54 protein-coding genes (2 of these 54 running past the window's edge) are annotated in these 55,784 nt (G+C 67.7%); 26 read left to right on the top strand and 28 right to left on the bottom strand.

Features of this window, described 5'->3' with window-relative positions; all coding sequences use genetic code 11:
- From AC1DB8_RS01870 to AC1DB8_RS01855, 4 genes are all read left to right on the top strand, one after another.
- Positions 1-550, top strand: the 3' portion of a protein-coding gene (locus AC1DB8_RS01870) for an LCP family protein (RefSeq protein WP_476892030.1). It extends 512 nt beyond the left edge of the window; 550 of the gene's 1,062 nt are visible here — the last part of the coding sequence; its start codon lies off the left edge, out of view; it ends in the stop codon at positions 548-550.
- A gap of 29 nt (positions 551-579) precedes the next feature.
- The gene (locus tag AC1DB8_RS01865; RefSeq protein WP_476892029.1) at positions 580-2,796 is read left to right on the top strand and encodes a S9 family peptidase; all 2,217 of its coding nucleotides are present in this window, start codon (positions 580-582) and stop codon (positions 2,794-2,796) included.
- Between the two features lie 220 nt (positions 2,797-3,016).
- On the top strand, positions 3,017-3,781 hold the full coding sequence (locus tag AC1DB8_RS01860) for a peptidoglycan-binding protein (protein WP_441417832.1): 765 nt from the start codon (positions 3,017-3,019) through the stop codon (positions 3,779-3,781).
- Between the two features lie 7 nt (positions 3,782-3,788).
- Positions 3,789-6,170, top strand: coding sequence for a hypothetical protein (locus AC1DB8_RS01855; protein ID WP_476892028.1), 2,382 nt, complete (start codon positions 3,789-3,791; stop codon positions 6,168-6,170).
- A gap of 197 nt (positions 6,171-6,367) precedes the next feature.
- Here the strand turns inward: AC1DB8_RS01855 and AC1DB8_RS01850 are convergent, their stop codons facing one another.
- From AC1DB8_RS01850 to pta, 3 genes are all read right to left on the bottom strand, one after another.
- On the bottom strand, positions 6,368-6,940 hold the full coding sequence (locus AC1DB8_RS01850) for a GNAT family N-acetyltransferase (RefSeq protein ID WP_441416874.1): 573 nt from the start codon (positions 6,938-6,940) through the stop codon (positions 6,368-6,370).
- Positions 6,941-7,064: 124 nt separating this feature from the next.
- The gene (locus AC1DB8_RS01845) at positions 7,065-8,234 is read right to left on the bottom strand and encodes an acetate kinase (protein WP_441416873.1); all 1,170 of its coding nucleotides are present in this window, start codon (positions 8,232-8,234) and stop codon (positions 7,065-7,067) included.
- 8 nt (positions 8,235-8,242) lie between these two features.
- Positions 8,243-10,384, bottom strand: coding sequence for a phosphate acetyltransferase (pta, locus tag AC1DB8_RS01840; RefSeq protein WP_441416872.1), 2,142 nt, complete (start codon positions 10,382-10,384; stop codon positions 8,243-8,245).
- 91 nt (positions 10,385-10,475) lie between these two features.
- Here pta and AC1DB8_RS01835 point away from each other — a divergent pair, with 91 nt between their 5' ends.
- The 3 genes from AC1DB8_RS01835 (at position 10,476) to AC1DB8_RS01825 (ending at position 13,057) form a co-directional block, all read left to right on the top strand.
- Positions 10,476-10,997 carry a hotdog fold thioesterase gene (locus AC1DB8_RS01835; RefSeq protein WP_476892027.1) on the top strand — a complete coding sequence of 174 codons (522 nt, stop codon included), beginning with the start codon at positions 10,476-10,478 and terminating at the stop codon, positions 10,995-10,997.
- A 14-nt stretch (positions 10,998-11,011) separates the two neighbouring features.
- Positions 11,012-12,349 carry a phenylacetate--CoA ligase PaaK gene (gene paaK, locus AC1DB8_RS01830; RefSeq protein ID WP_441416870.1) on the top strand — a complete coding sequence of 446 codons (1,338 nt, stop codon included), beginning with the start codon at positions 11,012-11,014 and terminating at the stop codon, positions 12,347-12,349.
- A 96-nt stretch (positions 12,350-12,445) separates the two neighbouring features.
- The gene (locus AC1DB8_RS01825) at positions 12,446-13,057 is read left to right on the top strand and encodes a TetR/AcrR family transcriptional regulator (protein WP_441416869.1); all 612 of its coding nucleotides are present in this window, start codon (positions 12,446-12,448) and stop codon (positions 13,055-13,057) included.
- A gap of 70 nt (positions 13,058-13,127) precedes the next feature.
- On the opposite strand, the gene AC1DB8_RS01820 is transcribed toward AC1DB8_RS01825, so the two are convergent.
- The 4 genes from AC1DB8_RS01820 to paaZ all read right to left on the bottom strand — a co-directional run bounded on the left by AC1DB8_RS01820 (position 13,128) and on the right by paaZ (position 16,702).
- Entirely contained in the window at positions 13,128-13,499 is a 372-nt protein-coding gene (locus AC1DB8_RS01820) for a hypothetical protein (protein WP_476892026.1), read from the bottom strand.
- Positions 13,496-13,837: a hypothetical protein gene (locus AC1DB8_RS01815; protein ID WP_476892025.1), complete on the bottom strand. Its 342-nt coding sequence runs from the start codon at positions 13,835-13,837 to the stop codon at positions 13,496-13,498. The genes AC1DB8_RS01820 and AC1DB8_RS01815 overlap by 4 nt, the downstream gene beginning before the upstream one ends.
- Positions 13,838-14,042: 205 nt before the next feature.
- Complete coding sequence (locus AC1DB8_RS01810) at positions 14,043-14,450, bottom strand: VOC family protein (protein WP_476892024.1); 408 nt, start codon at positions 14,448-14,450, stop codon at positions 14,043-14,045.
- 140 nt (positions 14,451-14,590) lie between these two features.
- On the bottom strand, positions 14,591-16,702 hold the full coding sequence (gene paaZ, locus AC1DB8_RS01805; protein WP_476892023.1) for a phenylacetic acid degradation bifunctional protein PaaZ: 2,112 nt from the start codon (positions 16,700-16,702) through the stop codon (positions 14,591-14,593).
- A 161-nt stretch (positions 16,703-16,863) separates the two neighbouring features.
- On the opposite strand from paaZ, the gene AC1DB8_RS01800 reads away from it, so the two are divergent.
- Positions 16,864-17,292: a PaaI family thioesterase gene (locus tag AC1DB8_RS01800; protein ID WP_441416864.1), complete on the top strand. Its 429-nt coding sequence runs from the start codon at positions 16,864-16,866 to the stop codon at positions 17,290-17,292.
- 112 nt (positions 17,293-17,404) lie between these two features.
- A complete protein-coding gene (locus AC1DB8_RS01795) occupies positions 17,405-18,130 on the top strand; it encodes a DUF4397 domain-containing protein (protein ID WP_441416863.1) in 726 nt (241 codons plus the stop codon).
- A gap of 36 nt (positions 18,131-18,166) precedes the next feature.
- On the opposite strand, the gene AC1DB8_RS01790 is transcribed toward AC1DB8_RS01795, so the two are convergent.
- From AC1DB8_RS01790 to AC1DB8_RS01770, 5 genes are read right to left on the bottom strand one after another with little or no spacing between them, the layout of a single operon-like run.
- The gene (locus tag AC1DB8_RS01790) at positions 18,167-19,219 is read right to left on the bottom strand and encodes a LacI family DNA-binding transcriptional regulator (RefSeq protein WP_441416862.1); all 1,053 of its coding nucleotides are present in this window, start codon (positions 19,217-19,219) and stop codon (positions 18,167-18,169) included.
- A 43-nt stretch (positions 19,220-19,262) separates the two neighbouring features.
- Positions 19,263-20,714, bottom strand: coding sequence for a glycoside hydrolase family 1 protein (locus AC1DB8_RS01785; RefSeq protein WP_441416861.1), 1,452 nt, complete (start codon positions 20,712-20,714; stop codon positions 19,263-19,265).
- On the bottom strand, positions 20,711-21,637 hold the full coding sequence (locus tag AC1DB8_RS01780) for a carbohydrate ABC transporter permease (protein WP_441416860.1): 927 nt from the start codon (positions 21,635-21,637) through the stop codon (positions 20,711-20,713). Before AC1DB8_RS01780 ends, AC1DB8_RS01785 begins: the two co-directional genes overlap by 4 nt.
- The gene (locus AC1DB8_RS01775) at positions 21,634-22,623 is read right to left on the bottom strand and encodes a carbohydrate ABC transporter permease (RefSeq protein WP_441416859.1); all 990 of its coding nucleotides are present in this window, start codon (positions 22,621-22,623) and stop codon (positions 21,634-21,636) included. Before AC1DB8_RS01775 ends, AC1DB8_RS01780 begins: the two co-directional genes overlap by 4 nt.
- Before the next feature lie 3 nt (positions 22,624-22,626).
- Positions 22,627-23,919 carry an ABC transporter substrate-binding protein gene (locus AC1DB8_RS01770; protein WP_476892022.1) on the bottom strand — a complete coding sequence of 431 codons (1,293 nt, stop codon included), beginning with the start codon at positions 23,917-23,919 and terminating at the stop codon, positions 22,627-22,629.
- Between the two features lie 402 nt (positions 23,920-24,321).
- Here AC1DB8_RS01770 and AC1DB8_RS01765 point away from each other — a divergent pair, with 402 nt between their 5' ends.
- Positions 24,322-26,145 carry an adenylyl cyclase gene (locus AC1DB8_RS01765; protein WP_441417831.1) on the top strand — a complete coding sequence of 608 codons (1,824 nt, stop codon included), beginning with the start codon at positions 24,322-24,324 and terminating at the stop codon, positions 26,143-26,145.
- A gap of 50 nt (positions 26,146-26,195) precedes the next feature.
- Here the strand turns inward: AC1DB8_RS01765 and AC1DB8_RS01760 are convergent, their stop codons facing one another.
- From AC1DB8_RS01760 to AC1DB8_RS01730, 7 genes are all read right to left on the bottom strand, one after another.
- Positions 26,196-28,799: a S1 family peptidase gene (locus AC1DB8_RS01760; RefSeq protein WP_441416857.1), complete on the bottom strand. Its 2,604-nt coding sequence runs from the start codon at positions 28,797-28,799 to the stop codon at positions 26,196-26,198.
- 9 nt (positions 28,800-28,808) lie between these two features.
- Positions 28,809-29,525: a tyrosine-protein phosphatase gene (locus AC1DB8_RS01755; RefSeq protein WP_441417830.1), complete on the bottom strand. Its 717-nt coding sequence runs from the start codon at positions 29,523-29,525 to the stop codon at positions 28,809-28,811.
- Between the two features lie 28 nt (positions 29,526-29,553).
- Positions 29,554-30,189, bottom strand: a complete 636-nt coding sequence (locus tag AC1DB8_RS01750) for a GNAT family N-acetyltransferase (RefSeq protein WP_441416856.1) — start codon at positions 30,187-30,189, stop codon at positions 29,554-29,556.
- Positions 30,190-30,264: 75 nt separating this feature from the next.
- Positions 30,265-31,152: a 3-hydroxyacyl-CoA dehydrogenase family protein gene (locus tag AC1DB8_RS01745; RefSeq protein WP_441416855.1), complete on the bottom strand. Its 888-nt coding sequence runs from the start codon at positions 31,150-31,152 to the stop codon at positions 30,265-30,267.
- 52 nt (positions 31,153-31,204) lie between these two features.
- Positions 31,205-32,017: an enoyl-CoA hydratase/isomerase family protein gene (locus AC1DB8_RS01740; protein ID WP_441416854.1), complete on the bottom strand. Its 813-nt coding sequence runs from the start codon at positions 32,015-32,017 to the stop codon at positions 31,205-31,207.
- A complete protein-coding gene (locus AC1DB8_RS01735) occupies positions 32,017-33,228 on the bottom strand; it encodes a thiolase family protein (RefSeq protein ID WP_441416853.1) in 1,212 nt (403 codons plus the stop codon). Before AC1DB8_RS01735 ends, AC1DB8_RS01740 begins: the two co-directional genes overlap by 1 nt.
- A gap of 124 nt (positions 33,229-33,352) precedes the next feature.
- Complete coding sequence (locus tag AC1DB8_RS01730) at positions 33,353-34,021, bottom strand: pentapeptide repeat-containing protein (RefSeq protein WP_441417829.1); 669 nt, start codon at positions 34,019-34,021, stop codon at positions 33,353-33,355.
- Positions 34,022-34,226: 205 nt separating this feature from the next.
- Here AC1DB8_RS01730 and AC1DB8_RS01725 point away from each other — a divergent pair, with 205 nt between their 5' ends.
- Both AC1DB8_RS01725 and AC1DB8_RS01720 read left to right on the top strand, forming a co-directional pair.
- On the top strand, positions 34,227-34,403 hold the full coding sequence (locus AC1DB8_RS01725; protein WP_138768393.1) for a CsbD family protein: 177 nt from the start codon (positions 34,227-34,229) through the stop codon (positions 34,401-34,403).
- Positions 34,404-34,518: 115 nt separating this feature from the next.
- A complete protein-coding gene (locus AC1DB8_RS01720) occupies positions 34,519-35,289 on the top strand; it encodes a dienelactone hydrolase family protein (RefSeq protein ID WP_441416852.1) in 771 nt (256 codons plus the stop codon).
- A gap of 144 nt (positions 35,290-35,433) precedes the next feature.
- Here AC1DB8_RS01720 and AC1DB8_RS01715 read toward each other — a convergent pair whose 3' ends face one another.
- On the bottom strand, positions 35,434-36,894 hold the full coding sequence (locus AC1DB8_RS01715) for an amino acid permease (RefSeq protein WP_441416851.1): 1,461 nt from the start codon (positions 36,892-36,894) through the stop codon (positions 35,434-35,436).
- A gap of 403 nt (positions 36,895-37,297) precedes the next feature.
- On the opposite strand from AC1DB8_RS01715, the gene AC1DB8_RS01710 reads away from it, so the two are divergent.
- The 8 genes from AC1DB8_RS01710 to AC1DB8_RS01675 all read left to right on the top strand — a co-directional run bounded on the left by AC1DB8_RS01710 (position 37,298) and on the right by AC1DB8_RS01675 (position 43,883).
- Positions 37,298-37,444: a hypothetical protein gene (locus AC1DB8_RS01710; RefSeq protein ID WP_476892021.1), complete on the top strand. Its 147-nt coding sequence runs from the start codon at positions 37,298-37,300 to the stop codon at positions 37,442-37,444.
- Between the two features lie 13 nt (positions 37,445-37,457).
- Positions 37,458-37,715 (top strand): hypothetical protein, encoded by a 258-nt coding sequence (locus tag AC1DB8_RS01705; protein WP_441416849.1) that lies wholly within the window; start codon positions 37,458-37,460, stop codon positions 37,713-37,715.
- On the top strand, positions 37,712-39,436 hold the full coding sequence (locus AC1DB8_RS01700) for a hypothetical protein (RefSeq protein WP_441416848.1): 1,725 nt from the start codon (positions 37,712-37,714) through the stop codon (positions 39,434-39,436). The genes AC1DB8_RS01705 and AC1DB8_RS01700 overlap by 4 nt, the downstream gene beginning before the upstream one ends.
- Before the next feature lie 91 nt (positions 39,437-39,527).
- Positions 39,528-40,277, top strand: a complete 750-nt coding sequence (locus tag AC1DB8_RS01695; RefSeq protein ID WP_441416847.1) for a CPBP family intramembrane glutamic endopeptidase — start codon at positions 39,528-39,530, stop codon at positions 40,275-40,277.
- A 76-nt stretch (positions 40,278-40,353) separates the two neighbouring features.
- Positions 40,354-40,794 (top strand): VOC family protein, encoded by a 441-nt coding sequence (locus AC1DB8_RS01690; protein ID WP_175321444.1) that lies wholly within the window; start codon positions 40,354-40,356, stop codon positions 40,792-40,794.
- 21 nt (positions 40,795-40,815) lie between these two features.
- Positions 40,816-41,769, top strand: a complete 954-nt coding sequence (locus AC1DB8_RS01685; protein WP_441416846.1) for a 1,4-dihydroxy-2-naphthoyl-CoA synthase — start codon at positions 40,816-40,818, stop codon at positions 41,767-41,769.
- A 10-nt stretch (positions 41,770-41,779) separates the two neighbouring features.
- The gene (locus AC1DB8_RS01680) at positions 41,780-42,943 is read left to right on the top strand and encodes an AMP-binding protein (protein WP_441416845.1); all 1,164 of its coding nucleotides are present in this window, start codon (positions 41,780-41,782) and stop codon (positions 42,941-42,943) included.
- A 58-nt stretch (positions 42,944-43,001) separates the two neighbouring features.
- Positions 43,002-43,883: a 1,4-dihydroxy-2-naphthoate polyprenyltransferase gene (locus AC1DB8_RS01675; RefSeq protein WP_175321447.1), complete on the top strand. Its 882-nt coding sequence runs from the start codon at positions 43,002-43,004 to the stop codon at positions 43,881-43,883.
- A 75-nt stretch (positions 43,884-43,958) separates the two neighbouring features.
- Here the strand turns inward: AC1DB8_RS01675 and AC1DB8_RS01670 are convergent, their stop codons facing one another.
- The gene (locus AC1DB8_RS01670) at positions 43,959-44,267 is read right to left on the bottom strand and encodes a DUF4229 domain-containing protein (protein ID WP_441416844.1); all 309 of its coding nucleotides are present in this window, start codon (positions 44,265-44,267) and stop codon (positions 43,959-43,961) included.
- Positions 44,268-44,450: 183 nt separating this feature from the next.
- Here AC1DB8_RS01670 and AC1DB8_RS01665 point away from each other — a divergent pair, with 183 nt between their 5' ends.
- Both AC1DB8_RS01665 and AC1DB8_RS01660 read left to right on the top strand, forming a co-directional pair.
- Complete coding sequence (locus tag AC1DB8_RS01665; protein WP_441416843.1) at positions 44,451-44,876, top strand: PLD nuclease N-terminal domain-containing protein; 426 nt, start codon at positions 44,451-44,453, stop codon at positions 44,874-44,876.
- A gap of 225 nt (positions 44,877-45,101) precedes the next feature.
- Entirely contained in the window at positions 45,102-46,070 is a 969-nt protein-coding gene (locus AC1DB8_RS01660) for a hypothetical protein (protein ID WP_441416842.1), read from the top strand.
- Between the two features lie 240 nt (positions 46,071-46,310).
- Here the strand turns inward: AC1DB8_RS01660 and ccsB are convergent, their stop codons facing one another.
- From ccsB to AC1DB8_RS01635, 5 genes are read right to left on the bottom strand one after another with little or no spacing between them, the layout of a single operon-like run.
- On the bottom strand, positions 46,311-47,411 hold the full coding sequence (gene ccsB / locus AC1DB8_RS01655) for a c-type cytochrome biogenesis protein CcsB (protein WP_441416841.1): 1,101 nt from the start codon (positions 47,409-47,411) through the stop codon (positions 46,311-46,313).
- Positions 47,411-49,240 (bottom strand): cytochrome c biogenesis protein ResB, encoded by a 1,830-nt coding sequence (gene resB, locus AC1DB8_RS01650; protein ID WP_441416840.1) that lies wholly within the window; start codon positions 49,238-49,240, stop codon positions 47,411-47,413. Before resB ends, ccsB begins: the two co-directional genes overlap by 1 nt.
- Positions 49,240-49,995, bottom strand: coding sequence for a cytochrome c biogenesis CcdA family protein (locus tag AC1DB8_RS01645; RefSeq protein WP_441416839.1), 756 nt, complete (start codon positions 49,993-49,995; stop codon positions 49,240-49,242). The genes resB and AC1DB8_RS01645 overlap by 1 nt, the downstream gene beginning before the upstream one ends.
- Positions 49,996-50,005: 10 nt before the next feature.
- The gene (locus tag AC1DB8_RS01640; protein ID WP_441416838.1) at positions 50,006-50,617 is read right to left on the bottom strand and encodes a TlpA family protein disulfide reductase; all 612 of its coding nucleotides are present in this window, start codon (positions 50,615-50,617) and stop codon (positions 50,006-50,008) included.
- A 2-nt stretch (positions 50,618-50,619) separates the two neighbouring features.
- Complete coding sequence (locus AC1DB8_RS01635) at positions 50,620-51,285, bottom strand: histidine phosphatase family protein (protein ID WP_476892020.1); 666 nt, start codon at positions 51,283-51,285, stop codon at positions 50,620-50,622.
- 214 nt (positions 51,286-51,499) lie between these two features.
- On the opposite strand from AC1DB8_RS01635, the gene AC1DB8_RS01630 reads away from it, so the two are divergent.
- The 3 genes from AC1DB8_RS01630 to AC1DB8_RS01620 all read left to right on the top strand — a co-directional run bounded on the left by AC1DB8_RS01630 (position 51,500) and on the right by AC1DB8_RS01620 (position 53,914).
- Positions 51,500-52,048 (top strand): YceI family protein, encoded by a 549-nt coding sequence (locus tag AC1DB8_RS01630; RefSeq protein ID WP_175321455.1) that lies wholly within the window; start codon positions 51,500-51,502, stop codon positions 52,046-52,048.
- Between the two features lie 209 nt (positions 52,049-52,257).
- On the top strand, positions 52,258-52,842 hold the full coding sequence (locus AC1DB8_RS01625) for a hypothetical protein (protein WP_441416836.1): 585 nt from the start codon (positions 52,258-52,260) through the stop codon (positions 52,840-52,842).
- A gap of 214 nt (positions 52,843-53,056) precedes the next feature.
- Positions 53,057-53,914: a GtrA domain-containing protein gene (locus AC1DB8_RS01620; RefSeq protein WP_441417889.1), complete on the top strand. Its 858-nt coding sequence runs from the start codon at positions 53,057-53,059 to the stop codon at positions 53,912-53,914.
- Positions 53,915-53,961: 47 nt separating this feature from the next.
- On the opposite strand, the gene AC1DB8_RS01615 is transcribed toward AC1DB8_RS01620, so the two are convergent.
- Together AC1DB8_RS01615 and AC1DB8_RS01610 are read right to left on the bottom strand one after the other, a co-directional pair.
- Positions 53,962-54,657 carry a redox-sensing transcriptional repressor Rex gene (locus tag AC1DB8_RS01615; protein ID WP_441416835.1) on the bottom strand — a complete coding sequence of 232 codons (696 nt, stop codon included), beginning with the start codon at positions 54,655-54,657 and terminating at the stop codon, positions 53,962-53,964.
- A 103-nt stretch (positions 54,658-54,760) separates the two neighbouring features.
- Positions 54,761-55,033: a glutaredoxin family protein gene (locus AC1DB8_RS01610; protein ID WP_441416834.1), complete on the bottom strand. Its 273-nt coding sequence runs from the start codon at positions 55,031-55,033 to the stop codon at positions 54,761-54,763.
- A gap of 121 nt (positions 55,034-55,154) precedes the next feature.
- Here AC1DB8_RS01610 and AC1DB8_RS01605 point away from each other — a divergent pair, with 121 nt between their 5' ends.
- Positions 55,155-55,784, top strand: the 5' portion of a protein-coding gene (locus AC1DB8_RS01605) for an HAD family hydrolase (protein WP_441416833.1). The gene runs 189 nt beyond the window's last position; the window shows 630 of its 819 coding nt (coding positions 1-630); its start codon is at positions 55,155-55,157; its stop codon lies off the right edge, out of view.

The following is a 55,784-nucleotide window of genomic DNA, read 5'->3' as shown; positions in this document are numbered from 1 at the left end:
CCACACCGTCATGGTCGATTTCCAGACTTTCGCCGCCCTGACGGACGCAGTCGGCGGCGTCGACGTTAATGTGAAGCTGCCCTTTGAGTCGACCATCGACCCGGGGGTCAGGTTTCCGGCCGGAGTGAACCGGCTCAACGGCGCCCGGGCCCTGGACTTCGTTCGCGAACGCAAAGCGTTCGTCGACGGCGACTACCAGCGCGTCCGCAATCAACAGACCTTCCTCAAGGCCGTTCTGACCAAGGTCGTCAAGCAGGGCGCAACCGACCGCGCCACCGCCCGCAAACTGGCGACCACTGCACTGCCCCGCATCACGGTGACCCCGGGACTGACCTTGGACGCCCTGGCACGCCTGGCGTTCAGCTTCCACACCATCCCGGCCAACGGCGCCGTGTTCTTCACGCTGCCGACGGCGGGGGTCGGAACCAGTGCGGACGGGCAATCCATTGTGCTCGAGGATCCCGCCGCCACCGCAGAGATCGCTGCGGCCCTCCGCGCCAACAAGCTCAGCAACTACGTGGCCGCCCACAAACTGCAAAACGGCAACTGACCGGCGCGGGGGTTGGGTAGATTGGGTCCATGACGCAGACTCCCGTGCAGCCTTCCCCGCAGCCCCCCGTCGCCAAGAAGGTCCCTGCCCCACGCACCCACCACGGCGACGTGTTCGAGGACGACTACGAGTGGCTCCGCGACAAGGAATCCGCCGAGGTCGTGGAACTCCTGAAGGCCGAAAACGCGTACCAGGAAGCCGTGACCGCCCACCAGGAACCGCTGCGCGAGGCCATCTTCCAGGAAATCAAGGGACGCACCCAGGAGACCGACCTCTCCGTGCCGAACCGCAAGGACGGTTGGTGGTACTACACCCGCTCGGTCGAGGGCAAGGAATATGGCATCCAGTGCCGCGTCCGCGCGCAGGACAGCGGCGACCGCGTGGCGGACTGGACTCCCCCCGCCGTCGAGGTCGGCGTCGAAATCCCGGGCGAGGAAGTTCTCCTGGACGGCAACATTGAGGCCGAAGGCAAGCCGTTCTTCGCCGTCGGCGGCTCCGCGGTCACTATCGACGGGAACCTGTATGCCTACGCCGTGGACAACGCCGGCGACGAGCGGTTCACCCTGCGCATCAAGGACCTCCGCAGCGGCGAACTGCTCCCGGACGTGATCGAGAACGTCTTCTACGGCATCTCCTTCTCCCCCGACGGCAGCCGGATCTTCTACACCGTGGTGGACGCGTCCTGGCGCCCGTACCAGGTGAAGTCCCACGTCCTGGGCACGCCCGTCAGCGAGGACGAGGTGATCTACCAGGAGGACGACGTCGCCATGTGGCTCGGCTTCGAGCTCTCCGCGGACCGCCGGCACCTGGTCCTGGGCATCGGCTGCTCCGAGTTCAGCGAAACCCGCCTGCTGCGCTTCGATGACCCCGATGCCGGGCTGACAACCGTTATTTCCCGCGACGAGCGCATCCTGTACGAGGCCGAACCGTTCCTGCTGACCGGCCCGGACGGCGACAAGTCCGAAACCATCCTGCTGACCCACAACAAGGACGCCATCAACTCGATGGTCTCGCTCGTGGACCCGGCCGAACTCGCCAAGCCCGCCGCCGAGCAGCACTGGCTTACGGTTGTCGCGCATTCCGACCAGGTGCGCGTCAACGGCGCCGGCGTCACCTCCACCCATCTGGTGCTGTCCATCCGCAAGGACACGATCGAACGGGTGCAGGTCCTTCCGTTGGCGGGCCTCGGCACCCCGGACCAGGGCGCACCCGTGGAGCCGGCCTTTGACGAGGAGCTGTACACCGCCGGGGTGGCCGGCTCCGACTATGAGGCCCCCGTCATCCGGATGGGCTACACCTCCTACTTCACGCCCTCGCGGTTCTACGACTTTGTGCTCCCGACGGCGGAAGCGCCCGCCGGCGAGCTGCTGCTGCGCAAGGAGAGCCCGGTGCTGGGCGGCTACTCGTCCGCCGACTACGTCGCAACCCGGGAATGGGCGGTGGCGTCCGACGGGACCCGCATCCCGCTCTCGGTCCTCCGGCACGCCTCGGTGCGGCAGGATTCGACCGCGGCCGGGCTGGTCTACGGCTACGGCTCCTACGAACTGAGCATGGACCCGGGCTTCGGCATTCCCCGGCTCTCGCTGCTGGACCGCGGCATCGTGTTCGTGATCGCGCACGTCCGCGGCGGCGGCGAGCTGGGCCGGCACTGGTACGACGACGGCAAGAAGCTGCACAAGAAGAACACCTTCACCGACTTCATTGCGGCCACCGACTGGCTCGCCGGATCCGGCTGGGTGGACCCGGCCCGGATTGCGGCGATGGGCGGCTCCGCCGGCGGCCTGCTGATGGGCGCCGTGGCCAACCTAGCGCCGGAAAAGTACGCGGCGATTGTCGCAGCCGTCCCGTTCGTGGATGCCCTGACCACCATCCTTGACCCGGAACTGCCACTCTCCGCCCTGGAGTGGGAGGAATGGGGCAACCCGATCACGGACCCGGACGTGTACGCGTACATGAAGTCCTACACGCCGTACGAGAACGTCCGGGCGGCGGCGTACCCCAAGATCGCGGCCGTCACTTCGTTCAATGACACGCGGGTGCTCTACGTGGAACCGGCCAAGTGGGTGCAGCGGCTGCGCGAGGTGAACACCGGCAGCGAGCCGATCGTGATGAAGATCGAGATGGAGGGCGGCCACGGCGGCGCCTCCGGCCGCTACGTGCAGTGGAAAGAGCGCGCCTGGGACTACGCCTTCGTCGCGGACTCCCTCGGCGCCACGGAACTGCTGCCCGGCGCCGGGCTGAAGTAGGCGTCGCCTCTCCCCCGTCGGTCGCTCCGTAACCGCCGTTTTGAGCCTTCAAAAGGGCCGTTACGGAGCAACCGACGGAATATCCAGCCTCCCGTGTACCCAAATTTGATCATCATGCTTACTATTGACCTGCACTAGGCACGTAGTTGGAGACACTGCTCACTGGGGGCAGCAGGAAACCGTGCCGGAACTGGAGTCATTCGTGAGCACTGAACAAGCTATGAGCGGGCTGTCCGACGAGGAACTGATGGCCGAGGGCGCCACCGCCCTGCCGGACAAGGAAGTTGCCTCGGTCCTGGATCTGAACGCCGACCTCAACCTGGGCATCGAGGCCGCCGCGCCGATCGACCTCGCCGTCGCTGCCAACGCCAACGTCGCGGCCCCGATCGACGCCGCCGCGTCGGCGAACATCCTCTCCGCTGGCTCGGAGGCGCAGGCCCTCTCCGACCAGGGCGTCATCATCGACCAGGGCATCACCGCCGACGCCAACGCCACCTCCGTCCAGGACAGCGGCATCGACCAGGCCGCCGACTCCACCGCACCCACCGCCGCCGGCGATGCCGGTACGGCCGCTCCCACGGCCGACGGCGGCACCACCGCGACGGTCGATGCCGGAGGGGTGCTTCCGGACGGAACTGTGGACGGCGCTGTTGGCGACGCCACGGGCGTCCTTCCGGACGGCACGGCACCCGACCTGGGCGGCGCCGTGGACGGCGCCGTGGGCGGAGCAACCGGAGCACTCAACGGCAACCTGCTGAACGTCGACGTCAACCTCGACGCCAACGCTGGCATCACCGCGCCGATCAACGGTGCGGTGGCGGCCAACGCCAACGTTGCGGCACCGATCGATGCCGCCGTCGCCGCCAACATCGGCTCGATCGACAGCAACGCGTTCGCCGTGTCGCAGCAGGATGCGATCATCACCCAGAACATCGAGGGCGAGGCAACGGCCTCGGCTGACCAGCAGTCGAACATCCAGCAGTAGCAGCTAGATGACTACCTTGCATGGCGGGCCGTCCGCGCAGGACGGCCCGCCGGTCTCTGCCGCCCCGGGCACCCTGCCGCCTCCGGCCCTGGCCGACGGCGTCCAGCTGATCGGCGAGACGAAGGGCTCCGGCTACAAGCAGGCCCCGTCGTTGGTCCGGCGTGCCGACGGCCAGACGATCCAGCTGACTCGCCTGCTCTACTTGGTGCTCGAGGCCATCGACGGCCGCCGCAGCCTGGAGGAGATCGCGCAGCACGCCGGCAGCGCCTACGGCAAGCCAGTCAATGCGGGGAACGTCCAGACACTGATCGACTCCCAACTGCTCCCCCTGGGCCTCCTGCGGCTGGCCGACGGCTCGCAACCCGAAGTCAAGAAGTCCAACCCGCTCCTGGGCATGCGCTTCCGGTACTCCGTGACGGACCCGGAACGCACGCGGAAACTTACCGCCCCCTTCGCCACACTCTTCAACCCGCTGATCGTCGTGGCCGTGACCGCCGCCTTCCTGGCGACCTGCTGGTGGGTGCTGATGGTCAAGGGGCTCGCCTCGGCCACCCATGAGGCCTTTGCCAATCCGGGTCTGGTGCTGCTGATCCTGCTGGTCACGGTACTGTCGGCCGGCTTCCACGAATTCGGGCATGCCGCCGCGGCCCGCCGCGGAGGGGCCACGCCGGGCGCCATGGGCACCGGTCTGTACCTGATGTGGCCGGCGTTCTACACCGACGTCACGGATTCGTACCGGCTGGGCCGCGCCGGCCGGATCCGCACCGACCTGGGCGGCCTGTACTTCAACGCCATCGTGGCTGTGGCCATCATGGGTGTCTGGTGGGCCACCGGTTTCGACGCCCTGCTGCTGGTGGTGGTCACCCAGATCCTGCAAATGGTCCGGCAGCTGATGCCGATGGTCCGGTTCGACGGGTACCACATCCTCGCTGACGCCACCGGAGTCCCGGACCTCTTCCAGCGGATCAAGCCGACCCTGCTGGCGTTAATTCCCTGGCGCAAAACCGATCCCGAGGCCCGGCTCCTCAAGCCCTGGGCCCGGGCCGTGGTCACCGTTTGGGTGCTCGTCACCGTGCCCTTGCTGCTTTTCAGCCTGGTCACCATGGTGCTTACCCTGCCGCGGATCCTCGGCACCGCCTGGGACAACGGTTGGAAGCAGCAGGCCATGCTCTCGCACAGCGCCGCCTCGGGCGATTTTGCCGATGCTGCCGTGCGGGGGCTTGCGATCATCTGCATTGCGCTGCCGGTCCTGGGCATCTTCTATATCCTGCTGCGCCTGGGCCGGCAGTTCGTGACCGGCCTCTGGCAGCGGACCCGCGGCAAGGCACTGCAGCGCGGCGTCGCCATGGCCGCCATCGCAGCTGTCACAGCGGGCCTCGCCTGGGCCTGGTGGCCCGGCGCCGAGACCTACCGCCCGGTCCAGCCCTACGAACGCGGCACCCTCAGCGACATCACCACGGCTGTGTTTCCCGCCGCCTCGACCAAGGCGATAAAGGAGGGCCAGGCCGGCCGTACCGTGGCGCTCTGGCCGGCCGGCGCGAAGAAGCCCACCCGCGAGGACCCACAGCTGAGCATGGTGTTGGTACCCCGGGAAGGGTCTGCCCCAGCCGGCGGATCCGGCACCACGACGGCGGCCCCGTCCTGGGTGTTCCCCTTCGACAAACCGGCCGCACCGGAAGAGGGCGGCAACCAGTCGCTGGCCGTCAACACCACAGACGGTTCGGTCGTGTACGACGTCGCCTTCGCATTGGTGTGGGCCGACGACGGCGAAGACGTCCGCAACACCAACGAGGCGTATGCCTTCGCCAGCTGCAAGGACTGCGCCGCCGTGGCAGTCGGTTTCCAGGTGGTGCTGATCGTGGGCCAGGCGGATGTGGTCGTGCCGGAGAACCTCTCCGCCGCCGCCAACTACAACTGCCTCAGGTGCCTCACCTACGCCCTGGCCAGCCAGTTGGTCCTCACGCTGGACGGGCCGCTGAGCCCGGACGGCATGTCCAGGCTCACCGCGCTGTGGCAGCAGATCGCGGAGTACGGGCGGAACCTGCAGAACGTTCCGCTCTCGGAGATCCAGGGCAAGCTGAACGGGTTCAAGGAACAGATCATGGAGATCGTCCGGACGGACCCCAGCGCCACCCCGGGCGGGGCCGGCACGCCGACGGCGCCGGCAACGGCTTCGCCGGGCGCCACCCCCGGGTCCACACCCTCGCCGTCGCCTACCACGACGGACCAGCCCGGCCCGGGTGCAACCGTCCCGCCCGCACCGGACGCCACGCTCGACCCGGAGCCCAGCCAGCCTGTGGACGGCGCCACCGAGCCGGCCCCCGCGCCGGGTCCCGGCGAAGAGACCGCCTCGCCCGCCACCACGACCTCAGCTCCGCCGGCCCCGTAGGCCGCCGTCGGGAGTTGTCGGCCGCCGTCGTTGACGCTCCAGCCCAGTTCATGGCTGCATGAACCTGGCCGGGATCAGACGAGCCGCGGGACCTCGGGGGCCGCCGGAGTCCGGAGGCTGCGGGTACGGGAACAACTGGGCGGGAGCGTCGGGAGCTGTCGGCCGGAGCAATCGCCGGGTTGTACGGGCCCGCGCACCTACCCAGGCTGGCGGGCCTGCCACTCCTCGGCGAGCATCGCGTAGACCACCTCGGTGGCCCACTGGCCCTTGTAGTGCCACTTGTCCACCTGGGTGGATTCCAGCCGCATGCCGAGGCGCTCACACAGGGCCGCGGAGGCGGTGTTCAAGGCATCCAGCTTGGCATCGATCCGGTGGAAGCCAAGGTCCTCAAAACCCAGCTTCAGCATCGCCTGCGCAGCTTCGGCCGCGTAGCCTTTTCCGCGGGCTTCCGGCGCCAGGCTCCAGCCGACCTCGGCCTGGCCGCAGCCGGGGAGCCACTTGAGCACCACCTCGCCCAGCAGTCCCGGCGAGTCGGCAGCCTCGATTGCCAGCGCCACCCAGTCGCCCTCCTTTTCGAAGACGAAGTTGGCGTACTTACCCACGTACTCCATCGACTGCGTGTAGCTCTTGGCCTCCCGCGGGAGGAAGCGGGCGGTTTCCGGCAGCGAGTGGTAGGCGTGGAAGGCGTCCAGGTCCCCGGCCTCGAAGCGGCGCAGCACCAACCGCCGAGTGCGGAGGGGCAGCCGGAAGGAAAGGTTCGGTTCGGTCATGCCCCCAGCCTAGGACCCGTTCCCCGCCGGTTGCTCCCCGCCGGCCCCCTCCCCTCGCAAGCTCGGTCAGGGAACCCTGCCGGCGTGGGCCCAGCAGTGCCGTTTTGAGCCGCCAGAAGGGCGGTTACTGAGCAACCGATGAGCGGGCGACGACGGCGGCGGTCGCCTCCGCGATCGCGCGTTCCTCGTCGGTGGGCACCACCAGCACCGGCAGGGCCGACTCGGGCGTGGAAATCACCCGGGGTTCCTTGGACCGCTCTCGGTTCAGCCCGGCGTCGAGCTCCACGCCGAGAGCCCCCAGCCGTTCCGCGACCAGGCTCCGGAACTGGTGCGAGTTTTCGCCGATCCCGGCGGTGAAGACCAGGGCCTTCGCGCCGCCGACAGCCACGTGGTAGCCGCCGATGTACTTGGCCAGCCGGTAGGAGGCCACCGCGAGGGCCATGGCGGACTTGGCGTCGCCGGCTTCGGCCGCCTCGACGACGGAGCGCATGTCGTTGTTCCCCGCGAGGCCCTTGAGCCCGGACTGGCGGTTCAGCATGGAATCGAGGTCCTCGGCGGACCAGCCGGCCCGGCCCAGGAACACCAGGATCGACGGGTCCAGGTCGCCGGAGCGGGTGCCCATCACGAGGCCCTCCAGCGGGGTGAAGCCCATCGAGGTGTCGATGGACTTGCCGCCGCGTATGGCAGTGACCGAGGCGCCGTTGCCGAGGTGCGCGATGACGGCGTCGAATTCGTCCACCGGCAGGTCCAGCAGCGCCGCGGCCCGGTGCGCCACATACTCGTGCGAGGTGCCGTGGAAGCCGTAGCGCCGGATGCCGTGGTTGGTGTAAAGCTCGTCCGGCACGGCGTAGCGCCAGGCGTGTTCGGGCAGGGTGCGGTGGAAGGCGGTATCGAAGACGGCCACCTGCGGCAGCTCCGGCCACTTCTTCGCGATCGCGCGGATGCCGAGGACGTTGGCCGGGTTGTGCAGCGGCGCCAGCGGGTTCAGCCGTTCGATGGCGCGGGTGATCTCGTTATTGACCAGCACGGGCTCGGCGAAACGCTCACCGCCGTGCACCACACGGTGGCCTACGGCGTCGAGCGGCCGGTCACCCAGCGCCTCGTGGATCGCCCCGTCCACTTGTTCCAGGGCCTCCGCGTGGTCGCGGGGGCCCTCAATCTCGCCGTCGCCGTCACCGCCGTTGCCCATCCCGATCTTCTCGACCAGCCCCTCGGCAAGGACGCTGCCCGCTTCGACGTCGCGGACCTGGTACTTGAGCGAGGATGAGCCGGAGTTGATGACGAGAACGAGCATGGGGCCTCCTAAGCCTTGGCTTCGACGGGCTGTACGGTTGCGTGTCCGGCGGCCGGCGCGGCGGCCTGTCCCGTGGCCGGCTGGGCCGACTGGGCCTGGATCGCGGTGATGGCGACGGTGTTCAGGATGTCATCCACCGTGCAGCCGCGGGACAGGTCGTTGACCGGTTTGCGGAGCCCCTGCAGCACGGGCCCGACGGCGACCGCACCGGAGGACTGCTGGACCGCCTTGTAGGTGTTGTTGCCGGTGTTCAGGTCCGGGAAGATGAAGACCGTCGCCTGGCCGGCCACGGACGAGCCGGGCATCTTGGACTCGGCGATGGCGGCGTCGACGGCGGCGTCGTACTGGATGGGGCCCTCCACCGCGAGGTCCGGGCGCCGCTGGCGCACGAGTTCGGTGGCCTGGCGGACGGCGTCGACCGCTTCGCCTGCCCCGGAACCGCCGGTGGAGTAGGAGAGCATGGCAACGCGCGGTTCGACGCCGAACTGGGCCGCGGTTTCGGCCGAGGCCAGGGCGATGTCCGCGAGCTGCTCCACATTGGGCTCGGGGTTGACCGCGCAGTCACCGTAGACCAGCACCCGGTCCGGCATCAGCATCAGGAACACGGAGGAGACGATCTTGACGCCCTCGCGGGTCTTCACGAACTCCAGCGCCGGGCGGATCGTGTGTGCCGTCGTGTGCGCGGCGCCGGAGACCATGCCGTCCACCACGCCGAGCTGGACCATCATGGTGCCGAAATAGCTTTCGTCCTGCATCACCTCGAGTGCCTTCGCCAGGTCCACGCCCTTGTGCGCGCGCAGCTCCGCGTATTTCTGCGCGAAACCCTGGCGCAGCTCGGAGGTGGCCGGGTCCACGATGTTGATTCCGGCGAGGTCGATCCCCTGGGTGGCGGCAAGTTCGCGCACGTCCGCCTCCCGGCCCAGTACGGTGAGCTCGCAGACGTCCCGGCGGTGCAGGATCTCCGCGGCCCGGAGGATCCGGACGTCCGTGCCCTCCGGCAGGACGATGTGGCGGCGCTGCGAACGGGCCCGTTCGATCAGGTCATGCAGGAAGCGCAGCGGCGTCATCCGCTCCGGCCGTGGCAGATGCAGCCGCTCCAGCAGTTCCGCCTCGTCCACGCGTTTGGCCCACAGGCCCAGCGCTGACGCCACCTTGCGGCGGTGGCCGGACCAGATTTCGCTGCGCACCTCGGAGACGCGTTTGGCGGTCACGTAGGTGTCGTCCGGGGCGGCGAAGATCGGGAACGGGGCCTGCGCCAGGAGCGAGTAGATGGTGGGGTCCGGGGCCAGTCCGCCGGTCAGGATCAGCGCCGACGGCACCGGGAATTCCGGCGAGAAGGAGGAGGCCAGGCAGGCCACCAGCACGTCCGCCCGGTCGCCCGGAACGATCACCAGCGCGCCGTCGTCGAGCACGTGCAGGAAGTTGGCCACGTTCATGGCCGCGACCTTGACCGAGTGCACATCGCGTTCCAGGTCCGGCAAGCCGGCCACCTGGCCGATGCCCAGCGCGGCGGCCACCTCGCCGGTGGTGGGCCGCGCGATGTCCTCCAGTTCGGGGAAGACGTATACCGGTCGGCCGGAGGCGCCCGGGCGGACCGCCGCGGCGATTGCCTCCAGGTCCTCGGGATTGGCACGGTTGACCATGATGGCCAGCAGGGTGCACCGCTCGGCCAGGAGTTCCTTGCGGGCCACCTCGACGGCGTCCGCGGTTTCGGCCACCGTGCGGCCCTTCGCCCCGACGACGGCGACCATCGGCGCCGCGAGGTTGTTGGCGAGCCTGGCGTTGAGGTCGAATTCGACGGCGGCGTCCTGGCCGGTCAGGTCCGTGCCCTCGATGATCACCACGTCGCAGTGCCGGGACATCTCCGCGAAGATCTCGACGCAGCGCGAGTCGATCTCCTCGCGGTTTCCCTCCGCGAGCAGGCCCCGGACCTCGGCGAAGGTCAGACCGCTGCGGCAGCGGTCGTCGTCGAGGTCGAACCGGGACTTCATCAGCGCAACCATCGGGTCCGCGTCGGCGCGGCCGTGGACCACGGGCTTGAAGAAGCCGATGCGGTCCGCGTGCCGGTGCAGGGTGTCTGCCAGGCCCAGAGCAATGAGCGACTTCCCGGATCCCGGCGTCGTCGCGCTGACATATATTCCTTTGGCCATGTGTCCCAGCATACTTACACCCCTTGACAGCAGGCACCCGGATGGGATTACCTAATGAACATTCGGTAAATAAAGCTGGAGGCAATGACGCATGGCTGAACTGACGATTTCCGGTGACACCCACCCCATCCTGAAGGACGACTACGCCTCCGAATGGATGGGCATTGAAGTCCTGGCGCTCGACGACGGCCACGCCACCATCCGGATGCCGCTCCGGCAGGAGATGCTCAACGGTTTCGGCATGGCCCACGGCGGCATGATCTTCGCCTTCGGCGACACCGCCTTTGCCCTCGCCTGCAACCCGGTGAAGCCGGGCGTGGCCGAGCAAGGCACCATCACCGTGGCGTCCGGCGTCGACATCAACTTCATCAAGCCGGCCTTCCGCGGGCAGATCCTGACCGCCGTCGCCAACCACCGCGCCAGCACCGGCCGCAGCGGGCTGTACGACATCCAGATCTACGCCGCCGACCCCGCTGCCATCCCCGGCCCGGCAGGCTCCCCCGCCGGCTCCACACCGGCCACCACACTCCCGGGCGGGCTCCCCTCCGACATCGCCCCGGGCGAACTCATCGCCGAGTTCCGCGGCCGCAGCCGCACCATCTCCAAGAAATAGAAACAGGGACACAGATGACCACCCCCACCGCCGAATCTGCCCTCGCCCCCAGTGACGCCGTCCTGGACCGCGAAGAAACCATCTCCCGCGACGAGCTCGAGGCCTTGCAGCTCAGCCGCCTGCAGCACACCGTGGCGTACGCCTACGACCGAGTCCCGCTGTACAAGCGGAAGTTTGATGAGGCCGGTGTGCACCCCACCGACCTGCGCGAGCTCTCGGACCTGGGGAAGTTCCCTTTCACCACCAAGGAAGACCTCCGGCTCGAGTACCCCTTCGGTATGTTCGCCGTGCCGCAGCACGAGGTGGCCCGGATCCACGCCAGCTCCGGCACCACCGGCCGCGCCACCGTGGTGGGCTACACCAAGAAGGACCTCGCCGACTGGGCCAAGCTGGTGGCCCGCTCGCTGCGCGCCTCCGGCGTCCGGCCCGGCATGAAGGTCCACAACGCCTACGGCTACGGCCTGTTCACCGGCGGCATGGGCGCCCACGCCGGCGCCGAAGCGCTGGGCTGCACCGTCATTCCGATCTCCGGCGGCCAGACCGAGCGCCAGATCACGTTGATCCAGGACTTCAAGCCGGACGCCATCCTGGCCACCCCGACGTACCTGCTGACCATCGCGGACGCCATGATGAAGCAGGGCATCGACCCTGCCTCCACCTCGCTCAAGTACGCCGTGCTCGGGGCAGAGCCGTGGACCGAGGAAATGCGGCACGAGCTTGAAGTCACCATGAACATCAAGGCCTGCGACATTTACGGCCTCTCTGAGGTCATGGGCCCCGGCGTCGCCGGCGAGGCCGTGGAGACCCAGGACGGCAGCCACATCTGGGAGGACCACTTCCGGCCCGAGATCATCGACGCCTTCGACCCGTCCGTGGTCCTGGGCGACGGCGAGCCCGGCGAACTGGTTTTCACCTCGCTCACCAAGGAAGCCCTGCCGATCATCCGGTACCGCACCAAGGACCTCACCCGGCTGCTGCCCGGCACCGCCCGTCCGGCGCACCGCCGGATGGGACGCATCACTGGCCGCAGCGACGACATGATCATCCTGCGCGGCGTGAACCTGTTCCCCTCGCAGATCGAGGAAATCGCGCTGCGCATCCCCGAACTCAGCCCGCACTTCCAACTGGAGCTCACCCGTCCGGAGGGGCAGCGGATGGACCAGCTGACCGTCAAGATCGAACGCCGCGAGTCGGTCACGGTCGAGGGCAGCGCGACGGCGGCGAAGGTGCTGCAGCAGCAGATCAAGATCCACGTCGGCTCCTCCTGCACCGTCGACGTCGTCGAGCCCGGTTCACTGGAGCGCTCCAACGGCAAGCTGCGCCGGATCTACGACATGCGCCCCAAGGCCTGACCCGCCCCGTTTGTCCAGCCACCGGCCGGCCCGGCAGGAGTGTCCTTCGAGGCCACGCTGCCGGGCCGACCGACCGTTCATGAGAAACTAGCGAGTATGCCCAGCACAGCAACCACCACCAAGCGCGGCCGTCCCGGCTATGACCAGCAGTCGGTGCTGCTGATCGCCGTCGATGTCTTCAACCGCCACGGCTATGACGCCACCTCGATGGGCATCCTCGCCGAGAACCTGGGCATCTCCAAGTCCGCGATCTACCACCACGTGCCGTCCAAGGGCGATCTGCTCAAACTCGCCCTCGACCATGCCCTCGGCGGCCTCGAAGCCATCCTGGACCGGCCTGAGGCGCGGACCGGCTCGGCCGACGCCCGGCTGGAATTCGTGGTCCGCGAGACCATCTCCGTCCTGGTGGAACGGCTGCCGTTCGTCACCCTGCTGCTGCGGCTGCGCGGCAACACCGAGATCGAGCGGGACGCCCTGGAACGCCGGCGCACGTTCGACCACAAGGTGGCCGCCCTGATCTCGGCCGCCGGCGACGAGGGCTCGCTGCGCCAGGACATCGACCCCCGCACCGTCACCCGCCTGCTGTTCGGCACCATCAACTCGATCGTTGAGTGGTACAAGCCCGGCGGGTCCCTCTCCCCCGAGAAGCTGGCCGACGACGTCGTCGCCATGGCGTTCCACGGCCTCCACGTCCCCAGCAAAGCCTGACGCCGCCTCCGGGGGCACCGTTAACGGCCGCGGGCAGGCGGTGTCGCCCTCAAAGCCCGGCGGGTCCGTGTCAACCTGCCCCCGCAAGGCCGGGAAACCCGTTCACGGCCACGAACCAGCCCATGTACAGCAACACGGCGGACAGCGGAAGCACTGCCAGCCCAAGCAGGATCGAGTAGTCCTTGGCGCGGAGCAACGCTGCAAGGTTGACCACCAGCGTGCCGGCCACCACGAGGCCCTGAAAAACGCTGTTCGCGACCACCGCCCGGGGCGACTCGAACATGCCGCCGGCACCCACCAGTAACGTCACGAGGTACCAGGACGGCAGGACCCAGACCGGGAAAGCAGCCATCGCGAGGTCCAGGACCAGAGCCACATTGCCGATGCGGGTGCGTGGCAGCCAGGCAATCTTGCGGCCGCGCGCCTTGGAAGGCGACGTCACGGGGCCGCCCCGCCCGGGGTCGAAGTGAGCCAGCCAAGGAAATACATCAGCGCAGCCGACAGCAGCACGGTAAAGGCCGCGACCAGGAGGGAGCGTTCCTTCGCCCGGAGCAGGGCAGTCCAGAGCGCCGCGACGGAACCCACCAGCATGGCTACCACCACGTCGTCGGCGGCTCCCGCCCTGAACACGGCCTGCCCCAGGACCAGGAGCACCCAGACGGGCGAGAGCACCGTGAGGTAGGCCAGCGTCAGAGCCACCTTGCCGGCCCGGGTGGTGGGGAACCAGACGACGCGACGGACCAGGGTTTCGGATACCGGCCCGGAAGACGACTCAGTCATGTCTGCGCCTCGCCTCCGCCATCCGGGAATCTGGTCTCAAGCTACACCCGGGGTGCGTCCCGGGGACAGGACCGACCGGCCCTAGCCGCGGCCCCGGCCCGGGACATAGAACAGCGCCCCGGCAGGCCGGGGCGCTGTTCTATGATTCCGTTCCGCAATTCCGTTCTGCAGCGGGAGCCCGCAGCCGGGAGCCCGGAGCCGCCGCTCAGAGCTGGTAGTCGGCTGCCGTGGTGATGTTCTCGTGCACGCAGAGAATGTTGTGCTCGGAGTCCATGAACCAGGCGCACTTCTCGGAATCCGTTGTGCAAATGTGGTTCTCGGTCTTGAGATCAGGGAGGTTGTAGTCCTGGAACGTGACGCCCCTGGCTTCCATTTCCCTCACGGTGCGTTCGATCTCGCTGACTTCGAAACTCAGGGTGGTGTGCTCCGAATGCTTTCCATCCTTGACTGGCATCAGTTGCAGCATCGGGCCGCCTTCTGAACCAAATAGTTCACTTCCGTCGTCTGCCACGCCACGGTGCGGGAGCCCCAGGGTGTCCGCATAGAAATGCCGGGCACGCGCTACATCATCGACTGGCAGGACTGTTGTGGCTTTGTTGAGTGCTAGGGACATTTCGCCACCTCCTACGAGCACGATTTTACGCCGGGGCAAGGTGGAAAGACCCGCCCCTCCGCGGTTGCTCTATCACCTGTGGGTTGCCATTCGAACGTCGCGGCAGCCATAAGTGATAGAGCAACGGGCGGGGCGAGGGGTTACTTCTCGACGAGGGTCAGGACGTCGTAGGTGGCGACGATTTCATCGTTCTGGTTGGTCAGGACGGCGTCCCAGGCCACTTCGCCGTACTCGTCGGTCTCGCGCGGGGTGATCTTCTTGGCCGTCAGGGTGACGCGGATGGAGTCACCGGCCGCGACGGGCGTGATGAAGCGCAGGTTCTCCAGGCCGTAGTTGGCCAGGACCGGACCCGGCGCGGGCTCCACGAACAAGCCGGCACCCCAGGCGAGGAGCAGGTAGCCGTGCGCCACGATGCCCGGGAAGAACGGGTTGGCTGCCGCCGCTTCCTGGTTCGTGTGGGCGTAGAAGGTGTCGCCGGTGGAGTTCGCGAACTTGGTGATCTCCTCCAGCGAGACCTCGCGCAAATCGGAGCGGATGGCGTCGCCGATGTGCAGCGTGCTCAGGTGCTTCCGGAACGGGTGCTGGCCCTCGGTCTCGAGGGTGTAGTTGCGGTCCGCACCGGTGTGCCAGACGCCCGTGACGGCCGTGAGCATGTTGGGCGAGCCCTGGATGGCGGTGCGCTGCATGTGGTGCATGACCGAGCGGATGCCGCCCAGTTCCTCGCCGCCGCCGGCACGGCCCGGGCCGCCGTGGACCAGGTGCGGGACCGGGGAGCCGTGGCCGGTGGAGCTGCGGGCGTCCTCCCGGTTGAGCATGAGGACGCGGCCGTGGTGGGCCGCAATGCCGGTGACGAGCTCGCGGGCCACCGCCGGATCGTTGGTGCAGACCGAGGCGACCAGCGAGCCGCCACCGCGCGCGGCGAGGCGGACGGCGTCGGCGAGGTCCGTGTAGCCGATCACGGAGGAGACCGGGCCGAAGGCCTCGAGCGAGTGGACCTCCTCGGCTTCGGGGTCGGCCCAGCTCAGCAGCACCGGGGACATGAAGGCTCCGCCGTCGACGACGCCGACGCTCCCGTCCGCGCTGGTGACCTTCGGCGAGTCGAGGGTGCCATAGGCGAGCTCGCCCCCGGCGTCGAGCATCGACTGGACGGCGGCCCGCACGTCGGCGAGCTGCTCACGGGAGGCGAGGGCGCCCATCGTGACGCCCTCGGCGCGCGGGTCTCCCAGCACGACGCGTTCGGTGATCCGCTCCCCCACGGCGGCGACGACGTCTGACACCAGGTTCTGCGGCACGATCGCGCGGCGGATCGAGGTGCATTTCTGGCCAGCCTTGGCGGTCATCTCGGTGACGAGGGACTTGATGAAAGCGTCGAATTCCGGGGTCCCCTTGACCGCGTCCGGGCCCAGGATGGCGGCGTTGAGGGAGTCGGTTTCGGAGGTGAAGCGGACGCCACCCTTGACCACGTTGGGGTGGGACTTGAGCGTGTTGGCGGTGGAGGCCGAACCGGTGAAGGCGACAAGGTCGCGGTAGTCGAGGTGGTCCAACAGGGTGCGGACCGAGCCGGAGACCAGCTGCAGCGAGCCCTTGGGCAGGATGCCGGATTCATCGATCGCCTTCACCACGGCCGCGGCGACGTAGCCGGTGGGGGTGGCTGGCTTGACGATGGTGGGGACGCCGGCGATGAAGGCGGGGGCGAGCTTCTCGAGCATGCCCCAGACCGGGAAGTTGAAGGCGTTGATCTGCACGGCGACACCGGGGATCCGGGTGTAGATGTGTTCGCCGGCGAAGGAACCGTCCTTGGACAGCACCTCCATGGGCCCGTCCACCACCACCTGGGCGTTGGGCAGCTCGCGCCGGCCCTTGGAGCCGAAGGTGAAGAGCACGCCGATGCCGCCGTCGATATCGATCATCGAGTCGATCTTGGTGGCGCCGGTCTGCGCGGAGAGCGCGTAGAACTCGTCGCGGCGGCCGTTGAGGTACTGCGCCAGTTCCTTGAGCTTGAGGGCGCGCTGGTGGAAGGTCAGCTTCCCCAGTTCCGCTTGGCCGGTGGTGCGGCCATAGTCGACGACGGCGGCGAGGTCGAGGCCCTCGGTGCTCACCTTTGCCAGGAGTTCGCCGGTGCTGGCGTCCAGGACGGAGGCGGCTCCGGCGGCAGAGGCTGCGTCGGGGGTCCACCACGAGTTGCGGATGAAGCTGGGGACGATCTCGACGGTGCCCACTGAGGGTTCCGGAGCTGTTGCAGTGGTGGTCATCGTTGACGGGTCCTTCCAACGCGGGGCAAGATCGACACGGCCAGCGCATTACTGACCGTCCGTTCGGTAATATGTCTACAGTACATGAAGGAGCCCTGCGGCACACTAGTAGCGGCGGGCCCGACCGGCCCATGACAGGCCAGAGCCCCAGAGGAGACGCAATGACGCCCGACCCCCGCAACATTCAAAGTGGTACCGAGCTGTGGAAAATCACCCTCGGTGAACTTGACGAGAAGATGGGGGTCAAGATCGTTGAGCAGTCCGTGGAGCGCGTCGTGGCAACCATGCCGGTGGAAGGCAACCGCCAGTCCTTCGGCCTGCTGCACGGCGGCGCCTCACTGGCCGTCGGCGAGGCCGTGGGTTCGTGGGCCTCGGTGATCCACGCCAGCACCCTGGGCAAGACCGCCGTGGGCGTGGACGTTTCCGCCACGCACCACAAGTCCGCCCGCGAGGGGCTGGTCACGATAACCGCCACCCCGATCCACCTCGGCAGCACGGTGACCACCCACGAGGTGCTGATCACCAACGAGGCCGGGGAGCGGCTCTGCACGCTGCGGATCACCAACCTGCTGCTGGACCGCAAGGGCTGAGCGGGCCGGGGCAAAAGGTCCGACCGTCTGCATCCAAAGAGGGGCGCCGGCCGGTAGTAACGGTGTAAGCAAATCACCGCCCGGATCCGGGCAACTCAATGAGGAGTTTGAAATGCGTAAAACCGTTTATGCCGCCGGTGCCGTGTCGATGGCGGCCGCCCTCGCGTTTGCCGCCCCGGCCCAGGCCGGCGGGAAGCACGACGGCGGCAGGCACCACGGCGACGATGCCGTCCTGTCCGTTTTGCACGGAGTCCCCGGCCTGACCGTGGACGTATGGGTGAATGGCAAGCTCACCTTGGACGACTTCAAGCCCGGCAAGCTCGCGGGCCCGCTGAAGCTCGAGGGCGGCAATTACAAGATTGCTGTCACGGCCGCCAACGCCAAGAGCGCCGACGACGCGGTGATCGGCCCGGTCGAGGTCAAGCTCAGGGAGGGCCGGAACTACACCGCCGTGGCCCACCTGGATGAGGACGGGGATCCCACCGCCACCCTGTTCAAGAACGACACCTCGCCCAGCCCTCGGGGTGAGGGGAAGCTGACGGTCAGGCACGTGGCCGCGGCGCCCGCCGTCGACGTCCTTGCCGGCAAGACTGCCGTGATCGAGGACCTGACGAACCCGGACCAGGAAGTGCTGACGCTGAAGGCCGGGAAGGTGTCCGCCTCGGTCGCGGCCGCCGGGACCACCAAGCCCCTGATTGGCCCGGCGGACATTCCGGTCGCCGCGGGCAAGAACACGATTGTCTACGCCTGGGGCAGCCTCAAGAAGGGCAACCTCGGCGTAGCGGTCCAGGTAGTCGACTCGGACAAGTGGCGGGATCACGGCCGGCACGGCCGCTAAGCGGCCGGTCCTGCCTGCTCGCTGGAAATTCCCGGCCTAGCCGGGGGTGCTGCTTTCCCTGACGACGAGGCGGGCCGGGAATATCAGCGGGTCCCGGCCCGTCCCCGGATCTTCGATGTCCGCAAGAAGCAGGCGGCCCGCCTGGGCTGCCATTTCTACCGTGGGCTGGTTGATCGTGGTCAGGGGCAGCTCGCCCGGCGCGGCCAGGTGGTCATCGAAGCCGACGACGGCGACATCCCCGGGCACCGTGCGCCCGGCGGCCAGCAGGGCCGTTATGGCACCGCGGGCCATGAGGTCGGACGCAGCGAAAATGCCGTCCACACTGCTGTCCTCGGCCAGCAGCCGTTCGGCCGCTTCGGTGCCGCCGGCAGGGGTGAAATCCCCCTGCGCGACCGGCCCCGGCGGCAGCCCGGCTTCCCTGAGGCCCGCTTGCCATCCCTCCAGCCGGTCCGCGGCTGCCGTCATATCGAGCGGTCCGGTGATGGTTGCCAGCCGGGTGCGCCCGGCTGCCGCAAGGTGAAGCGCGGCCAGGCGGCCGCCTTCGAAGCTGTCCACGTCAACGTAGTGGATCCCCAGCCCGGTATCCCACGGCCTTCCAATGAAGACAGTGGGCAGCCCCGCGGCGGCAAGCTCCTCGGTCCAGCCGTCTGCTTTATGGTGCGAGACGACAATGGCACCGTCGACGTGGCCTCCACGCAGGTACCGAAGCGTCCGGGAGGGATCGCCGCCGGCCCGGGACATCAGCAGGACCAGCTGCATTTCGGTCTCACGCAACGCCTCCGTCACCCCGGTGATGACGGCCGCGAAGAACGGGTCCATCATGACCCGGGCATCGGGTTCGTTGATCACCAGGGCGATCGAGGAAGTCCGGCGGGTGACGAGGCTGCGCGCGGCCCGGTTCGGGGTGTAGCCCAGCGAGATGACCGCAGCGTCCACCGCGGCCTGAGCTTCCGGGCTGACCCGGGAGCCGCCGTTGATGGCCCGGGAGGCGGTGGAGCGTGACACTCCCGCCGCCGTCGCGAGGTCTTCAAGGGTGGGGCTAAGTCTCGCCGGTCCGGCCCGGAGACCCGCGTGCTTCTGTTCGCTCATCACTTTGAGAATACGACATGCCCGGTCTCCGCAGGGACGGGCCCTACCGTGCCGGCAAGGCGTTCGCCGCCGCCACCCCCGAGTACCAGAGTCCGCTGGCCTTCGGGATCCGCTGCTGGGTTTCATAGTCCACCCGGACCAGACCGAAACGTTGGTGATAGCCGTACGCCCACTCGAAGTTGTCCAGCAGCGACCAGGCGAGGTAGCCGCGGACGTCGGCGCCGGCGTCGATCGCGGAGCGCACTGCGCGCAGGTGCGCGTCGAAAAAGGCCAACCGCTCCTGGTCATCGACGAAGCCGTCGGTGTCGGGAGCGTCCGGGTACGCGGCGCCGTTTTCCGTCATGTAGATCGGGATGCCGGCCGGGCCGGTGTACTCAAGCTGCAGCCGGGTCAGCAACCGGTACAGCCCCTCGGGTTGCACCTCCCAGCCCATCCCCGTCACCGGCAGCCCGCGCGGCACGGAGTGCACGTCCTCCGCGGAAACGAACGGCGTTGCCTCACGCCTGTCGGCCGACGCCGGGGCGGCCTGCGCCGTGGTGGTCACGGTGTCCGGTTGGACCCGTTCTTCGGCTGCCGCCGCCTTGGTCAGCGCCTCGCCCTGGTAATAGTTGACCCCCAGCAAATCCACGGGCGCCGAGATGACAGCCAAATCACCGTCCTGCACCACGGTGTCGAAGCCGAATCCGGCGACGTCGTCCAGCACGTCCGCGGGGTACTGGCCACGGAAGATCGGGTCGAGGAAGATCCGGTTGTGCAGCCCGTCGATCCGGCGGGCCGCATCCCGGTCCTCCGCGGAGCCGGGGTCGGCAGGATCGGCGACAGTGAGGTTCAGGGTGATGCCAAGGCTCGCTGCCGGATCACGCCGGCGCAGTTCCCTGACGGCGAGCCCGTGCCCGAGCAGGAGATGGTGGGCAGCGGCGAGGGCTGCCCGCGGTTCCTGCCGTCCCGGGGCGTGGACGCCTGCGGCGTAGCCGAGGAACGCCGAACACCACGGCTCGTTGAGCGTGGTCCAGATGCGGACCCGGTCGCCGAGGGCCTCGTGCATCACGGCCGCGTAGTCCGCAAACAGCCGGGCGGTCTCGCGGTTGGCCCAGCCTCCCTCATCCTCCAGGGCCTGCGGCAGGTCCCAGTGGTAAAGCGTCAGCCAGGGTGTGATGCCTGCGGCGAGGAGTTCGTCCACCAAGCGGGAGTAGAACGCGATCCCCTCGGGGTTCGGCGTCCTGCCGTCGGGCATGCAACGTGCCCACGACGTCGAGAAACGGTACGCCTTTAGGTGCAGCGACGTCATCAACTCCACGTCCTGGCCCGAGCGGTGGTAGTGGTCGCACGCCACGTCACCGTTGTGGCCGTCTGCCACGGCGCCCGGAACCCGGGCGAAGGTGTCCCAGATCGAGTCCTTCCGCCCTCCGGTGTGGGCGGCTCCTTCGATCTGGTAGGCGGCCGTGGCCGCGCCCCAGAGGAATCCGTCGGGGAAAGTTAGCTCGGTGGTGCTCATCCTTTGACTGCTCCTTGCATAATTCCTGAAACGAGTTGGCGACCGGCGGCGATGAAGAGCAGCAGCAACGGGACGGTGGCCAGCACGGCACCTGCCAGCACCACCGAATAGTCCACAAAGTGTGCGGCCTGCAGCAGCTGCAGCGCCACCGGGAGGGTCGGGTTGGAAGGGTCCAGCACAATGAACGGCCAGAAGAAGTTGGTCCAGGTCGCGACGAAGGTGAAAAGCGCCAGCATCGCCGCGGCCGGTCGCGCCGCGGGGAAGCCGACATACCAAAAGGCCTGGATCATGGAGGCCCCGTCCACCCGGACGGCCTCAATGAGTTCGTCCGGGAGGGCGTCCCGTAGATACTGGGTCATCCAGAACACCCCGAAGGCCGTCACCACGCCGGGGAGGATCACCGCCCAGAGGGAACCGGTCCAACCCAGCTTGGCCATCACAATGAACAGCGGAACCACGCCCAGCTGGGTGGGCACCGCCATTGTGGCGATCACGAAGACCAGAAGCCCCCTGCTGCCCCGGAAGCGCAACTTCGCGAACGCGAAGCCCGCCAGGGTGGAGAAAACCACCACCGAGGCGGCCGTGACCGTGGACACCAGGACGCTGTTGCCCATGGCCTTCCAGAACGGGATGCTGTCGAAGACTTTCGCGGCGTTGGCCACGAAGTTCCCGCCCGGCAGGACCGGGACACCGCGACTGAGCACCGTGCTGTCATGGCTGCCCACCAGGAACGACCAATACAGCGGGAACAGCGACGCCAGCAGGACCGTGCCGAGGACACTGTAGGTCAGCGCCCCGGGACGGCGCTGACCGCCTGCGCCGCCCCGGTTGCGCGGCCGGCCGGTTATGCGGTTCGGCCGCTTGGCCGCCGCCTTGGCCGCACCTTTGCCGGCGGTTTGCCGGATCATGGGGATGGAGCTCATTTGCGGCCTCCCTGGCTGGCGATACGCCGTGTGAGTAGATAGTTCAGGAGGGCAATCAGCACAATCATCAGGAACAGCAGCCACGCGACCGCAGATGCCCTGCCGAAATTGCGCTGTCCCCAGCCCAGTTCCCAGATGTACATGGTCAGCGTCTGCCACTGCCGGTCGGCGCCGCCGAGCCCGGATTGGTCGAACACCCGCGGCTCGTCGAAAATCTGCAGCCCGCCGATCGTGGACGTGATGGCCACGAAAATCACGGTGGGCCGGAGCATCGGAACCGTCACGGACAGGAACTGCCTGACCCGGCCGGCGCCGTCGATGGTGGCGGCTTCGAAGACATCGCGGGGGATGGCCTGCATGGCGGCAAGGAAGATCAGTGCGTTGTAGCCGATCCAGCGGAAATTCACCATCGTGGCGATGGCAATGTGGCTGGCGAGTTGCTCGGAGTGCCAGCGGACCGGGTCAAGGCCGACGAGTGCCAACAGCTCATTCACGAGGCCAAACTGGTCGGCGAACAGGTTGTTGAAGATCAGCCCGACCGCCACCGGGGCGACGACAAAGGGCACCAGGACGCCCATCCGCCAGAACGTTCTGGCCCGGAGGTTGGCGTCCAGCGCGGCCGCAATCAGCAGCGCCAGCACCACCTGCGGCACGGACGAAAGCAGGAAGATGCTCAGCGTGTTTCCTACCGCGTTCCAGAAGTACGGCTGCGCGAGGACGAAGCCGAAGTTCTCCGTCCCGACGAACTTGCCCTGCCCGCCGATCAGGTTCCAGTTGTGCAGGGACACCCAGGCTGTGTAGAGCAGCGGAAAGAGTCCCGTGAGGGCAAACAGCAGGAAGAACGGCGAGATGTAGAGGTAGGGCGAAAGTTTGACGTCCCACCGAGACATCCGTTGCGAGAACGCGAGCCGCCGGACGCTCCTCTTGCCGGGTATCTCCTCGTCAGCCAGTTGGCTCTGGGGCCTGACCCGGTCCGTTACCGACATGACCTACAGGGACTTCACAGCGGTGAGGAACTTCGCCCAGGAGGACTCGGCGTCGTCCTTCTTGTCCACGTCCACGCGGGTGAGGGCCTGCTGCATGGCGTCGTTGATGGCAAAGAACTTCGGGCCCTTGAACGGGGTGGCGCCCACGGCCTTGGCCCGCTCGGCGAAGATCTTTCCGGTGGGGGCGTTGTTGAAGAACTTGTTGGTCTGCCCCAGCAGTGCCTCGCTGTCGAGCGCCTTGACCTGGCTCGGGAAGTTGCCCTTGGCGGTGAAGGCCTTGATCTGCTGCTCCGGGGCGTTCAGCCAGGCGGCGAGCTTCTTGGCTTCGGCCTGGTGCTTGCCCTGCGCCGGCACGGTCAGGTACGAACCTCCCCAGTTTCCGCCGCCGCCGGGGAAGACGTTGGCGACGTCCCAGCCCTTGACGCCGGTGGCGTTGCCCTCGATCACACCGAGCATCCAGCCCGGGCAGAGGGTGGTGGCGAACTTCTGGGACTGGAAACCGGCCACCCAGTCGTTGCTCCACTGGCCCAGGTGCGCGGAGAGGTTGTCCTTCGTCGAGGCGTTGAGGACCTTGGTGTAGACGTCCTTGACGGCGGGGTTCTCGGCGGCAATGACAGTGCCGTCCTCGTTTTCGTAGGCCTTTTCCAGCTGGTTGCTCATGCCCTGGTAGATGGCTCCGGCGGAATCGAACCAGGCCGCGCCGGTCTTCGCGGCGACAAACTTCTTGCCGGCGTCGAAGTAGCTGTCCCAGGTGGTGCCGAGCATCTTGGCGACGGATTCGCGGTCCGTCGGCAGTCCTGCCGCCTTGAGCAGTGCCGAGTTGTAGCAGACAGCCTCGGGACCGGAGTCTGTGCCGTAGCCGATCAGGCGGCCGTCCTGCGTGGTCGCCGCCTCGGTCTTCCAGTCCAGCCAGCGGCCTTCGACGGCGGGATCCTTCAGGTCCACGAACTGGTCCGGATACTGCTTGAGTTCGGAGAGCCAGTCAACCTCGATAGCTTCGACGTCCGAGAGGCCCGATCCCGCCGCCAGGCGGGTGGTCAGGTTGTCGCGCGCTTCGTTGGTGGTGGCGGCTTTCTTGTGCTGGATCTTGACGTTGGGGTTGAGTGATTCGTACTCCTTGAGCAAGCTCTCGTAGCCGAACTCGTTGAACGTGGCGAGGGTGAGGGTTACAGGCTCCTTCCCCGTCTCGCCGGTGGGTGCCGCGGCTTTGGGGGCGTCTGCTCCGCAGGCGCTCAGGGCAAGGGTGAGGCAGGCAGCCGACGCCGACAGGGCGGCGAGCTTGCGGGAAAATTTCACGCGGGGACTCCTTTGTCAGGGTATGGCACGAAGAGTGCGGGGCGATGCGCCCAGAGCTGGGAGCGCTCCCGTGACTCGCATGGGAGCGCTCCCACGAGCATGGTGTCGCACATCACAATGAATTGTCAAGGTGGCGCCCTTGGCGGAATCGGGGCCCTTGCCGGGCCTTGAGGCCGGTGTTAGGCTTCCCGGCGGGAGCGCTCCCACACCGTGCCCTTCCCGGCAGCGGGGCGCCTGATTCCCTTTTGCTCCACTCCACAGCCCGTGCAAAACCGCACCCCAACGAGAGCAGGACAAGCAATGCCGCTAGCCCACCTCCGCCGCCACCGCGCGGCCCAATCCACGTCGTTCCGGGCGCCAACGCACCACCAGAGACGGCTGCTGGCCGGCGCGGTAGCGGTGATGCTTGGCGTGCTGGGCGCCGCAGCCGCCCCCGCCGCCAACGCCGCTCCGCCCCCGGCGATGAACCCGGCAGTGAACCAGGCGAAGACCACGCCTGCGCCGGCCCCCGACTTCGGCCCCAACGTGCGGATCTTCGATCCCGGCATGCCGGTGGCCGCCATCCAGGCCGAGGTGGACGCCATAGCGGCCAAACAGGTCGACGACGAGATGGGCACCAACCGTTATTCCCTGCTGTTCAAGCCCGGCACCTATGGCAGCCCGGAAACGCCGCTGATCATCCAGGTGGGCTATTCGACCGAAGTGGCCGGCCTGGGCGCCTCACCCACGGACGTCACCATCAACGGCCATGTGGACACGTACAACCGGTGCCTGACCGCGGACAACTGCATCGCCCTGAACAACTTCTGGCGCTCCGTCTCCAACCTCACCATCAATGTCACCGGTCTGGAGGGCTGCCGCAGCTCGGCGAACTTCTGGGCGGCTTCGCAGGCATCGCCCATGCGGCGGGTCAACATCACCGGCGGCAACCTCTCCCTGATGGACTACTGCACCGCCGGCCCGCAGTACGCCAGCGGCGGCTTCATTTCCGATTCAAAAGCCGGCACGGTCATCAACGGTTCGCAGCAGCAATACCTGGTCCGCGACAGCAGCATTGGCAGCTGGTCCAACGGCGTCTGGAACCAGGTCTTCTCCGGGGTGAACGGGGCTCCGGCCCAGTCCTTCCCGAACCCGCCGTACACCACCCTGGCCAGCACCCCGGTCAGCCGCGAGAAGCCGTACCTGGTGCTGGATTCCGGCGGGGGGTACAACGTTTTTGTTCCCTCGGTGCGCAAGGATTCCGCAGGAACCACGTGGGAAAACGGCCCGACGGCGGGCCGCAGCATCCCGCTGTCCGACTTCTTCGTGGCCAGGCCTACCGATTCCGTCCAGACCATCAACTCCCAACTGGCCCGCGGCAAGAACCTGCTGCTGACCCCGGGTGTCTACGACATTGATCGAAGCATCGAAGTCAAGCGTGCCAACACCGTCGTCCTCGGACTCGGCATGGCCACCCTCACCGCCGTCGACGGTTCCGTGCCGCTGACGGTCGCGGATGTCCCCGGCGTCGAAATTGCCGCCGTCACCGTGGACGCCGGCGAGAAGAATTCACCGGCACTGCTTCGCGTTGGCACCCAGCGTGCCGCAAAAGGCAACGCCCGCGCCCACAACGGCTGGAGCGATCCCGCCAACCCCACCACCCTCCACGATGTCTTCTTCCGGATCGGCGGGCCCCACGTCGGCAAGGCCTCGCTGAGCCTGGAGGTCAACAGTGACGACGTGCTCCTGGACCACATCTGGGCCTGGCGCGCCGACCACGGAAACGGCGTGGGCTGGACTACGAACACCGCAGACAACGGCGTCATCATCAACGGCGACAACGTCACCGCCACCGGCCTGTTCGTCGAGCACTACCAGCAGTACAACGTGATCTGGAACGGCGAACGCGGGAAGACCATTTTCTTCCAGAACGAGCTGCCTTACGACGCGCCCAACCAGGCCGCCTGGCAGCACGACGGCGTACTGGGCTGGGCTGGTTACAAGGTCGCCGACTCGGTTCGGACGCACGAACTCTGGGGCGGCGGCAGCTACGTCTACAACAACGTCGACCCCACCATCCACGCCACCCGCGGATTCGAAGTGCCGGTAACGCCCGGCGTGAAGCTGCATGGCCTGCTGACGGTCAACCTCGGCGCCGGGACCCTGGACCACGTCGTCAATGACACCGGCGCAGCCGTCTCGACAGACGCCGTGGGGGTGCCCAGCTACGTCGCCGATTTCGGTTAGGACGCCTGCGGGCGGGAGCCTTCCGGCCCCGCCCGCCGGCACCGGCGCAGCTAACGCACCGTCCGGCGTCGCCCTAGTGCGATGCAGGCCCCGCCGAGCAGCAGGGCCGCCGCCGCCAAAGCTGCGGCAGGAAGCACGCCGTTGGCTCCGGTGCTGGCGAGCATCGCGGGGCTGCCCGGCTGCTGCGGAGTTGAGACACGGGCGCCCGCTGCCGCCGTCGGAGGAATGTTCCCTGCCATGGCTGCGGACGCCGGCGGGCTGATCGTGAACCTGGCCCTAAGCGGTGACGAGGCGATCCCGTCGACGGACTGGGTTACGGACAGTGTGTGCAGCCCCACGGCCAGGCCGGCGGGGAACCGTACACTCCAGCGGCCGCCAGCCACGAGGACATGCGGGACCAGCGAAGGGAACACCGACTTCGTCCCCACGCCAGATCCGCCCTTCTGCACGGCACCGATCGGCTGTCCGTCAATCAGCACGGTGACCGCTGCGCCGTCGACACCCGTCCCGGAAATCGCATCGGGCAGCAAGTCCTGGCGGAACGAGACCCCGTTCCACTGTCCGGCGACAGCGGGCGCCGGCGGCGGCACCGTGAACACCAGCGTGGCTGGCGGGCTGTCCACGTGGCCGGGCGCCGTCTGGACCGCCGAGACCGAGAGCTTGCCGTACACCCGCTGGCTTCCCACCGAAACACTCCACCGGCCCTGCGGCGAAACCTTCGCGGAACCGGTCAGCTGGCCCGAAAGGACCACGGTGTTGCCCGGGGTGCCCGTTCCTTCGACGCGATCCAGCGCCGCGAGGCTGGATCCGGAGGCGGGGGCACTGATCTCCGGCGCGAGCAACCCGGAGACCTTGAGGCTGAACGCTGCGGCCCCTGACCGGCTGTGGCCGTTGACGGTCTCAGCCGTGAATTGGAACGTTCCTTCCGACGCTGGCGCGTTGAAGGACCAGCTTCCCGCCGCGTCCACCGGGATTTCGACGGCGTCCTGGTCCGGGCGAAGCAGGCGGACCGTGGAGTTCGCGGCGACGCCCGAGGCGGGGGCGGCAGGCACGCGCCCCCGAATGAGGCTGCCCGGCAACACCGTGCCGGTGTCCGGTGTCCCCGCAAGTTCGGGCTTGTTCAAGAACAGCTGGAGCTGGACGGGGCCAGGAATGGAGCCCAGCGCATCGTCGAGCGTTGTCGCGACCGCAAAGTTCTGCGCCGCGCCCCGGGGTTCCCCGGCGGAGTGTGTGCCGACGGCAAAGTTTCCGCTGATCCAGGGCCCCCCGGAGTCTCCACCGCTGGATTGGACGTCATAGGACAAGAAGCCCTTGAAGGCCCTCAAATCTCCTGCCGCGGTGGTGCGTCCTCCCACAACGTAGACGCCGGTTTCCGCTACCTCGCCGCAGGACCATCCGGTGGTGCGGCCGGACCGGCAGACAGCCTGGCCCTGGTACGGCGCTGCGGTGCCAATGATCTTGACGGAGGTTTGTCCCGGGTTGGCCGGGGTCTTCCACGTAGTGGCGGAGGGCTGCACCTTGAGCCCGGGCCGCAAATCCTTGATCACGGCAATGTCGGTGCCGATGTTGCCCGGACTCGACTCTGCACCGGTGATCGGCGAGTTATCGGGTCCGCCGAACTGGCTGAACCCGAACGATCCCAGGGGTTCGAGAACGGCCGGCAGCGAGGTGGTCGCTCCGCCGGCCGGCGCCGCGGTGGGCGGCTCGACGTCGGCCTTTGCCGCCGTTCCATCTTCGGCGCAGTGCCCGGCAGTCAGCACCAGCGGCAGGCCGGCGGGATCAAAAGCCCCGAAGCCGGCAGAGCAGATCGTCATCTTGTCGATCACGTAACCCTGCCCGCCGAAGTAGTCGTCTTCGGTCTTGATCGGAGCGCCCTTTTCCAGTTTCACGTTGGCGTAGCGGGACACGAAAGCTGCGGCCGAGATCTTTCCGGGGGCGGGCGCCGGCGCCGGGTCGAGGCTGCCGGGCGCCAGGGCCGCCGAGGTCCACGCCTCGGCTGTGTTGGTGCCGCCGGTGCGGACGATGAAGTGGCCGTCGGCGTAAGCCACAGCCTGCAGCCCGGCAGGACCGACCTCACGGACATACGCCTGGAAGAGCTGCTCGGCACTGCCGGCGACGAGTTCCGGCTTCACGGCTGCGGCCGGCGTGGCGCCTGGTCCCGTGGGAGCGGCCAGCGCGGAGGTCTTCAGCGCGGGCGCCTCGAGCGCGAATTCCGCCGGGCCGGCCTGGTTCAGTTCGTCGATTCGGGCTTGGAGCTCCACGCCGGAGCCTTCGACCACGATTTTTCCGTCCCGCAGGACAATCCCGACATAGCCAGGCAGGCCGCGCAGGGAGGGTGCAGCCTCGGCGGCCCGCTTGGCCTGCGCTCCGGCGGCGTTGAACTCCGCCAGGGTCATGCCCAGGTCCCGTCGGATCGCCTCGGCGAGCCCGGCGTCGCTGATGCCCGGTTCTGGCGAGGACGCAGCGGGTTCAACCGGCGCCGTCGGCGCGAGGGCCGCCTCCGAAGTGGGGCTGGGCGAAGGGGAAGGGGACGCCGTAGCGGGATTAGGGGACCCGGCCTCTGCCAAGGCGGGGACAGCCACAGACGACCCCGCGAGCGCCACGGCGACAGCCGCCGCTGCCCGGATTACCAGCGCGTACGTGGGAGTCTTCACCCGGTTACTCTAGTGCCCCAATTTGCCCCGGATGGCAGTCAACTCAGGAACCGTTACCCCATTGTGGCCCAAAAATTCGGCAGTTTTCAGCTGCCGCACAAAGCGCAGGAGGCTTTCCTGGCGCGCCTCGATCAGCGGCGCGAGGATCTCCTCGGGCAGGTACCGCTCATGCGGATGCGGGGTTGCGGACAGCCGGTGGTGCTCGTTGATGCCCCGCATGGCGCGTGCGTAGGACAGGGCGATGGCGTCCTCCCCGGCTCCGGCGAGGTCCTGGAGCATGGCGGCGATCATGCCGCTGCGGTCCCGGCCGGCCGAACAGTGGATCACGACTCCGCCGGGGGCTGCCGCGACGGCTCTGAACACTGCGGCGAGCTTGCCGGGGAAGATCCTGGCGTTGTCCGGATAGGACGCCGGGTTGTTCAGGTAAGGAACGCAGAGCGCGCGGAATTCAGCGTTGCCGGGATCCTCGGTGGGGGCGTGCACGACGTCGAACGCCGCCAGGGTCGCCTCGCCCACCCGTGGATCGGTGTCGCGGCGGCGGATCTCATCCGGGTTGCGGAGGTCGATCACGGTCCGGATGCCGCCGTCGTATGCCTGCTGCCAGCCGGTCTCGGTGAGCCATTCGCGGCGGCCCATCCGGTACACGCTGCCCGCAACGTGCCAGGCGTTGACGGCCCCGTCCCAAGTGACAGACCCGTCGCTGTTGACGGCCCCGTCCCAGTTCATGGGCTTCACGGCGCCGCCCTCCGGCCGGCTAGCCACGGGACTCGTCCCGCCGCTTCCCCAGCCGGAACTCCAGGCCGCTGCGTACCATCGGCCATTCATGTTCGAGGATGGAAAACACCACGGTGTCGCGCAGCACGCCGTCGGCCGTGCGGCTGTGGCTGCGCAGCACGCCGTCCTGTTTGGCGCCCAGCCGGGCAATCGCCTCGCGGGACTGGTGGTTGAGCCAGTGCGTGCGGAATTCGACGGCGGGGCAGCCGAGCGTCTCGAAGGCATGACGGAGCAGCAACAGCTTGGAGTCCGGGTTGCTGCCGCTGCCCTGCGCGGAGGCGGCGTTCCAGGTGGAACCGATCTCCACCCGGGGTGTGGCGGCGTCGATGTTCATGTAGGTGGTCATGCCGATCACTTTCCCGGGGCCGCCGGTGGCCGGGTCAAGCAGCCGGGTGGTGAACGGCAGCATCGAGCCTGCCTGCTGCAGGGCCAGCCGTCGATCGATCTCGGCCGCCATGGCCTCCGGGGCGGGGACGGACGTGTACCAGAGTTTCCAGAGCTCGCCGTCCCGGACTGCCTCCACCAGGCCGTCGTGGTGGGCATGGCTCAGCGGTTCCAGCACCACGTGCTGGCCGGTGAGGGTGATGGGTTCAATGCGCGGCGGGGCGGTAGTCACCGCACCATCCTAGGCATGCCGGCCCCTCGCTGGCGCCCGGACGGATCCCCCAATGAGCATCCGTCCGGGACCGGCTCAGGCGGTCCAGTCGAAGAAGCCCTGGCCGGTCTTGCGTCCGAGTTCGCCGCGGGCCACCTTGTCCCGGAGGATCTGCGGTGGCGCAAAGCGCTCGCCCAGGGTGGAGGCCAGATACTCGGCGATGCCGAGCCGGACGTCGAGGCCGACGATGTCGGTGGTGCGCAGCGGACCGGTCGGGTGTTTGTAGCCCAGGACCATGGCGTTGTCGATGTCCTCGGCCGAGGCGACGCCTTCCTCCACCATGCGCATCGCCTCGAGGGCGATTGCGACGCCCAGCCGCGAGGAGGCGAAGCCCGGGGCGTCATTGACGACGACGGCGGTCTTGCCGAGCGCTTCGACCCAGCCGCGGGCGGCCTGGGCGAGGGCCTCGCTTGTCTGCTCGCCGAGGACGACCTCGATCAGGGTGGACGCGGGAACCGGGTTGAAAAAGTGCAGGCCCAGGAAGTTCTGCGGGCGCTTCAGCTCGCGGGCCAGGCCGTTGACGGAGAGCGAGGAGGTGTTGGAGGCGAGGTACGCGTCCGTGGCGAGCCGCTCCTCGATCCCGCGCAGCGAGGCCACCTTCAGGTCCCAGTCCTCGGGTACGGCCTCGATGACCAACTGCCGGTCCTTGAAGTCGTCGTAGTCCACGGTCACGGAGAGGCGGGAGACCATCTCGTCGAGGTTGCCGTCGGTGGCGCCGCGCTCGATACTCTTGGCCGCCGCGGACTCCACGCGCTCGCGGGCCGCCTCGGCAGACTCCTCGTCACGCTCGACGACGAGCACGTTGGCGCCGTTGATCAGGAAGGCATGGGCGATGCCCGCGCCCATCCGGCCGCCGCCGAGCACCCCGACAAAGTCGGGAAGGCCAGTGGCAGGCAGGTTGGCGGGGAGTACCGAGTTGCTCATATCTACTTCTTCCGGTCTGGATTGGGGCCTGGCGTGGCGGCTGGCTTGTTGCTCACTTCGCGGCTGACTCTTGGGCTGATTTCTTGGCTGATTTCTTGTCCGATTTCTTGTCCAGGAAAGCCTGCATACGGTCGAACTTCGCCTGCGATTCGAAGAGGATGCCCTGCGCCAGCTGGTCGATCAGCGGGTGCGCCTCAGCCGGGGCATGGAACACGGACTTGGTGATCCGCACCGCGAGCGGGTCCTGCTGCGCGATCCGGTCCGCCAGCGCGTGGGCGGCGTCCATCAGCTCCGCGGGTTCGTGCACCTCGGTGATGAGCCCGACCGCGAGCGCCCGGTCGGCGCGGAGTACTGCGCCGGCCAGGAGGATGTCCTTGGCCACCGGCTCCCCCACCAGCTCCTTGAGGCGCCAGCTGGCCCCGGCGGCGGCGAGGATGCCGAGGCCCGTCTCGGGGTTGCCGATCCGGACCCCCGGGGTGCCGATCCGGAAGTCGGCGGCGTAGGCCAATTCGGCGCCGCCGCCCAGGCAGAAGCCGTCGAGGGCCGCGATGACCGGCATCGGCAGCTTGGCGATCCGGACGAAGATGGTGGAGTTGATGCCCTGCAGGGCGTCGTCGCGGCGGCGTTCCCGCAGCTGCGCGATGTCGGCGCCGGAGGCGAATACGCCTTCCGTGCCGGCAAGGATCAGCACCTTGGGGGTCTGCTCGAGGTACGCGCAGACGCTGTGGAGCTCATCGACCATCTGCTGGTCGATCGCGTTGCGGACCTCCGGGCGGTTGAGCAGGACCACCAGCCGGTCCTCGCGCTCCTCGACCAGGAGCGTGCCGAAGCCTGCGGTGTCCAGGCCGCCGGGCCGGGCCGCCATTAGACGCGCTCCAGCAGCATGGCTGTGCCCTGGCCGACGCCGATGCACATGGTGGCGAGGCCGATTTTGGCGTCTTCGCGCTCCATCCGGCCCAGCAGGGTGATGGCAATCCGGGACCCGGACGAGCCGAGCGGATGGCCCAGGGAGATCGCGCCGCCGTCGCGGTTCACAATCTCCGGATCGAGGCCGAGCCGGCGCATGCTGGCCAGCGACTGGGTGGCGAAGGCCTCGTTGAGTTCGACGGCGCCGAGGTCACCGACGTCGAGCCCGCTTCGGGCGAGGACCTTCCGGGTGGCCGGGACCGGGCCGATGCCCATGATCTCTGGCTCGCAGCCGGCCGAGGCGCCGTCGATGATGCGGGCCCGCGGGGTGAGCCCGAGCTTCTGGATCGCGGCCTCGGAGGCGACGATGATCGCGGAGGCGCCGTCGTTGAGCGTGGAGGAGTTGCCGGCGGTGACCACGGAGCCGCCCGCGACGACGGGGCGCAGCCCGGACAACACGTCCATGGTGGTGCCGGCGCGGGGGCCTTCATCGGTGTCCACGACCGTCTCGCCCTTGCGCGTCTTGACGGTCACGGGAACGATTTCGTCCGCGAAGCGGCCGGCGGCAATCGCGGCGAGCGAACGCTCGTGTGAGCGGACGGCGAACGCGTCCGCGTCCTCGCGGGAAATGCCGTCCACGCGGGCGACTTCCTCGGCCGTCTCCGGCATGGAGTAGGTCATCTTGCCGTCGCGGGAGAGCTCGCCCTTCTGGAACAGCGGGTTGGCGAAGCGCCAGCCGATCGAGGTATCGAAAATTTGGCCCGGCTTGGCGAAGGCGGTCTGCGGCTTTTCCTGCACCCAGGGGGCGCGGCTCATGGATTCGACGCCGCCTGCGATGACGATATCTGCGGCGCCGGACTTGATCATCTGGCTGGCCATGATGATGGCGCTCAGGCCGGAGGCGCAGAGCCGATTAACGGTAATGCCGGGGATGTGGAGCGGTAGTCCGGCCAGGATGGTGGCCATCCGGGCGACGTTGCGGTTCTCCTCGCCGGCTCCGTTGGCGTTGCCGAGGATGACCTCGTCGATGGCGTCCGGGTCGATCCCGGCACGGGCGACAGCTTCACGGACCACCAGCGCCGCCAGGTCATCGGGCCGGACCGCGGAAAGGGCGCCGCCGTACCGTCCCACGGGAGTGCGGGCACCGCCAACAAGAAAAGCCTCGACCATGAGAACATCCTTCACCAAGGGAGCAGGGCCGGCAGCAGAGTAAATTACCGACCGTTCGTTCTATAAAGATTACACAACGGGTCAAGGCGGTCAACCGGACGGCCCCGGATGACGTGGCGTCGACTCAGGCCACGGTGATGCCCAGGTGGCCGGCCAGCAGCGGGGCCAGCAGGCTGAGCTGGTGCTCGTCGACCACGATGCCGGCGAGGCTGCCGAGGCCGCTGAGGGACCGGAACTCCGTGCCGCGCAGGTCGAAGTCCTTCAGTCGCGCTCCACTGAAGTCCAGGCTGCCGATGGTGCAGTTCTTCAGCGCCACCCGGGTCGCCGTGCAGGAGCCAAGGTCCAGTTCGTTGATGATGCAATCGCTGATCTGCACGTCCACCAGCTTGGAGCCGCGGAGGTTGACGTAGTCCAGCTTGCCGCCGTCGATCCGCACCGACTGCCAGCCGCTTTCATACAGTTCCGCCGACCCCCAGCGGGGGTTGCGGAGTTCGACGTCGCGCAGGCTTGAGCGCGCCGCCGTGAAGACCGGGGCGTAGATCTCGGCCAGGACGCAGTCGCGGAAACTCGCGCCGCGCAGCTGGGTTTCATTAAAGGAGGCGCCGGAGAACTCGCACTCGGCGAAATCCGTGCCGCTGAGCTCCAGCCCGTCCGCGGCCGCGCGGGTGTACCGGACGCCGTCGTAGCGCTCCCCGCGGCGGAAATCGGGGGCAGGATCCTCCGCGAGGTCCGCCAGCTGGACCGGCGTGAGGCGCGGGGCGGTGACTTTGGCTGCGCCGGAGGGCTTGGCCATCACTGTAACTCCGCCTTGGCCGCGGTCTTGGCTGGGACAGGGGTGGTTGTGGGCTCCATGGTTTCGAGCCTAGCCGGGCGGATCGAAAACCCTGGGCACGGACCGGATCGAATGATCTCGCGAAAGGGCTTGAATTAGTAAGCATGCTTCGTGTTATGGTGAAACTGCGTTGAATTTCAACCGGAAACGAAAGGTGGAGTACACCATGGGTATCGGAGACAAGATTCAGAACGAGGCGGAGCACCTCGGCGGCAAGGCCAAGGAAGCTACCGGAAACGCCACGGACAACGACCGCCTGAAGGCCGAAGGCCAGAAGGACCAGGTCGTCGCCGACGCGAAGAAGGTCGGCGAAAACGTCAAGGACGCCGTCAAGCGCGACTAGTCCTAAAAATCGACGGCGTCGGACATTCCTTTGGGGGATGTCCGGCGCCGTTTTTTGTGCCCGGATGCAAGACTGTCCGAACACGACTCCCGCACGACCCGACCTAGGAGTGCCCATGGCCAGGAATGCCGCCAACCGGGGCGAAGACCCGGACCCGGCCCTGCATAACGTCGACCTCAGCGGGGCCAGCCTCGCCGCCGGCGGCTCCCCGCGGCTCCGCGGCTACCTGGCGGAACCGGAAGGGGACGGTCCCTTCCCGGCCGTGCTGATGATCCATGAGGCGTTTGGCCTGGATGGCATCACGGTCCGGCACGCAGAGCGGATGGCGGCCGCCGGCTATCTCACCCTGGCTGTGGACCTGTTCAGCGACGGCGGGGCGCGCCGCTGCCTCGTCTCGACCATGCGTTCCCTGGCTGCCGGGCAGGGTCGCGCGTTCACGGACCTGGCGACGGCGCGGCAGTGGCTGTTGGACTCCGGCCGCACGACCGGGAAAATCGGCGTCATCGGGTTCTGCATGGGCGGCGGCTTCGCCCTGCTGCTGGCCAATGACGGCTTCGATGCCGCGGCGGTGAACTACGGCAGGCTGCCCAAGGACCCGGAAACGGCGCTGGCGGGCGCCTGCCCGATCGTGGCCAACTTCGGCGCGAAGGACCGTTCCCTTTCCGGGGCGGCGGCACGGCTGACCTCCGTGCTTGAGTCCCTCGGCGTTGAACACGACATCAAGGAATTCGCGACCGCCGGCCACTCGTTCCTGAACGATGAGGAAACGGAACCCAGGCCGCTGCGTCCGCTGTTCCGCGTCCTCGGCGTCGGGCCCGATCCGCAGGCCGCACCCGCGGCCTGGCGCAGGATCGAAGACCATTTCGCCCGGCACCTGAAGGACTAGGCGCCAGATCCCGCATCGGCTGCCCCAACGGTGCCTTTTGCAGCCCCGGAACGGCCGTTACGGAGCAGTCGATGGAACAAACGACGGCGGCGGCCACCTTGTTCGGGTGGCCGCCGCCGTCGTTGGTCATTCAGGACCGGAGCCCTAGCTGAAGAGCTGGCTCTTCGGTTCGTTGTTCTTGACCTTCTGCCAGCCGAGCCAGAGGACCACCGCGAAGAACGGGATGGTCGCCAGGGTCCACAGGCCCAGCGGGAAGACCTCCCCGGTCTTGCTGGTCATCGTGTCGAAGCCGATCAGCACGGTGATGGCCAGCAAGGCCACCAGTCCGGCCCAGCTTGTCCACGGTGAGCCCGGCATGGGCAGGGAGGACACGTTGCCCTTGGTCTTGCGCAGCGCGATCTGGCTGGCGAAAATCGAGCCCCACGTGAAGATCACGCCGATCGAGGCGGTGTTGAGTGCGAGGTCGAAGGCGTGCGAGCCGCCGAGCCAGATGTTGAGCAGGATGCCGACCAGGTAGACCGAGCCGATCGCCAGGATCGCGGCGTAGGGGACGTGGCTCTTGGACATCCGGGTCAGCCACTGCGGGGCATGCCCGTTGTTGGCCATGGTGCGGAATATCCGGCCAATCGAGTACAGGCCCGAGTTGCAGGACGACAGTGCGGCGGTGATCACGATCATGTTCATAACGTCGCCCATCCACGGCAGGCCCATCTGGCCGAAGACGGTGACGAACGGCGAGGTGCCGGCCTTGTACTGGTCCGAGGGCAGCAGCATCGCCAGGAGGGTCACCGACCCGACGTAGAACACGACGATCCGGATCACGACGGCGCGGATCGCCTTCGGGACCTCCTTGGCCGGGTCCTCCATCTCGCCGGCGGTGATGCCGACGAGCTCGATGGCGTTGTAGGCGAAGATCACGGCGTTCAGCACGAGGATCATCACGAGGGCGCCCTTGGGGAACATGCCGCCGTCCGCCGCGAAGAGGTTGTTCACCGAGGCGTGGCCGTCGCCGACCTTGGCGTTGGTGACCACCATGAAGGTGCCGACGGCCAGGAAGATCAGGATGGCCGCGACCTTGAGGACGGAGGCCCAGAACTCGAACTCGCCAAACGCCTTGACGCTCAGCAGATTCACTCCGACGAGGAGCAGCAGCGCCGCGATGGCGGTCAGCTCCACCGGCACGTTGGGGAAGAAGAACTGGAAGTACAGCCCGATCGCGATCAGCTCGGCGATGCCGGTCATGGCCCAGTTGATGAAGTACATCCAGCCGGACAGGTAGGCACCCTTCTTGCCGAACATCTCACCGGCGTAGCTAACGAAGGAGCCGGAGGTCTGGCGGTACATGATGAGCTCGCCAAGGGCGCGCATCAGCAGGTAGGCGATGACGCCCGCAATGGCGTAGGAGAAGATCAGCGCGGGGCCGGTCGAAGCCAGGCGGCCGCCGGCGCCCATGAAGAGGCCGACGCCGATTGCGCCGCCCATGGCGATCATGGTGACCTGGCGGCCGTTCAGGGACTTCTTGTAGCCCTCGGCGCTGAGGGTCGAGTCGACGACGGCGGATTGCGCCGGCGCGCTCTTAACGTCTGTGGAAGTACTTTGTGGCACAACAGTTCCTTGTAGGTCGGGGTATTGCCGGGACGGGAAGGCGGCTCCGGGAGCAGAAGTACGGACCCGGCCTGTGCCCTGAGCCCAGGAAACGGGCAGGGTTTTAGACCGAAACTCACAACGGGTCGCAGCGTCGCGCGGCACGTCCATAGTACTAGCTTTCGGCGCCGCACCGTGACGCGGGCTACACCCGGAACCGCCGAAAATACGAAATTAAAACAACGTTTTGGCGCAAAAGCGCTGGTCAGGCCGAGGTTTCCATTACTCTGAGCGAACCGGCGGGGACGTTCCCGCTGGTTCGCCTGCAACGTCACTGCAGGCCATGGCAGCAGTGCCGTGAGTCAGGGGGGACTATGAAACAGAGAGCGCTACTGCCCGCAGTGCTGCTTCTCGTACTGGCAGGGTGTTCGAGCGGCGGTTCCGGTCCGGCCACACCCAGCACCGGCAGCAGCACCGCAGCAACGCCGGCACCATCATCATCATCATCATCATCATCAGGATCTCCGGCGCCGAGCGCGTCCGAACCGGCCGATGTTTCCACTTCGCTTAACGCACCCGAGGCCTTGCGCGAGCCCATCTGCCGCGCGACGGCCGACGGGTCGTGGTCCTTCACGGGGACCCTGGTCAACAGCAGCGACAAGAACAAAGTGTTCACCGTGGCAATCGCGGTCACCGCCGGCCCTGCCGTGGCAGGGCACACGATCATCACCAAAACCGTCGCTGCCGGCAAGTCGGCCGAGATTGCAGCACCGAACTTTGCCAAGACCAAGGACAGCGCCGGGACCTGCACACCGGTCGTCTCCGTAGAGGATGCGCCATGAAAAAACTACTTGTCATCTCAGCGGTGGTGCTCGGGCTCGCGGCCGGACCGCTGGCGGTCGGACCGGCCTTCGCCGAGACCGCATCGCTGCCGCAGGACACAGCGAGCCCCACGGCAACCGACACGGCCGCGCCGACCGAGTCGGCGTCGGCCCCCGCCATTCCGGCCCCGGAACTTAGCACGTCCCCGACAGCGACGGCGGAGCCCACCGTGGAGCCGACCTCCACTGTTGCGGAGCCAACGCCGACGCCGACGCCGACTCCGACGGAGGAGCCGACGTCGCCGTCCGTCGTTGTCCTGGGCGCCATCCAGGCGAAATGGACTGCGCTGAAGGGCGCAGCCGGTGCCCTCGGCGCACCGACCGCCAACCAGGCCTGCTCTCTCGACGTCTGCAGCCAGGCGTTCGAAGGCGGATCCGTCTTCTGGACCGCTGCAACCGGCGCGCACCCGGTGCTGCGGACGGCCGGCCACACGGGCCCCCGCTGGCACGCGCAGGGAGGCTTGGCGCTCTACGGCTATCCGGTCACGGACGAAACCGCGGTCACGGGCGGAACCATCCAGAAGTTTTCCAGTGGGCGGTTCCTCACCTGGACCACCAAGGGAATCCAGCAGATCTGGTCACGCGGCGCCATCGGCGCCCTGTGGCGGGCCCAAGGTGAGGCCGCCGGGCTCGGGCTGCCGACCACCGCCGAGGTCTGCGGGCTGACGGCGCGGGGCTGTTCTCAGTTCTTCGCCCATGGAGCGGTGTTCTGGTCCCCGAGGACCCCCGCGCAGGTCCTCAAGGGGACCATCTACACCAGGTGGAAGGCGGCCGGCGCGCAAGCCGGCGTCATGGGCTATCCCACCGGCCCCAGGACCTGTGGCCAGGCTGCCGGCGGATGCCTGCAGCGGTTCCAGGGCGGAACCGTCTACTGGTCCTCGGCAACCGGGTCCTGGATCTCCCGCGGCGGCCTCGGAGCCCGGTACGTCCGGGTGGGGGCCACCCGGAGCAGCCTGGGCTACCCGCTCGCCAACGAAAAGTGCGTTCCGGGGCAGTGCATCCAGGCCTTCCAGCGGGGGTTCATCGGCTGGACGGTGAAGCCGGGATACCGGGTCTTCGGGATGTCGGAGTGCCAGAACCTCAACAACGGCAAGTCCAAGTACCCCACCTACGGCGCGAACCGGGTCCTCCTCACGTGGACCCAGGGCTACGGACTGAACCATGCGACCAACCTGTACTGCATGAAGATCGCCGGGACGTACGTGCCGGACTGGCGGACTGACGGGTACGTCGGTAAGTCCGGGTTCAAGCCGCCGGGAGTTCCGTCCGGCCCCACCCGGAACCTGTTCTCCCCCACCGGATCGTTCTCCGTGACCGAGGCCTTTGGCCTGGGCAACCCCGGCACGAAGCTTGCGTACCGCACGCTCAACCCGCGCTCACGCTGGGGCGGCAACCCCTGGACGGCCACCTACAACAAGTACCACGAGTCCTCCTCCTGGGTTGGCTGGGACGAGAACATGTGGTGGTTCGCCAGCCTGGGCTACTACCGCCAGGGCGTGGTCATCAACTACAACCGGCCGAACATTGTCCAGGATGCGGGCTTCGCCATCTTCCTGCACATGAACAAGATCCCGACGGCCGGCTGCATCTCCCTGGATGACTGGGCGGTGGTGGACTACATCCGCAAGTCCACCCCGGGCGACCGGATCATCATGGGGACCTACGGGGCGCTGTTCCGATAGATTCCCGGCTCTGCAGCTACACGGCTAACGCCCGGCGCCCTCGGCCCGGGCGTTAGCCGTGTCCGCTCGGCGGCGGGGCTAGGCTGGTGGCATGGGTCCCGCTCTCCGTCAACCACCTGCGCCGCGTCCGGAACTGTACGCATTCTCCCGGCTGGACCTCATCACGGCGGGGATTTACGTGGCAGTGGGGGCGGTCTTCGCCACCGCCTCAGGCCTGCTGGCGCCGCTCGTGCTGCAGCTCTCGCCCAATCCGGCGGTGGCGTCCTACGCGGTGAACCTTCTGGTCTATGCGGTCATCGGCCTGCTCGCCCTGTTCGCGGCACGCCAAGTCGCGCGCCGGGATCTCCGCGTCCTGGCCACGAGACCCTGGTTCACCCTCCTGACGGTGCCGCTGGCCGTGGTGGCCGCGATGATCCTGACCGCCATCCTGGTGGCCGTGGCAGGGACCCCGCAAACCTCCGCCAACCAAGCCGGCCTGCAGGCACTCATGCAGCAGGTCCCGGCCTGGCTAATGGTGCCGCTGCTGGTGATTGTGGGCCCCTTCGTGGAGGAGTACATGTTCCGGCACCTGCTGATCGGCAAGTTGAGCCGGAAGCTGAACATCTGGCTCTGCTGCGCGCTCTCCGTCGTGCTGTTCGCGGCCATGCACGTCGTGGGCCAGGAGGCGCTGACGCTGCCCGTGCTGATGCCCTATCTCGCCATGGGCGCCACCCTGGTGTTCGTCTACGTCTGGACGGGCAAGAATGTGATGTTCTCCTACTTCGTCCATGCCTCGAAGAACCTGCTGGCCGTCATCTTCATCTACGCCATCCCGCCGGAAATCCTCGAGCAGCTGCAGTAGCGCCCGGAAAAACAACAGCGAAAGTTGCCCCGGCGGCACCCTAGCGCCGCGGGCGCCGTCGTCGTAGGTTTTTCCCATGGCACTGAACATCCAAATCGCTGTCGACTGCGTCGACCCGCACGCCCTCGCGGACTGGTGGGCCGAAACCCTGGACTGGGCCGTGGAGCCGCAGGACGAGGACTTCATCCGTTCCATGATCAAGCAGGGTTTCGCGACGGACGCGGAGACCAAGCGGCACCACGGAAAGCTTGTCTGGCGGGACGGCGCCGCCATCCGGCCGCCCGAGGACCTGGGCGTCAAGCCCGCCTCACGCCGGATTCTTTTCCAGACCGCGCCGGAGGCGAAGACCGTCAAGAACCGCGTCCACTGGGATGTGAACCTGGCCGGCGCTGACAAGGACGAGGTCCGGGCCGCGCTCGAGGCCCGCGGCGCGACGTACCTGTGGACCGCCAACGAGGGCCCGCATTCCTGGCACACCATGGCGGACCCGGAAGGCAACGAGTTCTGTATCAGCTGAGCCGATTACTAGACTCGGACTGTGAGCAACGAAATCCCCGCCAAGGTATCCGACGTCTTTGACCCCACCCGCTGGCGCACCGTGACCGGCTTCGACGATTTCCAGGACATGACCTACCACCGACAGGTGGAGCGCTCCGCGGACGGCACCGTGGTCCAGGACCTTCCCACCGTCCGGATCGCCTTCAACCGCCCGGAGGTGCGCAACGCGTTCCGGCCCGGCACCGTGGACGAGCTGTACCGGGCCATGGACCACGCCCGGATGACCCCCGATGTCGCCACGGTCCTGCTCACCGGCAACGGCCCCTCCGCCAAGGACGGCGGCCACTCCTTCTGCTCCGGCGGCGACCAGCGGATCCGCGGCCGCGACGGGTATCGGTATGCAGAGGGCGATACCACCGAGACCATCGACCCCGCCCGCGCCGGCCGGCTGCACATCCTTGAGGTCCAGCGGCTCATGCGGACCATGCCCAAGGTGGTCATCGCCGTCGTGAACGGCTGGGCGGCCGGTGGCGGCCACTCGCTGCATGTCGTCTCCGACCTCACCATCGCCTCCCGGCAGCACGGCAAGTTCAAGCAGACCGACGCGACGGTAGGCAGCTTCGACGCCGGCTACGGCTCGGCCCTGCTGGCCCGCCAGATCGGCCAAAAGTCCGCCCGCGAGATCTTCTTCCTGGCCCGCGAATATTCCGCCGAGGACATGGTCCGGATGGGTGCCGTGAACGAGGCCGTGGACCACGAGCGGCTCGAGGAGGTGGCGCTGGAGTACGCCGCGGACATCGCCCGGCAATCCCCGCAGGCCATCCGGATGCTCAAGTTTGCCTTCAACCTCGCCGACGACGGCTTGGCCGGCCAGCAGGTGTTCGCCGGCGAAGCGACGCGGCTGGCTTACATGACGGACGAGGCGGTGGAGGGCAAGGAGGCCTTCCTGGAGAAGCGTGATCCGGACTGGTCCAAGTTCCCGTACTACTTCTAAGGCTGCCGCGATGACTTCCGGAGCGGTGAACATCGAACCCGCCCTCGCTGCCCTCGCAGCTGCCCTCCGCGGGGAGGGTCCCGCCGTCGAGCTGTCCGCCGGCCCGGACGGCTCCCCCGTCGTCGGGCTGGTGGAAACCCCCGGCTTCCAGGACGCCGCCGTCGTGGTGCGGACCTCCGGCTCCACCGGCGTGCCCAAGGCCACGGTGCTGACGGTGGATGCCCTGGCGGCTTCCTCCATGGCAACTGCGATGGCGCTTAAGGGCGAAGGCCAGTGGCTGCTGGCGCTCCCGGTGCAGTTCGTGGCCGGCGTCCAGGTCCTGGTCCGGTCGCTCTTCGCCGGCACCCGGCCCTGGGCGATGGACCTCTCCGGCGGGTTCACCCCGGAGGCCTTCACCACCGCAGCCCTTGAGCTCACGGACAAGATCCGTTTCACCTCCCTGGTTCCCACGCAGCTGCAGCGGCTCCTGGAGCGGCCCTCGGCACAGACGCTGGCCGTGCTCCGGCGCTTCAACGCGGTTCTGCTGGGCGGCGCCCCCGCCTCGGCGGAGTTGCTCGCCGCGGCCCGTGAGGCCGGCGTCCGGGTGGTGACCACCTACGGTTCCGCCGAGACCTGCGGCGGCTGCGTGTACGACGGCGTGCCGCTGGACGGCGTCGAGCTGAAACTCGCCGCGGACGGCCGGATCCTGCTCGGCGGCGCCACCATTGCGGCCGGCTATCTCGACGAGCCGGAGCTCACGGCCTCGGCATTTGTCGAGGACGACGGGATCCGCTGGTACCGCACCAACGACCTCGGCGCGCTGTCCGCGGACGGCACGCTGACCGTGCTGGGCCGGGCCGACGACGTCGTCATCACCGGCGGCGTCAAGGTGTCCGCCGCGCATGTGCAGGCGGAACTGGAGAAGCTCGACGGCGTGCGGGCGGCGTTCGTGGCGGGTGTCCCGTCCGCCGAGTGGGGCCAGGCGCTGGCGGCCTATGTGGTGCTGGCGGACGATTCGCCGGAGGCAGCCGAGGCCTTCACGGCGCGTTTCACCGCCGGCGGCGCGGGGGCGTTGGCGGGGGCCTTGGTTCCTAAAACAGTGCTCACCGCCGCGGAACTGCTGATGCTTCCGAACGGAAAACCGGACCGAATGGGCATGACCGTTCGGCTGGACACCCGTCATCAGGGAAAATAGAAAAGCTTCAAGCAACCCTTTCCACTAGATCAACACCCAAACCAACGAGGTACTGAACGTGGCCACAGCGGCACAATGGATCCAAGGCGCCCGTCTGCGCACCCTGCCGGCCGCAATCGCGCCGGTCCTGATCGGGACTGCAGCCGCCTATGAGATGAACGCGTTCCGGCCCGTCAACGCCCTGCTGGCCGCCATGGTGGCCCTGCTGCTCCAGGTCGGCGTGAACTTCGCCAACGACTACTCCGACGGCATCCGCGGCACCGATGAGGACCGGGTGGGCCCGCTCCGGCTGGTGGGTTCCGGGGTGGCGAAGCCGGAGCACGTCAAGCGGGCAGCGTTCGCGGCGTTCGGCCTGGCGATGCTGTTCGGACTGATCCTGGTCATTATCACGCAGGCCTGGTGGCTGATCCTCGTGGGTGTGGGCTGCGTACTTGCCGCGTGGGGCTACACCGGCGGCAAGAACCCCTACGGCTACCTGGGCCTGGGCGACCTGTTCGTGTTTGTGTTCTTCGGGCTGGTGGCCACGCTTGGCACCACCTACACGCAGGCCGGCCAGCTCAGCCTCGCGGCCATCATCGGTGCGATCGGCACGGGACTCATCGCCTGCGCCCTGCTCATGGCCAACAACGTCCGGGACATTCCCACCGACCGCGTGGCCGGGAAGAAGACGCTGGCTGTCCGGCTGGGCGACAAGCACGCCCGGGAAAGCTACGTGCTGATGCTCGCCGTGGCGATCCTGCTGGTGATTGTGCTTGCGCCCGGTCGGCCTTGGATGCTGATTGTGCTGCTGCTCATCCCGGCCATCCTGATGCCGTCCTGGCTGATGATCGCGGGCCGGCGCCGCAAGAGCCTGATCCCGGTGCTGAAGCAGACCGGGCTGATCAACCTTGGCTACGCCGTGCTGTTCTCGCTCGGCCTGGTGCTGAGCCGCGGCTTCTAAGGCGGGTTCCGGGGGTCCGGCTGGTTCCGCTGGTTCCAGCGGGTTCCGGCTGGTTCCAGGGGGTGCTGACGGGCTCTAGGAGTCCTTGGGCCGGCTGTCGGTGCGCACGGTGACGTCCGGGTGTTCGTCCACCAGGCGGTCTTCGGCGTGGGCGTCGTCGATCTCCCCGGCACTGCGCAGCGGCTTGGCTTTGCCGGAGAAACGCTGGTGGATCGAGGCGGTGGCCGCGTCGCGCTGCTTCTGGAAGAACAGGAAGCTGATGGCGAAGGCCATCATCCCGGCGCAGAGCGCGGCCAGCAGCCAGCCAAGCTGCAAATAGACAAACAGGGCGAACAACGGCACAAACAGTGCCAGACGGATCAGGGAGTATTTCAGGAAAGCCACGCTCCCAGTTTAGCCGTCCCGGCCGGGGCGGGGACCCGGCGGTCCGTCTGCTGCTGAGTGCGGGCACCAGCGCGGCTGCCCGGCGCCGGGCCGCGGGGTAGCGGGCGGCGGGCGGCGGGGTTCCGGGCGGCTGCCGTGCGGGTGCCGGGCGCCGGAAGCTCGCGCGGAGGCTAAACTGAAGCTATGCTCCGTGTCGTGGTACCAATCGTTGTACTGGTCGTCTTTGTCTACGGACTGATCGACCTCATCAGGACTGACGCACGCCTGACCAAGGGCATTTCCAAGCCGGCCTGGATCGTGGTGCAGATCGTTCTCCCGGTGGTCGGCGCAATCCTCTGGTTCCTCATCGGCCGGCCCCGCGGCGAGGCCGCGGCGGCTCCGGCCACGTACCGCCACCCCACCGCCCCGGACGACGATCCCGACTTCCTCCGCAACCTGGAGCTGCGCCGCCGCAACCAGGCGGAGGCTGACCGGCTCAAGAAGCTGAAGGACGAGCTGGACGCCAAGGAGCGCGAGCTGGGCAGCGGCACCGGAGACGCCCGCGGCACGGAATCCGGCGAAGCCCACGGCAGCGGCGACCCCACGCAGGGCACCGACGAGGTCAAGTAGCCGCTCTGCCCCCTGGCGCGTAGACGCTCCCTCTCAGCCGGCGCGTTCCCCTTCCCATTTGCCAGAAATGGCCTGAATCCGGACCCTCGTAGCGGCCATAGCCGGCAAATCGACGCCGCGCACCCGGACCTGCAAACCAGCCTCCACTGGCCCGCTCTTCCCCCACACCCTGCCCGGGCTGTGGACAACGTCAAATCCCGCTCCAGGCGGGCGCAGAATGCTCTTATGCGCCAGCCCAGCGAGCTTCCCCCACAGCTTCACGACAAACCATTCACGCTCGCGGACGCCCGCGCGGCGGGATTGAGCCGGCGTCGAACCCGGTGCCGGGATCTTGTCAGCCCCTGTCACGGAGTGCGCACCGCCGCCACGACGCCGAGCACCCTCCTTGACCGTATGCATGCCCTGGTTGCTGTGACGTGCGCGGTGGTGAGCCATGCAACCGCTGCCCTGCTGTGGGGCTTTCCCCTGCCGGCGTCCGTGGCAAACGTCGACGTCGTTCATCTCACCAGCCGGCCGGGCAATCGGGCTGTGCGTCGAAAGAACGTCGTGGGCCATCAACAGTCGTTTGAACCCGAGGAGATCGTGGCGGGCTCCAGGGTCCACTGCACGTCACCGCTGCGGACGTGGTTCGACCTGGCCAGCATGCTTAGCCTCGACGATCTTGTGATTGCCGGAGACTTCCTGCTCCGCCGAAGGAACCCTTTGTCCACCCTCGACGAGCTAGACGCCTACCTTCAAGGACGAAAAGGAAAGCCGGGCTACCAGAAGGCCGCGCGGGCTCGGATCCTGATGCGCTCAGGCACGGACTCCCCCAAGGAGACCGAACTCCGGTTGCTTCTTCTCCGCCATGGCCTCCCCGAACCCGCAGTCAACGTGCCCATGTTCGACGAAACCGGCCGCTGGATCCAGGACCCTGATTTGTCCTATGAAGTGGAACGGGTCGCAATCCAATACGACGGCGGGCATCACGCCACTCCGGCGCAACGGCGCAGCGATATTTTCCGGGACGAAAACGCGCGGGATGCCGGGTGGCGGGTAGTCGTGCTGACCCAGTGGGACTTGACCCCGTTGGGCCCGGGCATGGAGCCAACAGCGGTCACCAGGGTACGGGCGGCGCTCGTGGAGCGGGGCTGGATGCCCGATCGTGGCCCGGCCCGGAGGCGACGTTCCGCACGCACCACGGCGTCCATCTGACAGGAATGGCCGCTAAGCGGGGTGGCTTAGCGGCCATTTGTGGCGAATCGACGATTCAGGCCCGAGGGTTAGCGGCCACTGTGGCGAATCGCGGCGGTTCGGGGTGCGGGCCTGGTTGGTGCGGCGCCGTTTGGCCGATCTGACACAGATGGCCGCTAAGCAGGGTGGCTTAGCGGCCATCTGTGGCGAATGGACGAGGAATCTAAGCGCCCAACCCTGGCGAAGCGAACTCCCGGTGCCTTACAGCCCCGAGTAGGAGTGCAGTCCGTTGAAGAACTGGTTCACGATGGTGAAGTTGAAGACCACGCACAGGTAGCCGACGATCGAGAGCCAGGCCGCGCGGGTTCCGGTCCAGCCGCGGGTGGCGCGGGCGTGGAGGTAGCCGGCGTAGACCACCCAGATCACGAAGGTCCAGACTTCCTTGGTGTCCCAGCCCCAGAAGCGGCCCCAGGCCTTCTCGGCCCAGATGGCGCCGAACATCAGCGTGAACGTCCAGCCGACGAAGGCGATCGCGTTGATCCGGTAGGACAGGTTTTCCAGGCTCAGGGCGTTGGGGACCAGGCGCATGAAGCCCAGCTTGTCTGCCCCGCCCGCGGCAATGGTCTTCTGCCGGTGCGACTGGACCAGCTGCAGCGCGGACATCGCGAAGGTCAGGGTGAACAGGGCTGAGGACATCACCGCGATGGAGACGTGGATGATCAGCCAGTAGCTCTGCAGCGCCGGCACGAGGTGGCCCACGGGCGTCCAGAACGCGACCGAGGCCGCGACCAGCATGATGATGGCCAGGCCGATCACGAACGTGCCCAGGAACCGCAGGTCGCGGCGGATCAGCACCAGCAGGAAGACCGCCACCGCCACGAACGCGCCGGTGGTCAGGAACTCGTACATGTTGCCCCACGGCACCCGGCCCGCGCCGATCGCGCGGGTGATGACGCCGGCCGCGTGGATGGCGGCGCCCAGCACGGCGAGGGCGACGGCGACCCGGGCCGGAACCCGGCGTTCGGCGCCGTAGCGCATGCCGCCGTCGGCGGTCACGCCGGCTCCGCTTGCCCGGCTGCCCGAGACCGACGACGTCGGGCGCTCGGCCCGTCCGACAGGGCCGCTGACGTCGGAAGCGGCGCGGTCAACGGCGGCGGAGGAGCCACCGACGCCGGCGCCCACCGGGACACGGACCGTCTCGGCTCCGGACAGCTCTGCCGCCTTCAGGTCCACCGCGCGCAGGGTCTTGCTGCTCTTGGCCAGGTCCCAGGCGAAGGCGATGAAGGCCACCGTGTAGGTGCCGGCCGCGAGCAGCATAAAGAGCTCGCTGTACTGGCCCATGGTTTCGTTGATGGGGAACATTACTGATCCTTCTTTGACTCAGGAGAGCCTACTGTGGACTGGATGAAGTCTGCTGCGGGTTGGTCCGTGGAGGCCTGCGCGCCGGCGTCGGCGCGTGCGCCGGTGTCCGCCCGGTCATTATCCGCTGTCGCGCTGGGAACAGGCTGGGAATCCTCCCCCGAATCGTCCGCGGCCCCATCATCGAGCGGCCAGGCTGCCGACAGCAGGGCCCGGATGGCGGCGGCTTCCCCGGCCAGGCGGTGGTCCTCGCCGCGGGCCAGGAGACCGTACTCCACCATGGTGCGGCCGTCCTCGTGGGTGCCGGTGCGGACCCAGACGCGGCGGCGGTTGACGTACAGCGACGTGACCAGGCCGGCGACGGCGAGCAGGGCGAAGAACAAGGCGTAGCCCTGGCCGGGGTTGTGGTGGATGTCCACGCCGATGTAACGCTTCACGCCGTCGAAGCTGATGGTGCCCTTGCCGTTGGGCAGGGTGTGGGTGGTCCCGGGGGTCAGCACGATGCCCTTGGTGGGCAGGTTGCGGGCGTTTAGCGGCGTCAGTTTCTTCACATCGAGCTCGAACACGTTCTGCGGCGAGCCGCTGTTCAGTCCGAGGTCGCCGTAGTACGAGTTCAGCGTCAGCTGCGGGTTGAACAGTTCAGGATCGCCGCTGAAGGAAACTCCTTCCTTCGTGATGAACGCGGTAGGCAGGAAGAAGCCCGCGAAGGCCAGCTGCTCCGGCTTGGCATCGGGGACCTTGATGACCACGGAGGAGTAGTAGTTGTCGCCTTGCAGCTTGGCCACCACCGGTCCCTGCATGGCGATGTTGCCGGCGCCGTCGCGCACCGTGACCACCGGGGCGTAGCCGTTGCCGGTCAGGTAGACGCTGGTGCCGCCCAGGCTGAGCGGGTCATTGACCTTCAGCACCTCCTGCTTGGCAGGCGCGCCCGGGTTCTCCTTGGTGGTGACGTCAGCCTTGAAGTCGATGGGCTGGCCGAACTTGCCCTTCGATTCGCGGTCGAAGGTGATGTGGAACTTGTCCAGCTGGATGGAGTACGGCTCCAGCTGGCTGCTCTGGAAATTGGTGCCCGGGGTGAACTGGTCGTAGCCCACCAGGGTGTTCACGAAGGTGTCCCCCTCGACCAGGATCCGTTGGCCGCTGTAGCCGAACAAGCCACCGGCCGCGACGGACACCAGGACACCGATCAGGGCGGTGTGGAAGACAAGGTTGCCGACCTCCCGGAAGAAGCCGCGTTCCGCGCCGAGCGAGGGCCGTTCGCTGTCGCGGTCCCGCACATCGACGCGGTAGCCGCGCTTCCTCAGCAGGGCGGCGGCGTCGTCAATGGCGCGCGACGCCGGGATCCCGGCGTCGGCGGGGACCACCAGGGTGCCGTACTCGGGCAGCCGGGACAGCCGTGCCGGGGTGCGCGGGGGCTGGGAGCGCATGGCTTTGTAGTGCACGATGGCGCGGGGCACGACGCAGCCGATCAGCGAGATGAACAGCAGGATGTAAATCGCGGAGAACCACGCCGAGGAGTAGACATCGTAGAGCTGCAGGGAGTCCAGGATCTTGCCGTAGTCCGGGTGGTCCTTGATGTACTGGGTGACCACCGCAGGGTTAGCGGGCCGCTGCGGGAAGAGCGATCCGGGCACCGCGGCGACGGCGAGCAGCAGCAGCAGGAACAGCGCGGTGCGCATGCTGGTCAGCTGCGTCCACGCCCAGCGGAGCATGCCCACCGGCCCCAGCGAGGGCAGCACAGCGCCTGCCTTCGCGGCTTCGACGGGACTGGTTCCGTGATCGGGCGTGCCGGGGGACGGGGATTTCTTCTCTACGTTCACTCGCTCGCTCATCAGATCGGCAATTTCACATCGGTTTGGAACCAGTACTGCAGCCCGGACACCCAGGCACCCCACACCCCGCTGGCCATCAGCACGCCCAGCACAATCAGGATTCCGCCGCCGGTGCGCTGGATGGCGAGCCGGTGTTTGCGGAAGAAGGAGAGCACCCCGACGCCGCGGCGGACGGCCAGGGCGATCAGCAGGAAGGGAATGCCCAGCCCAAGGCTATACACGAAGGCCAGCAGGGCGCCCTTCGCCGCGGACGATCCCCCGGAAAGGCTCAGCAGCTGCACCGCCGAATAGGTCGGGCCGATGCACGGGGCCCAGCCGAGGCCGAAGGTGATGCCCAGCAGCGGCGCACCCCAAAGCCCGGCTGGCGGCTTGGCGTGGATCTTCGCGTCGCGCTGCAGCCAGGAGAAGCCGCCCATGAACACGACGCCCATCACGATCACCAGCACGCCGAGCAGTTGCGTAATCCAGGCGTTCTGCGAGCCGGTGATCAGCGTTCCCAGCTGGCCGAAGGCCCCGCCGAGGAGCACGAAGATCACCGAGAAGCCGAGGACGAACAATCCGATCCCGGCCAGCATCCGGCCCCGCTTCTGCTTCTGCAGGTCGACGCCGGTCAGGCCCGTCACGTACCCGAGGTATCCGGGCACCAACGGCAGCACGCAGGGCGAGAGGAAGGATACGAGTCCGGCCAGCAGCGCCACCGGGATGGCGAGCAGCAGCGAACCGTTCAGGATGGCTTCGGCGAAGGGGCTGTTCACGGCGCCGGCCTTACTCGGCCACGGCGGCGGCGATGAGGGACTTGAGGGTGCCCTTCTGGATTTCGCCAAGCACCCGGGAGGCGACTCGGCCCTGCTTGTCGAGCACCAGCGTGGTGGGGACCGCGCCGGGCGGAACCAGCCCGGAGACGGCCAGCAGAACCGCGCCGTCCTTGTCGTTGAAGCTCGGGTACGTCAGGTTGAAGGTCTTGTCGAACGCTTCAGCCGTTGGTTTTTCGTCCCTCAGGTTGACGCCGAAGAACTGGACGCCCTGGCTCTTGAACTCCTGGTGCAGGGCCTCCAGCGACGGCGCCTCCACCCGGCACGGCGCGCAGGCGGCGAACCAGAAGTTGAGCACCGTCACCTTGCCCTGAAACTGCGACGCCGTGACTTCGGTGCCGTCGAACAGGGTGCCCTTGATCTCCACCGGTTTTTTCCGGTCGGCAGCGGCGAATTCGGTCACCGAGCCGTCGCCGGCGACGTAGTTCTTGTTATCCCCCGCCTTGGCCTGCTTGGCGAGGTCGTCCTCCTGGGCGCAGCCGGTCAGACCCAGCATGGCGGCCAGGGCCGCACCGCCGGCGGTGAGGACGCCGCGGCGGGACAGACGGGAGTCGTCGTCGAACATGCTCAGGCTCCCGGGGTGCTGGAGGCACCGGGCAGGAGGACGGCGGCGGGCTCGCTGTAGTCGACGCGAAGCAGCGTCCCGTCGTCGTTGAATACGAGGGAGGTCACGGAGGTGAGCGTGCATTCGCGCTTGCGTGGGTCGTGCCACAACGGCCTGCCCTCGGCGCTGAGCCGGGTGGCCCAGATGGGCAGCTGGTGGCTCACCAGGATGGCCTCGGCGCCGTCGCCGCCGAGCTCGACGGCCCGCAGGCGTGCGTCCTGCACCGCGGCGGTCACGCGCGCGGCCTGCTCTTTGTACGGCTCGCCCCAGGACGGCCGGAGCGGGTTGCGGAGCATCGGCCAGTGCTTCGGTTTGAAGATCTCGCCTTTGGACACCTGCATCCCCTGGAAGTAGTTGGCGGCCTCGATGATCCGCTCCTCGGTGGCGATTTCAAGGCCGAGGGCCTCGGAGATCGGCTGCGCCGTTTCCTGCGCACGGGTCAGCGGGGACGCCGCGAGGTGCACGATCTTCGCCCCCTGCGCGGCGCGGTCACTGAAGTGCTCGGCAAGCATCCGGGCCATATGCTGACCCAGTTCGGAGAGGTGGAACTCGGGCAGCCTGCCGTACAGGACGCCTTCGGGATTGTGGACCTCGCCGTGGCGGAGCAAGTGAACAGTGGCTTGGGGCATGTGTACCAGTTTCTCAAAGGGCAGGGGCAATGACGAAATCTTCTACAAGAGGTAGAACTGAAACTTTTTGGGAAATGTTCCCCGGGGGTGGAATAAAAGATGCAAATGCATGTTTATACTGGGTGAAGCAGTTAGTTGAGACTTCAACCAATGAAGTGAAGACCGACGATCAGATGAACTTCCGCACGACCCACCCGACTCAAGGAGAATCACCATGGCACTTCCCGCCAACCTCACCACCGGCACCTGGACCCTCGACTCCTCGCACAGCGAAATCGGCTTCACCGTCCGCCACGCGGGCATCAGCAAAGTCCGCGGCCAGTTCAAGGAAGCCGACGCAACCCTGGACCTCGCCGAGAACGTCGCCGACTCCAAGGTGAACGCCACCATCAAGACCGCGAGCTTCGACTCCGGCGACGTCAACCGCGACGGCCACGTCCGCGGCGAAGACTTCTTCGACGTCGAGAAGTTCCCGGAGATCTCCTTCGTCTCCAACGCCATCGTCCCCAAGGGCGACGCCTACGAGCTCCAGGGCGACCTCACGATCAAGGGTGTCACCCGTCCCGTAGCGCTGGAAACCGAGCTCAACGGCGTGGCCGTTGACCCGTTCGGCAACACCCGCGCCGGCCTGACCGCCGAGACCACAATCAGCCGCAAGGACTTCGGCCTGACCTGGAACGCCGTCCTCGAGGCTGGCGGCGTGCTGGTCAGCGACAAGGTTGCCATCAACCTCGAACTGGCCTTCATCGCCCCCGCAGCGTAGTCCGCGCCGCCCCGAGCGGCGGACAGGGCCCGTCCACGCGACGCCCTCTTCAACACCCCGCGCCATCCCCGGATGGCGCGGGGTGTTTGGTTTAACCGGGGCCGCTTCGGGGGCTGACTTGGGCGCGTTCCACGAGCGCGCCGGGCGGCCTCCGCTCCCGCCCCGGAGTCAGCTAGGAACCACCGGTTCCGCGGTCTAAAGTGAAATCCATGAGCAATACCGGCGACGTCCCCGAGCCCGATCAGCCAGGCGCCATTCCGCCGGAACCGGGCAGCGTTCCGCCGGTCGGACCGGGTCAGCCCGGGCGGTTCGGCGGGTTCCGGATCGAGTGGCCGGCCGACCGGCCGCGGAACTTCCGGGACGCGCTCCCCCTGGGCGGTTATTCCGGGATCCTCAACCTCCCGGCCATGCCCACGGAGCTGAAGATCTCCTACTGGGTCTGGGTGATTGGCGGGTTACTCGGCCTGCTCGCAGGCGTGATCGGGCTCTTCGGCACCCTGGTCCTCTTTGTGGTCTCGCCCCCGGCCGGCATCCTGCTGCTATTGCTGGTGCTGGTGGCGGTGGCCCTGGCCGCGGCACAGGTCACGCTGGCGATGAAGATGAAGGAGGGCTGGGAATGGGCCAGGTTCGCCCTCACCATCGCCGCCGGCGTCAGCCTGGTGCTCGCCCTGGCCAGCATCGGCGTCGCGGGAGGCGGAAGCTGGCCCGGCTTCGTCATCAGCCTGGTGGCGACCGTGCTGATGTGGCTGCCGAAGTCGCAGGCCTGGTTCGACGCGTTCAAGGGCCGTTCCTGACCTTCCTCGGCACCAGGCTGCTCCTCGGTGGCTTTGCCTCCGGAAACGCGGATACCCGCGTGCCGGCGGCTCCAAAAATGCCCCTCAGAATACCTCCGCGGAATGACCCAAACCGCCGCGAGCGCGGGGTACGGTGTAGTTAAACCATGCTGGGGGCAGGGTGAAGACACTGGTCCCGGTAGCCCATCCCGTCATCGAAATGCAAAGGACCGCCATGAGTAACCCGCCAGTCGAGCCTTCCAGCCCGGACGGACCCGAGTCGGGCAAGCAGGCTCCGCAGTACGGCCAGAACGCTCCCCAGTTCGGACAGCAGCCGCCGGCTCCGCAGTATGGGCAGAATGCCCCGCAGGCGCCCCAGTACGGCCAGCAGGCTCCGCAGTATGGCCAGAACGCCCCGCAGGCGCCCCAGTACGGGCAGCAGGCTCCGCAGTACGGGCAAAACGGGCCCCAGTACGGGCAGCAGGCTCCCGGCTATGGCCAGCAGCCGCCGGCCTACGGGCAGGCCCCGGGCCAGTTCGGCCAGAGCCCCTACGGCCAATCCCCTTACGCGCAGTATCCGTCGGAACTCCCCACCGGTGGAGCCGGGACCAGGCCGCCGCAGCTCGACCTCGCCTTCTGGCTCATCATCGGTGCGGGCATCCTGTCCCTCATCAGCAGCCTGGTTGTGTCCTTTACCGGGGCGGACTACTTTGAGACCGCGATGCAGCAGGCCGGCGCCCAGCAGGGCAGGAGACTCTCAGCGGACGAACTCAATGCGGTGCGGGCAATCGTCCCCATCAGCGGCATCATTGGCGGCCTCATCTCCTTCGGGCTCTACGCGCTGGTCGCATTCCCGGTCCGCAAGGGCAAGAATTGGGCCCGCATCCTGGGAACGGTCTTTGCCGCCCTGTCGCTGTTTGGCCTGTTCGGCGGCGTATTCGCCTTCGGCGCACTCTCCGGCGTGCTGCAGATCATCGTGATCCTGATGGGCGTGGCCGGCATCGTGATCCTGTACCTGCCGACGGTTTCCCCCTACTTCCAGAAGCAGCAGCCGTTCTCCAACCCGTACGCGCAGAACCCCTACGGCCGCTAACCAAGCACCGCTGCAGAGGGCGCGGGAGCCGGATGGGCCGACTGAAGTCAGTCGGCGTCTTCCGGGTCCTGCGCCCTTTGTGCGTGGTAGGCGAGAATCTGCAGTTCGGTGGCCATATCCACCTTGCGGAGATTGACTCCCGGCGGGACCTGCAGCATGACCGGGGCGAAGCTCAGGATGCTGCGCACGCCTGCGGCCACTACCCGGTCGCACACGCTTTGCGCCACGGCCGCGGGCAGCGCCAGGACCACCATGTTGGTCCCGGTGCGGCGCAGCACGGCTTCCAGATCTGCGGCGTCGCTCACCCGCAGCCAGCCAACCTCGCTGCCCACCACCATCTGGTCGGCGTCGAAGATCGCCACGATGTCAAAGCCCCGGGACTCGAAGCCGCCGTACCGGGCGAGGGCCTTGCCGAGGTTGCCGGCGCCGACGATCGCAACTTTCCAGTCATGGGTCAAACCCAGGGCCGCGGCAATGTGCCGGTTCAGGTACTGCACCTCATAGCCCACGCCCCGCGTTCCATAGGACCCCACATAGGAGAGGTCCTTGCGGAGGGTGGAGGAACTGACGCCCGAAGCCTCGGCGAGCGATTCAGAGGAGACCCGGTCCACCCCCTCGGCCAGCAAAGTGGTCAGGGCGCGCAAATAGATCGTCAGCCGCGCCACGGCCGCGGGCGGGATCTGCTTGGCAGCAGGTCCGGCCGCCCCGGGCAGGGCGTCGGGTGAAGAATCCAGCGAAGTCACTATCTGCTCCATTGCGTCGCGTTGTGACTCCACTCTAGAGCCCCCGCAGTTCGGGCCACAAAGCCGGGGACCGCGTCGCCGCAGCCGCTTGCCCGGGGTGCACTCAGGCTGACTGGCCGAGGGCGCGGCGCAGGGTTCGGGCCAGCCGAACCTCGTCGATCCGCCAGAAATCCCGCTGGACCCCGTCCACCAGCAGTACCGGGATCTCCTCGGCGTAGCGCTCGCGCAGGACATCGTCGTCGTCGATGGACCGCTCGGACCAGCCGAGTCCCAGCGCAGCGGTGACCCGGCCGACGGCGTCGCGCGCGTCCGCGCACAGGTGGCAGTCAGCTTTGGTGATGAGTACGACATCGGGAAGGGGCGCGGGTATGGCCATGGTTCCACGGTAGCCCGGCGCCCGGCCCGGCGTCGACGCGACCTGGTGTTCCAGCCGGGCGGCCGGTGCGGCGGGGCCCCTTCTGCGCGTGGGATCCCCCGCCATTGACTAGACTCGTGGCATGCCCGAGGAGAAGATCGTCGCTGTGGCCACGCGGCCTGTTGCGTCACCGCAGCACGGCGAAGCCGCCTTCTTCGACGTTGACAACACCCTTATGAGGGGCGCCAGTCTCTTCCACGTGGCCCGCAAAATGCATCAGCGCGGGGCGTTCACCATTCCCCAGGCGGCGGGCTTTGCCTGGAAGCAGCTGATGTTCGTGTTCCGCGGCGAGAACATGGACGACGTCCACGCCGTCCGCGACACCGCCCTGAGCCTCGCCTCGGGTTTCACCGTGCAGGACATCGAAGCCCTCGGCGAGGAAGTCTACGACGAGATGATCGAGTCCCGGATCTGGCCCGGCACCAAGGCCCTGGCCGAACAGCACCTGCGGGTGGGCCGCCGGGTCTGGTTGGTCACGGCCACGCCGATCGAGGTGGCCACCGTCATTTCCACCCGGCTGGGCCTCACCGGCGCCCTCGGCACCGTGGGCGAGATCCACGACGGCTCCTACACCGGACGGCTGGTGGGCGAGATCCTGCACGGCCCGGCCAAGGCCGTCGCAGTCCGCGGCATTGCCGAGGCGGAGGGCCTGGACCTGAACCGCTGCTGGGCCTACAGCGACTCCCACAATGACATTCCGCTACTCAGCATG

It is taken from the genome of Arthrobacter sp. 10N410, assembly GCF_056394945.1.
The sequence above is the reverse complement of the archived record's forward strand: the minus strand, read 5'-3'. Positions and strand labels throughout refer to the sequence as shown.

What these genes read in the sequence shown, in the direction of transcription:
- resB (WP_441416840.1), bottom strand. Translation starts at nt 49,240, where the DNA reads ATGAGCGAGCGAGTGAACGTAGAGAAGAAATCCCCGTCCCCCGGCACG.
- AC1DB8_RS01860 (WP_441417832.1), top strand. Translation starts at nt 3,017, where the DNA reads ATGAGCGGGCTGTCCGACGAGGAACTGATGGCCGAGGGCGCCACCGCC.
- AC1DB8_RS01635 (WP_476892020.1), bottom strand. Translation starts at nt 51,285, where the DNA reads ATGCCCCAAGCCACTGTTCACTTGCTCCGCCACGGCGAGGTCCACAAT.
- AC1DB8_RS01630 (WP_175321455.1), top strand. Translation starts at nt 51,500, where the DNA reads ATGGCACTTCCCGCCAACCTCACCACCGGCACCTGGACCCTCGACTCC.
- AC1DB8_RS01735 (WP_441416853.1), bottom strand. Translation starts at nt 33,228, where the DNA reads ATGGTCGAGGCTTTTCTTGTTGGCGGTGCCCGCACTCCCGTGGGACGG.
- AC1DB8_RS01740 (WP_441416854.1), bottom strand. Translation starts at nt 32,017, where the DNA reads ATGGCGGCCCGGCCCGGCGGCCTGGACACCGCAGGCTTCGGCACGCTC.
- AC1DB8_RS01855 (WP_476892028.1), top strand. Translation starts at nt 3,789, where the DNA reads ATGACTACCTTGCATGGCGGGCCGTCCGCGCAGGACGGCCCGCCGGTC.
- AC1DB8_RS01865 (WP_476892029.1), top strand. Translation starts at nt 580, where the DNA reads ATGACGCAGACTCCCGTGCAGCCTTCCCCGCAGCCCCCCGTCGCCAAG.
- AC1DB8_RS01785 (WP_441416861.1), bottom strand. Translation starts at nt 20,714, where the DNA reads ATGAGCACCACCGAGCTAACTTTCCCCGACGGATTCCTCTGGGGCGCG.
- AC1DB8_RS01775 (WP_441416859.1), bottom strand. Translation starts at nt 22,623, where the DNA reads ATGTCGGTAACGGACCGGGTCAGGCCCCAGAGCCAACTGGCTGACGAG.
- paaK (WP_441416870.1), top strand. Translation starts at nt 11,012, where the DNA reads ATGACCACCCCCACCGCCGAATCTGCCCTCGCCCCCAGTGACGCCGTC.
- AC1DB8_RS01680 (WP_441416845.1), top strand. Translation starts at nt 41,780, where the DNA reads ATGACTTCCGGAGCGGTGAACATCGAACCCGCCCTCGCTGCCCTCGCA.
- AC1DB8_RS01815 (WP_476892025.1), bottom strand. Translation starts at nt 13,837, where the DNA reads ATGACTGAGTCGTCTTCCGGGCCGGTATCCGAAACCCTGGTCCGTCGC.
- AC1DB8_RS01640 (WP_441416838.1), bottom strand. Translation starts at nt 50,617, where the DNA reads ATGTTCGACGACGACTCCCGTCTGTCCCGCCGCGGCGTCCTCACCGCC.
- AC1DB8_RS01755 (WP_441417830.1), bottom strand. Translation starts at nt 29,525, where the DNA reads ATGAACTGGGACGGGGCCGTCAACAGCGACGGGTCTGTCACTTGGGAC.
- pta (WP_441416872.1), bottom strand. Translation starts at nt 10,384, where the DNA reads ATGGCCAAAGGAATATATGTCAGCGCGACGACGCCGGGATCCGGGAAG.
- AC1DB8_RS01660 (WP_441416842.1), top strand. Translation starts at nt 45,102, where the DNA reads ATGCGCCAGCCCAGCGAGCTTCCCCCACAGCTTCACGACAAACCATTC.
- AC1DB8_RS01765 (WP_441417831.1), top strand. Translation starts at nt 24,322, where the DNA reads ATGCTTGGCGTGCTGGGCGCCGCAGCCGCCCCCGCCGCCAACGCCGCT.
- AC1DB8_RS01620 (WP_441417889.1), top strand. Translation starts at nt 53,057, where the DNA reads ATGAGTAACCCGCCAGTCGAGCCTTCCAGCCCGGACGGACCCGAGTCG.
- AC1DB8_RS01730 (WP_441417829.1), bottom strand. Translation starts at nt 34,021, where the DNA reads ATGGCCAAGCCCTCCGGCGCAGCCAAAGTCACCGCCCCGCGCCTCACG.
- AC1DB8_RS01700 (WP_441416848.1), top strand. Translation starts at nt 37,712, where the DNA reads ATGAAAAAACTACTTGTCATCTCAGCGGTGGTGCTCGGGCTCGCGGCC.
- AC1DB8_RS01690 (WP_175321444.1), top strand. Translation starts at nt 40,354, where the DNA reads ATGGCACTGAACATCCAAATCGCTGTCGACTGCGTCGACCCGCACGCC.
- AC1DB8_RS01625 (WP_441416836.1), top strand. Translation starts at nt 52,258, where the DNA reads ATGAGCAATACCGGCGACGTCCCCGAGCCCGATCAGCCAGGCGCCATT.
- ccsB (WP_441416841.1), bottom strand. Translation starts at nt 47,411, where the DNA reads ATGTTCCCCATCAACGAAACCATGGGCCAGTACAGCGAGCTCTTTATG.
- paaZ (WP_476892023.1), bottom strand. Translation starts at nt 16,702, where the DNA reads ATGACCACCACTGCAACAGCTCCGGAACCCTCAGTGGGCACCGTCGAG.
- AC1DB8_RS01745 (WP_441416855.1), bottom strand. Translation starts at nt 31,152, where the DNA reads ATGAGCAACTCGGTACTCCCCGCCAACCTGCCTGCCACTGGCCTTCCC.
- AC1DB8_RS01610 (WP_441416834.1), bottom strand. Translation starts at nt 55,033, where the DNA reads ATGGCCATACCCGCGCCCCTTCCCGATGTCGTACTCATCACCAAAGCT.
- AC1DB8_RS01825 (WP_441416869.1), top strand. Translation starts at nt 12,446, where the DNA reads ATGCCCAGCACAGCAACCACCACCAAGCGCGGCCGTCCCGGCTATGAC.
- AC1DB8_RS01725 (WP_138768393.1), top strand. Translation starts at nt 34,227, where the DNA reads ATGGGTATCGGAGACAAGATTCAGAACGAGGCGGAGCACCTCGGCGGC.
- AC1DB8_RS01850 (WP_441416874.1), bottom strand. Translation starts at nt 6,940, where the DNA reads ATGACCGAACCGAACCTTTCCTTCCGGCTGCCCCTCCGCACTCGGCGG.
- AC1DB8_RS01780 (WP_441416860.1), bottom strand. Translation starts at nt 21,637, where the DNA reads ATGAGCTCCATCCCCATGATCCGGCAAACCGCCGGCAAAGGTGCGGCC.
- AC1DB8_RS01845 (WP_441416873.1), bottom strand. Translation starts at nt 8,234, where the DNA reads ATGCTCGTTCTCGTCATCAACTCCGGCTCATCCTCGCTCAAGTACCAG.
- AC1DB8_RS01835 (WP_476892027.1), top strand. Translation starts at nt 10,476, where the DNA reads ATGGCTGAACTGACGATTTCCGGTGACACCCACCCCATCCTGAAGGAC.
- AC1DB8_RS01800 (WP_441416864.1), top strand. Translation starts at nt 16,864, where the DNA reads ATGACGCCCGACCCCCGCAACATTCAAAGTGGTACCGAGCTGTGGAAA.
- AC1DB8_RS01665 (WP_441416843.1), top strand. Translation starts at nt 44,451, where the DNA reads ATGCTCCGTGTCGTGGTACCAATCGTTGTACTGGTCGTCTTTGTCTAC.
- AC1DB8_RS01695 (WP_441416847.1), top strand. Translation starts at nt 39,528, where the DNA reads ATGGGTCCCGCTCTCCGTCAACCACCTGCGCCGCGTCCGGAACTGTAC.
- AC1DB8_RS01795 (WP_441416863.1), top strand. Translation starts at nt 17,405, where the DNA reads ATGCGTAAAACCGTTTATGCCGCCGGTGCCGTGTCGATGGCGGCCGCC.
- AC1DB8_RS01720 (WP_441416852.1), top strand. Translation starts at nt 34,519, where the DNA reads ATGGCCAGGAATGCCGCCAACCGGGGCGAAGACCCGGACCCGGCCCTG.
- AC1DB8_RS01790 (WP_441416862.1), bottom strand. Translation starts at nt 19,219, where the DNA reads ATGAGCGAACAGAAGCACGCGGGTCTCCGGGCCGGACCGGCGAGACTT.
- AC1DB8_RS01810 (WP_476892024.1), bottom strand. Translation starts at nt 14,450, where the DNA reads ATGTCCCTAGCACTCAACAAAGCCACAACAGTCCTGCCAGTCGATGAT.